Source organism: Paraburkholderia sp. FW306-2-2C-D06C (assembly GCF_058781505.1).
This window is the reverse complement of the sequence record NZ_JBYSWU010000017.1, coordinates 56,858-114,528: the sequence shown is the minus strand read 5'-3', so window position 1 is coordinate 114,528 and position 57,671 is coordinate 56,858. Positions and strand designations below refer to the sequence as shown.

The window sequence follows — 57,671 nt, the reverse complement described above, 5'->3', positions numbered from 1 at the left end:
CGCGTGGTGGAGGAAACCATCGCCTACGTCCTGCGCGACATGACGCACCCCGGTGGCGGCTTTTATGCCGGCGAAGATGCCGACAGCGAAGGACAGGAAGGCAAATTCTATGTCTGGACAGCAGCCGCGATCGAGGCAGTCCTTGGCGATACCGACGGTGCAATGGCGTGCCAGGTCTACGGTGTGACAGAACACGGCAACTTCGAACACGGTGCTACAGTGCTCCACCGTGCGGTCGAGCTCGATGCGCTGCAAGCGGCGCTTCTGGCGGGCTGGCGCGAGCGGTTGCTGGCGGCGCGCGGCCGACGCGTGCGCCCGGCCCGGGACGACAACATTCTCACCGGCTGGAACGGCCTGATGATCGAAGGGTTCTGTGCCGCTTTCCAGGCGACGGGCTGCCTCGAGTATCTCAGCGCAGCACAGCGTGCCGCCCATTTCATCCAGAGCGAGCTGACCCTGCCCGACGGCGGCGTGTACCGTGCCTGGAACGACGGGAGAGCCAAGGTACCAGGGTTTCTCGAGGACTACGCCTTCCTGTCCAATGCGCTGCTCGACCTGTACGAGTCATGCTTCGATAAGCGCTACCTCGAGCGTGCCATCGAACTCGCGGCACTCATCCTCGACAAGTTCTGGGAGGACGGGCTGTATTTCACACCGTGTGACGGCGAGCCATTGGTGCACAGGCCGCGCGCACCGTACGACAATGCGTGGCCGTCGGGCATCTCAACGAGCGTGTTTGCGTTCTTGCGCCTGTATGAGCTCACCGGCCACGATCTCTACCGTGACCGCGCCGAGCACGAATTCCGGAGATACGAGCTCGCAGCCGCCAAGGCGCCAGCCGGCTTCACGCACCTCCTTGCCGCTTGGGACTTCGCGCAACGCAGCCCGCTCGAGATCATCTTTGCGGGCGACAAATCGGACGCCGCCGCGCTGGTAACAAGTGTTCACCGCGCATACCTCCCCGCGCGCGTGCTGGCCTTTGCCGAAGATGTGCCGATTGGCCGGGGGCGCCACCCGGTCAAGGGCCGCCCTACGGCCTACGTGTGCCGAAGCCGCACGTGCGCCGCACCGGTGACCGACGGCAAGGCGCTCCTTGAGCTTTGTACATCCTGATGGCGGGCCAGCGCTATCACCACCCTGTCGCCGTTGACGAATTGCCGGTAGTTCAAACCAACATCGCGGGCCGGGTCACGTGCCGCCGCCGCGGGACTGTGCCGCGCTTACGCCACGGTCGCGCCGCTGTTGCGTTCGGCCCGGACCTGCTCATGCGACTCGACGATTGCAATGCGGGCACGAAGCGGCGCACATTTGAGATATGAATCGCTGCCGGAGTTACGCTCGCCGGTAGCCGTCCCCTGCTTCAATGGCGGGATTCGTTCGTGAACGGATGGAGAGAATCGCATGGTGACTGCGCACGTCCCTGACCTGGCTGCGGCGTTGGAGCGCCACGTGAAGGTTCTCGCCGAAGACATCGGCGAGCGCAACGTGTTCCGGCCGGACGCGCTGCACGCGGCAGCCGACTATATCGTGCAGCAGTGGACGAGGCGTGGCTGTGCAGTGACGCGTCAGGACTATCAGGTGCTAGGGGTCCCCTGTGCCAATCTCGAAGTTGCGCTCACAGGCTGCGTTCAGTCTGACGAAATCATTGTGCTTGGCGCGTATTACGACACCGTGCGAAACAGCCCCGGTGCCGACGACAACGCCAGCGGCGTCGCCGCGCTCCTCGAGATCACGGGGATGCTTCAGGCCCTCTCGCCTCGGTACACTGTGCGCTGCGTTGCGTTCGCGAACGAGGAAGCGCCGTTTTTCTTCCGCGGCGACATGGGCAGTCTGAGGTACGCGAGAGCCGCGCGGCAGCGCGGGGATCACATACGCCTGATGCTTTCGCTCGAGATGCTCGGTTACTACCGGGACGAGCCGGGCACGCAAAGGTATCCGCCTTTGCTACGTTACTTCTATCCAGCGTGTGGCAACTTTATCGGTTTCGTTTCCAATCTTCGCTCGGCGCGCCGATTGCGATGGTTCGTCAACGCGTTTCAGGCGTCGTCCAATTTTCCGCTCGAAGCAGCGGCGCTGCCGTGGTGGGTGCCAGGGGTTGCGTTGAGCGATCATTCTTCCTTCTGGTGCCACGGCTATCCGGCCGCCATGGTGACGGACACCGCCTACCTGCGCAACCCGCACTACCATACTGCTCACGATGTCCCTGCGACGCTCGACTATGGGCGCATGGCCGCCGTGACGCGCGGGTTGGCTGCGAGCGTGGCGTCGCTGGGGCCGGGTGGCGCAAATCCCGACAAGATCCAGGCCCTGGTCGACACGAGGCCTCTGTCAGCTACCGACCCTGAACAGACCTTCAGATTTAACCAAAGCGATCGTTCGACGCTAGAGGTACAAGTCTGACCAGATTATTTTCTACCGGCTTCTTCAGTTTTCATCGAACATTCGTTTTCATCCTGTTGCCCGCCTCGCCCCGACCGGAAAGCGATCCCTCCGGAGTTGGCTGGACCGGGCGTGGAGTCCTCGATGACTTGAGACGGCGCCACATTGCCCCTTGCTCCCGGCGCGAACGCGAGAATGCGAAGGTTCGGCTCGGCAACGAAGAGCCGTCCATCCGGCGAGACGGCGATCCTGTTACCCGGCGGCGGCAAGCGTTGGCCGATGATTCCCGTGGCTGGACCGCTGATTGTCCGTATCGGTCGCACGTTGCCATTCGCCTTGGCGGCGAAAATGCTCACCTGGGTCTGGCTCGCATCCGCAGTCGTGTTGTAGACGAATAATTCGTCCGTACGAGGATCGACAGCGATCGACGTGGCGATCTGTGAGAAAAAAACATCGCGGCCCGGAAACAGGTCGGTTTTAGGACCCGTGAGGCTGCGCAGAAGCGGTGGCGCGGTCACGCTTCGGCTCGTGCCGAACGTGTCAATGATCGCCGTTCCCTGTATGTCATAACCCGCGATCAGCAGATTGTCGTCGCCGTCGATCGCGATGCTCTGGTATTGGGTGATATTCGGATCGGTAATGCGGACCGGATTGGGTATCGGCCCGGAGCTATTGGCGGGAACGACCATCACGCCCGCAGTCGAGAGACGAACGCTCAGGGCGAAGTCGTTGAGGCGAGAGTCCACCGCGATGCCGGGCAGGTCATTTGTCATCCCCGGCATGAACGAGCGACCAGGCGCCTGATTGCCCTCCGCTTTCCGCGGAAAGATGTCGACGGTGTCATTGCCAAACTGCGCAACGTGAAAGGCGTCCTTCCTGTCGATCACCGTCGCCCCGGCCGTCATCAGGGTAGTGAGCGGCCCTTGCAGTACCTGGCAGGGTTCGGTCGCTCCGTTGGCGCGCGCGGAGTAACCGCGAATCTGATCACCGAGCGTGAGAAAGATGGCGTCGTGCGAGCAGGCGGCGTGCGCCAGCTGGACTCCGAAAAGCATGCTGACGACGGCGACACATAGCGCGGATTTCATGACACGCCTCCTGGATCATAGTGTGCGAATGCGCCGATCAAGCATAGACGCCGGCCGGAGGCCGAACAAACTTCCGCCAGTTGGGACCTGTGTTTTGGCGGGCGATGTGAAGCAACACCCATCGATATCGAACGGTAGTCCAGCGTGCTAACGTGTTATGCCCATATGTCGCACACGGATGGCCGGCTTTTTAACGCGTGATTAGCTCGTTCCTAGCCCAGCAACGAACGGTCGGAATGCCTGTGTGAGCGGCTCAACTTGGCAGAACGCAGCCGAGTCGCGAGCAGCTCAGTTCGACCCGTAAGCGTCACTCAATTTCCTCAAAAGCTGCCATCACATACGCTCTAACCAGAAGTGACGAAGACCGAGCGGCTGCTTTGCCGTCACCAGGGCCCGTCGAGATGTCCCGAAAGGAAAAGGGCCAACTAACAGCAGAGATTTCTGCCGAGATACGCAGCGACCGCCCCTGTCAGCGCGATGCCGGGCAATTCCCCCGGCGATGCCAGATGCGCGGCGATAATCTCACGATTATCAAGCCGCAGCTCGGGTATGCAATCGAGGTGCAGCTCAAAGAAATGCACCCGGTCTCTTCGTCCGTCCCAAACGCCGCAGACACTGCCCGCGGGGAGTAATGGGTACGACGAGAGACCAATCTCCTCCTCCATTTCGCGCTGCGCCGCTGCATCAGGCGTCTCACCGGGCCGGATACTACCGCCGGGAAAACTCCACTCGGTCCGGTACGATGACTTCACCAGCAACAGCGCCTGCCCGACGTAGATTGCTACTAGCGCGCCCTCATGGCGAGGCCGTCGAAGGTGCCACCAGGCGCGAGCGAGCGGAAATCCGAGGCGAAGCACCATGCGCCAGACAGAGTCGATAAGCATAGTCGATCGCGCTCGCTCAAGGCTCGGCATGAGGTCTCTCCTTTCCTTTCATGGTCAGAGGATCTTCCGGTTCACCGCGTTCGTGCGGCTTAGATCATTCAACGTCTGTCACACCGCTGCCTGTGAACCGTAGTTTAGCCGGAGGCTGCTCCCGCTCGGGATAGCGATTGCCAACAATTCAAGGGCGTATGTGTGGAACGACCGTTCATGGCCGACCTCTGCCCGGACGCGGCCGACTCGGTTCGATCCTGAGCGGCCATTTATAGTGGTCGGCGCGGGGTCAATCCTGTTGCGTGGAGAGATCATGCGAGGTTTGGCGACCGCTGCCAGCCTCTGGTCGGTCGCAGGAATCGGTCTGGCGGTCGGTGGTGGGATGTACACCGCCGCCCTCGGCGTGACGATCATTTTCCTGATCATCCTTGCAGGCGTGAAACTGCTCGAACGTCGCTTCATTTCGGTCAAACAACAGCGCAACATAACCCTGTTGGTCGAACGCTGCAGCGTATCGCTCGACAGTGGGCACAACGCCCTGGGTACGGGAAGTGTCCGGGTCAAGCAGCTCATGGTCCAGCAATCGGAAGACAACCCTGAACTCGACGACGTGCAGATCGGGCTGTCGCGCGCGACGGCCAATTCGAGATGATCCGCACACGGCTGGCAGCGATGCCGGGCGTCCGTGAGTGCCGGATGGCAGATGAAAGCGGAGTAGGCCATGACGCGTACGTATGAATATCACGGGTACACCCTTGTGGTGGGTGTCGAATCTGACTTTAGCTGGCGGCCGAATGCCGGGGCTGCTGCGCGCGCGGGCTACGTGGCGATAGTCAGAATTCTTCAGGCAGGCAATGCGGTCGCGGTATTTTCGCCGCTGCGCTTCGGTGAGGTCGGCGGTCGCCCGTTTGCGACGGAGGCAGATGCCTTGATGGGCGGTTACAGCGCTGCACGGCGAATTGTCGATGATCTTTTTAGTCACGAAAGCCAATAACGTTCGGCCGCTAACCGGCAAGCGATCTTGAACGTGGCAGATCGAACAACAGATGGGTCCTCTACCTGATGTGCGTCTGGCTCTGACTGATCTGGATGCCCGTCCGACTACCTGTCGGGTGCCGCGTCGGCCCGTGCCCGGAATCGCCTGCCTGGGTGTCTTCTACCTTGCACCAGGATATTGCGGTGGACCATATCGAGAACTCTAGCAGAGGCTCTATGGCATTTACCTGAAGGTTAGTTAGGTTCCTTCGCGATTAGGAAATTACTTGGTCAATTATCGGTAAATTCTGATGAAAAAATAATCCGGTCGCAAACCTTTTCGTGCCGCTCCGTCTCTTAAGTCCGCGTTGAATCAGGCCGTAATACATGATGCATGGCACGCTGCCGGAATCTGCCTGAGCCCGATCGGTTCGATGAGACCAGCAGCGATGCATCTGAAGGGGTTCTCGATTCTCACGACCAGGATAAGGACAAACAATGACAGGTACTTTCCTTCGTTTCAGAAATCTCCGTATCGGGGTGCGTCTCGCAATCGCATTCTCCCTTGCTGCGCTCCTCACAGTGGTACTCGGCGCGACGGCATTCATCAAGCTCACGCGAATCACAAATGAATGGACCGATTTTGAATCGGTCACTCTTGCCAAGCTAAAGGTTCTGCAGCACGCCAAAGGCACTTTCGGCGATGCCGTTCATAATTACAAGGACTATGTACTTCGTGGGGGCGCCTACAACGCGAAATTTCTGGCGAACCTGGACGACATCGATGCTGCTGTCAAGGCGCTGGAAACCGGTGGGCATCTCGGCCCGGACGAACAGACGGCAAGTGAGGCGCTTTTCGATGCAACGAGAGCGTATCGGGCGTCGATGGACCGACTGTCTCCGCTTGTGGAGTCAGGGGCGGCAATTGATGTTCGGGACAGGAGCGTCGCCGGCGCAGACAAGCCGATCGGAAAGGCGCTGGACGCAATGATCCAGATCGTCATGCAGCGCACGACAGAACAGGGCGCGACGATTACCGAGTTGGCGCATGTCGCAGAAGTCGCTGTCTTGGTGGTCACGATTGCCGCGCTGATTGCCGCGACGTTGCTCGCCGTCTTCATGACCCGAAGCATCACGCGCCCCATCGGGGCCGCTGTGACTGTCGCCAGGGCAGTCGCAAGCGGTGACCTCACTAGCGAAATCATCGTCGACAGAACTGACGAAACGGGGCAATTGCTGGACGCCATGCGCAGCATGAATGAGAGGGTCTCCGACGTCGTCCGTCACGTTCACCAGACCGCCGAGTCCGTCGCGACAGCATCAACACAGATCTCAGCCGGCAATGACGACCTGTCACGGCGCACGGAGCAACAGGCCGCGTCCCTGGAAGAAACGGCGGCAAGTATGGAGCAACTGACGGCCACCGTTAAACACACTGCCGAGAATGCCATGCAGGCGAGCACGTTGGCGAGCGCCGCGTCCGAAGCGACTGGCGGCAGTAGCGCGGAGGTGGGTCGTGTTGCCGGGATGATCAGTCAGCTGGCGACGGGCGCCCAGCAAATGAGCAGCATCATTGGTGTCATCGAGGGAATAGCGTTTCAGACCAACATACTGGCGCTAAACGCGGCTGTCGAGGCCGCCCGTGCGGGCGAGCAGGGGCGCGGCTTTGCAGTGGTGGCGTCAGAGGTCCGCATGCTGGCACAACGCAGCGCGGCCGCCGCGAAAGAAATCAGGGATCTGATCCTGACTTCGAATGAACGGGTGACAAGCGGCGCGTTGCTCGCCCAGGGAGCGGGCGATTCCATGCGTCAGGTAAGCACGGTCGTGGCGCAGGTTACGGCGCTTATGAGCGAAATATCGAGCGCATCTCGCGAGCAAAGCACTGGTATCGAACAGGTCAATCAGGCAGTCTCACTTATGGACGAGGCTACGCAGCAAAACGCAGCGCTCGTCGAGCAGGCGTCAGCTGCTGCAGCCTCACTGGTTCGGCAAACTGTCGAGTTGAAACAACGGATTTCCTTTTTCAGGGTGAGGCAGCTGGCAATACCACTGGGAGGTATTGGAGCAGATTTTCCGGGAACGGTCGTCCTCGTACGATATTGTCGAAGCTATCCGTAACGCGGTCGCGTTAATGCCATTTTACCGATCGCGTTCGAGGGGCTGTGCCTGAGGGCCGGACTCGGCTTGCCGAGTGGCGGGTTCAACCCGAAAAGCGGTCGTCCGAGCATCGGGGGCACAGTGCGTGACTGATTATCTGTGCCGCCTGATCTGTTCCTTGGCGAGCGTGAACGCTTCCTGTGAGTTCTCGCGCGACAGGGCGAGTACCCTGTCACGCACGGCGTCGTATTTGGGGTGCCGTCAAGATTCGGACGCCAACGTACGATAGCGGCGCTGCACAATTAATCAAATCAAGCACTTGCTGTGATGAGATTGTCCCCGGCTCAACCGCTCGAAGCACGGTTTGTGCCGATCCCTATGCAGTGGGACTTTCCAGATCGCAAGCGTACAAGCCAGCCCGAATCTTGACGGCACCCCAATAAGAACACCTGGAATCTGACTCACCCTGGTTATGAAGAAGGCGCTCAGCCTCCTGATCCCCGGATCGACATTCTCAGCGAGTGATCCATATGAGGCGTGCCTCCGTCTTCGCGCCTGATGCAATCGCGTTCGACCATATTTCCGCGTCCTGATCGCGTGCAAAGGCCCACCGCAAATCCGGGGCCATAGGCAGAGAACGTTGTCCACACGAAACAAATGTAATCATCTGTTAATGCCGTGCGCCGCAGCCCTTTTTTGACGACGGAAGCGCCGTTCCGTTTTGGTACGATCCCGGCTTTTCCGCCAGCGCCCCGCCACCGTGAATCGCCGATATTTATCGTTGTTTCGTGAACATTGCGCACGGTGGCTGGCCCGCATCCAACCGCTGGCCGCCGCCGGCAGCACGAGGGCCAGACGCGACTTTAACAGCGCGCTGCGTCGCCTTCGCCACCCAACGCGACGGGGCATCGCGCTGACGCTCGCCGCGTTGCCGGCGTTCTTCCTGCTGTACGTGCTTGCGCTCGTGCCGTTTACGCCGGGCATCGGCGACATCCGCAAAGCCCGCATCGAACGGCCAGCGTTGATCGTGTCGGCCGACGGCAAACTGCTCGAGGAATTCAAGCCAGTCAATCGCGAGTGGGTGTCGCTCAAACAGATCTCGCCGTACATGGTGGATGCATTGGTAGCGACCGAGGACCGCCGCTTCTACGAGCATCACGGCATCGACTGGAAGCGCATCGCATCGGCCGCGCTGCATACGTTTTCCGGCGACCGGCAAGGAGGCTCGACGATCACGCAGCAGCTCGCCCGCAACCTGTATCCCGACGAAATCGGGCGCGCGCCGACCCTCACGCGCAAGCTTAAGGAAGCGATCACGGCGTTTAAGATCGAAGCCGTGTACAGCAAGGATCAGATCATCGAGACGTACCTGAACACGGTGCCGTTCCTGTACAACGCCTACGGCGTTGAAATGGCCGCACGCACCTACTTCGGCAAATCGGCCGATCAGCTCGACATCCTCGAAAGCGCGACGCTCGTCGGCATGCTAAAGGCCAACAGCGCCTACAACCCGGTGCTCAATCCCGAGCGCGCGTTGCAGCGGCGAAACACAGTGCTCGGGCAGATGAACAAGTATGGGAAGCTCAAGGTCGACGCTTACAGCTGGTTGAAGCGACAACCGCTTAAGGTCAATTTCGAGTTGCAGACCGCGCCACCAGGCACCGCGCCTCATTTCTCGGCGCAATTGCGCAAGTGGCTGATCGCATGGGCCGATCGCAATGGCTATAACATCTATACCGACGGGCTGGTCGTGCGCGCGACCATCGATTCCCGCCTGCAGGCGATGGCGACGCAGGCGATGGACTGGCAGACGAACCAGTTGCAATCGATCGCGAACGACGCATGGAACGAACGCACGGGCTGCTGGCCGGGCAACGACCTGTTCCAGACATTCATCCGGCAGACGCCCGATTACCGCGCCGCACGCGATGCTGGTCAATCGGATCCGGCCGCGCTCAGGAAGCTCGGAACGAACCCCACGTTCGTCCGCGCGCTCTGCCGGAGCAAGACGCAGATCCAGGCGGGGTTTGTCGCGATCGATCCGCGCAACGGAGATATCAAGGCATGGGTCGGCAGCCGCGACTTCAGTGACGAGCCGTTCGATCACGTGCAGCAGGCGCGGCGCCAGCCGGGTTCGACGTTCAAGCCGTTCGTCTACGGCGCGGCTTTTGCGGACGGCGCGCGGCCGAGCGATACGATCGTCGACCGGAACGTCGCCATTCCGCTGACTGGGCATGCGAGCTGGCGGCCTACCGACGCGGAACCGCCCACCGGCCGACCGATGACGCTGCGCGACGCACTTGTGTATTCGCGCAACCGTGTCACCGCTCAGCTCATGCAAAAGGAAGGTCCCGAGAAGGTCGCACAGCTCGCGCGTGCGATGGGCGTGCGCGAGAGTCCGCTCGAAGCGGTGCCGTCGCTCGCGCTCGGCACGAGCCCCGTCACGCTCAAGGAAATGGTCTCGGCGTACAGCACGATCGCGAACCGCGGCGCCTATCTCGAACCGCGCATGGTCACGCGCATCGAGGATCACGACGGCAAGGTGCTCGCCGAATTCGCGAGCGCATCGCCGGAACAGGCACTGCCCGCCGGCGCAGCGCAAACGCTCGTCGACGTGATGCGCGACGTCGTTAACCGGGGCACCGGCGCAGGTATCCGGACGCGCTTCGGGATTCGCGCCGACGTGGCCGGCAAGACGGGCACGACGCAGGACAACACGGATAGCTGGTTCATCCTGATGCATTCGCAACTGGTCGCAGGCGCATGGGTAGGTTTCGACGATGCACGTGTGACGCTCGGCAACGACTATTGGGGCGAGGGCGCGCACAGCGCCTTACCGATGGTGGGCGCGTTCTACGACATGGCGCTGCGCGCGAGGGTCATTGATCCGGATGCGCAGTTCGGCCCCGAGACGCGGCCACCACGCACGGTCCATGCGCGACGGCATCGACACTTCCTCTTCTGGAGGTTCTGATGTCGTCGATGGAGGACGCGACATTCGCATTCGCCGGTGCCGCCGACGCAGCATCTCAATCCGAGGCGGCCGGCAGTAGCCCGCTGACCGATTTCTCGATCCGGATTGCTCGACCGAAGCCTACCCCGGCCCCCGCAAGCATGGCGCCTTGCGATGTCGAAACGATCCGTTGCGGCACATGGGCCAGGCTCTGTTTGGATTTGCTGAAATGTGTTTGCATCCTGCTTTTTGCGCGTGAGACGGAATGCCCCGAACACTGCTGAGTAACAACGTATGGAAAAGGATCGAAGGGATCGAAGCGATCTTGCAGAACGCCGTTCCGGCATTAGGAGGCTGAGCGCCTTCGTCCTGACCAGGGCGAGTCTCGGGGGCAAGGCCGACATTAGGTCGATGCAGGACGTTGGCTTTGCGCGGAAGCGGTCATTCACTGGCAGTCACGAGTGAGGCAGGGGCAATGGCCGCTTCGGCCGATGAAGCAACGTTCAACATCGCGAATTGAATGGCCGCTTCCTGGGTGGAACCGACGCCTGAATGTCCGAGCGGCGGGGCGGGCGAATGACGCTTCGTGGCCGCGCTGAGACGGATGACGGTCGCCGCAAGGCCGACCGAGTCCGCGCCGATGCCGAACTTCCGTAGACTCTGAACAGAAGTTCCGATTTTCCGATAGCGGCCCACACTTAGCGTCTGAAAGCGCGCGTCCCTGATGCGCGCTTTCAGCACGAAGACTCCGGATTTCCGGGTCTAGCGGCTGGTGATGTCCGCTGCAACCTTTATCGGACTGTGCGAGGCGGATTTCAGGGGGAAGTGAAAATAATTTTTACGGTTACGCCGGACGGGCGCTTAGAGGCGGCCCCGTTCGTTCAGACAGTCGCAGAGAGCCAAAAATGCGGAGGAAATTACCCCTTTCATATTTGTCATCGTTGGGGCCGGTAGAGAGCTAGAGGCGCCATACCTTCCTCACGCCGCGCCAAGCCATGACCCCACTCTTGTTTCGACGGCCAGGGCAAGCACGGGGTTCACGTACCAGCCGAAGGTGGCAAGTGGCGGTTCATTTCCAGCCCACAGATAGGGAGCCATGGTATAGCGCACGGGCATACCACCCACGATCAGGAGACGCATCGCAGCACCCGTCATCGAGGGCAGTTTGTCTCACAGTGAGACAGGCCTCCAGGATCATGCCGTTGATTTAACGGAGGAAGTTGGATTCCGCCACGCAACGAATTCCGCAAGTTGCGCGCTCGCACTCCAAAACACCCGGTTACCGCCCGTCCAGAGGAATCACGCATTGTCACTGGTGACTGGTGACGTGCGTCATCCAGCTCAGCCGGAGGGATTTACTCGATACTCCTGTGCGCTTCGGAGTTGCAATAACAAACTGCTTCACCAAAATGGTCCTCTGCCACCCCGTGGGCGATGCGATAAAAAGGTTTGCACAAGGCCGACACCCCTGCCATCGTTGAAGTGTTAGTGGGACGACCATTGGACCGGCAACTATCGTCTCCATTGATTGGGAAGTCGGCGGTAAGGTTTATCGTGCGCTGCCCGTGCTACCGCGGGGACGCCCGCCCTGCCCTGCCGCATCGTTACCGACCTGCCAGCGGAAGGACAGCAGCGGCCTGCCGTGTTCACTCAGGCCGATAACGCTTCCGTTATCTCGTTCCACGCGGCCGGATGGGGATTCAGCAAAGGCTCCAGAACCTTCAAGGCCCGCGTGGTACGGCGCCGTGCACTCTTCGGCAACGCAGCGCAAGCGTCTTCAATGCTGCCCGGATGATGCTCGCCAAGGCATGCCAGAAGGACTGCCGCCTGCTGTACGTCTTTCAGAACCTTTGTGCTCGCATGATCACGCAGCTGCGAGACCAGCAGTTTGTGTATTGCGAAGCGATTCGCATCGGGAACTCGCACGGGGACGGCCCCGTGCCGCGAAAGAAGGGTGCCTGTCTGCGACGTACCCAACAGGTACGCCAGATACGGTAGTCCAACGGCGTGGGCTTTCAACTCAGGCACTGCCCGGATCGGGAAGCTTTCATCGGGCGACGGGACCAGCAGGTCGACGTGAAAGCGCGAGATGCCGGCTTCCCTGAAGGATGTCGCTGGCGCGGCTCTCTGGAGTTGGGGTACTTCAACAAAACGAATACCGGGTTGTTGCAAGATCGTAGTATCAGTACTATTTAAGAAACTACTGATAACGTCATCGCTATTCCTGTTGCACTGGCGCCGGCGCGCGAAGTCGATGCGATCTTCGAACTCGATGCCGAGTTGCCGGACAGCGGGGCGGCATGCGCGCGCTATACAACATCCGGTGGACGCCGCAACGGGACCCATTCGGCCTGATGCGCCCGATGATCTTAAAGCCCTGCGGAAACTGTCGTCACTCGAGTTCTTGCCCTCGAGTTTCCGGCAGGAAGAAAAAACGATCACCGCCGCGGGCGCAAAGAAGCTCGCTGTCGCTCCGAGCGCAGCGCCGACATTGTGGCCCTTCGACATCGGCCGGACGAGCGCGGGCGCAAGCGCGCCCGTCGCACGGCAAGTATTGTATATAAGACCTTGAGCGGTAGCGCGGACGCTTGCTGGAAACAGTTCGGCAAAGATCGGTGGTACCAGTGATCCAAGCCACCGACCTCCGCAGCGTTTAGAGTCGCAGGAAGCTTCGCCCGAAGGCGAGGGGGTCCACAAGAGCTTTCATCCTCGCCGCAACATGATCGTCTCGCTCGTCACTGCAGCCACATGATTGCGTTTGTCGAGATGCCATCTCCCAGAGCGTTAATGAGGTCGCGTCTTGAATCGAATTCCATGAACCAGCCCAAGACGTTGCCATGAGCGTCGCGCGGGAACAGACACACCGCCCAGTGCGCCGGGTCGCGTACGATCCCGTCCATACCGTCGCCGCCCTGGGGAGCGCTGACGAGGTACAGACCATCTACTTCGATGAACGCACCGGAGGGCAGCTTCCCGTCCTCCGGAACCGATAGATACTCGAGACGGCTGATTCGCATGGTGCCCGATTCATGGAAACCAAATACCATTTCGCACGTGTCCGTGTTCAAGACTGCGCCACCCTGTGTTCAGAGTGCGGGAATTGCAACCGGATCCTGACGCCATCGAACTCGAACAGGTAACGTGCATCCCGATCGAGGTCGATGATTTCCGACTCGAGAAGCACTTCGAGATCGCGGCCTACCATCATCCTGCCACGCTTCAGACGCATGGCAATCGCCTCCGCCGTCATCGGTCCTTCGTCGTGCAGCAGCAGCCGGATCATCTCCATGCGTTTCGCAGTAGTGGTCCTCAGCAACCCCTCTGGCTCCTCGAAGAATATGAATGTTGAATCGGGGTGTTGACCGTCGAGGATTGCGTCCATACGCTCTTGCATGGCGTCAAACGAAGTGGTCTCGAGGATAAGAAGTCGCATGGTCATTCCTTCTCTATAGGGAGATGTGCGACACTGGTGGCGCACATCGTGACGATATCGCGCCAACTCTGGATTGCAAGGCGACACGCTTCCGGTACTGTCTTCAGCCCAGCGCGAACCTGCTGCGCAACGCGGTACGCACATCCTCCGCGGTGATCACCGCAGTGCCTTCGCGTAGATGCCGCACGGCTGCGGCGTCAATGGTTCGCTGCAACACCGCGTCAGCATCCGCAATCGAATGGCCTTTCAGACCGGCGACAGCGCAGTCCATCGTGTGGCGTGAGACGGCGAACACGTCGCCGGCCATGACCCTGAAACGCATGCGGACGTAGGACGTCAGGGCTTCATGCTCCGGTACCGAGAACGCGACCTTCTCTTCAAGTCGCCCGCCACGAAGCACAGCCCGGTCGAGCGCGTCCTGATGGTTCGTTGCGCAGATGTACAGAACGTCCGGCAGCCGCCCGTCCGCACCGTCCAGTGTCGTCAGCACTTTGTTCGTGACCGGGGCGACGCCTGACATACGGCGCTCGCCCAGCACATCGTCCGCCTCGTCGATGAAGACGATCGCTGGCCGGAGGTCCTTCGCGTCCCTGACGAGCCTGTCCCACGCGGAGGGGTTCGCGAGCAGTTCGGCCCCCGTCGTCTTCAGGAACGCGTACCCACTGGCTTTAGCGAGCGCCATGGCCGCCTGTGTCTTGCCAGTACCCGGTGGCCCGTAGAACAGCACGCCGCGCGGCAGGCTGCCGCCGAGCCGCTCGAGGCCGTCGGCGTGTCGCAGCCTGAAGGCGAGATCATGCAGATCGTTGCGCGAGACATCCGGCATGATCATTTCGTCGATCGACTTCACGTTTTCAGGAAGCCTGCCTTTCGAGCCCTGTAGGCGTCGCATCGCACGCATCGCAACATCGAAGCTCAGGCTGCCTTCGCCGATGGCGCCCTCACGACGCATGTCAGCCAGCTCGCGCCCGACCGATGCGAGGCGTGCGGCGCTGAATCCCTCCCATCGCGCTGCGAGATTTGCGAGCATCGGTGCGGTGAGCGCATGGAAACCCATTGCTTCGCCTACCGAGCGACGGAGTATGGCCTTGCGGGCTTCGAGATCTGGCGGAGGTGCTTCAACCTTGAAGTCGAACCGGCCTTCGCGAATCGCCGCGCTATCCAGTGCGGCGACGTTGTTTGTCGCGGCGACCAGGACGATTCGCGTGCCGCGCAGGCGTACGATCTCAGTGAGCATCACATTCGTGAGGTCCCGGTCCATGTGGTGTGTTCCGTCCCCGCGGGGTTTGACGTAGCTATCGAATTCATCGATGAAGAAGACCCCGTGGCCGAGCTTCAGTGCCTGGGCGAATGCAGCCTTGACCTTCGCCGGCGTCTCATTGATCCACTTGCTTGCGACCGAACCGTAGTCGAGCGCGAAGAATGGCACGCCCAGTTCGCCAGCGAGCGCCTCGGCAAACATGGTCTTGCCGTTGCCGGGCTCTCCGAACAGGAGGACGCCGTTGCGCGCGCGCTCTGGATTTCCGATAACTTCGCGTGCGGCACCCAGCAATCTCGCTTTCGTCGCAGCCATCCCGACGATCTGGGAGAAATCGAAACGCGGTTGCGCGACGAGTTCGTCAAAACTGTAGACAGGTTCAGCGGCACGAACCGGATCAGGGGCGAACGCAGGCGCTGCTGGCTGCGACGGCCGCGTCGGTGACGCTGCTCCGGGAAAGACAGCCTGGAAATAACTTTCGCGCCGGGCGTCGGAGACGTTTGCCCTGCGGGTTGACGGCGAGAGCGGGTGGGCCCGTCGGTACCAGACGCCTGCCACCAGCGCGAGCACCAGACACCCGGCAAACGCCGTCAGCCAGGGGCGATTCAGATGGACAAGAGATTGAAGAACCGCCAGCCCGAGCATGAAGAGGGCGATGCGCCGAACGAAGTGATATCTGTGATACAGGAACCAGAACAGCACCGCCAGCGCGACGGTGACGCCCAGTATCAGGGGTCGGTTTCTGGCATGCATCAGCTTCCCTGATGCGAGTTCATGCAGGATCGCGTGTGCCCAGCCATACAGCGCTGTCGCAAGCACGAAATGCAGGACAAATCCGGATACAGAACGGACGAGGTGTCTCATGGTTGTTCCTGGTAAAGATGGAAAGGACGTCGGATGGTCAGCGCAACCACGGCTGCAGGAATTCCTCGCACGCCTCGTGGATGATCCTGCGCACGACCTCCTCCCACTCGTGACGGGTGCAATACATCGTGAACAGCATCTCGATGCCAAATATCGTCGCACCGGTCCTGATCATCGACATCAGGGCCGACACGGTTCCGTATGCGGCGGAGCCGAAGAGCAACTGCAACTGGCCGGCTCCCCACACCGCTGCGAAGCACGGGATCAGCACCGTCAGATACGGAGCAGCCAGGCCGATCGCGCCCAGGGTGTTCAACAGCCAGTGGAAATACCACGGGATTTCTGCGTAAGCCGGGTCAATGAAGTTCAGACGGGACTGAGGACGATCGCTCTGCATGAAGTTTCTCCTTGATGAATGGGACAGGTGGTTCGTTCAGATGCGAACAACACAGACCCATCGTCGCGCACGAAAAGCCGGATGCAAGTCGACGAATCAGGATGCGCAGGAACGGCGTTGCGGATGGACGACCTCGAAAGGCGCACGGTGAGCGGATATTGAAGATGGAGCTGTGGCGTGCTCACGCGAAGGATCGCGGCGCGGATGACGTAGAAGGGAAACTCAGGAGGAGACGGGCGGAAGGAATCGTGAGGCGAGCCGCCCACACTGTTTCGGGCGTGGGCGTAATGCGGATGGCAAACTACATTCTATTTTTTACTACGCAGCCATCGCGCGACGACGACCAACGGCTGGACATAATCAAGGAATATGGCAAGACATTCTGTCCAGAAGACTTGCCAGTAGGATCGAAAGTTTCCCATGTGTGTTTCCTCTCTAGAGTTGGTGAGAAATTTCGCGTAGCGCGACAGCTAACGGGTTTGTCCGTCGCACATCTTCTCGCAGCGTTCGAGACAATCGAGCTGCACCGCGTCCGACGCTGACAGTGCGGGAGGGGAATGCACGATCCATAAGCATATGGCGACGACGCCACTGCTCAATGCAGCCGTCGCGATAGCGAGCAATAGAAGGCCGATATTGCCGTTGTCGTATGGAAAGAGATATTCAGCCAGTTTTTTCAAAACGTTCATTCGGACTCCATTTTATTGAGTGTGAAAGTGAGACTGTTACGCGACGGAAGAAACGGATAACCGACGCAATGCCAGTCTCTCTTCTGAATAACTGAACGCAAACGTCACGAGTGCGTGTCCCTGAAAGCCTGATTTCAGATCAGCAAAGCACTCGGCCGGGAAAAATTAACTTACTTTTTGCGGCTGCGGGTCAGGCGGCACGCTACGGCGACTGGTAGTGGATGCACTCCATGAAGAGGGCGAAATACTCGCCCCAGAACACGCGCCAGTATCTGTGGATATTGGTCATCGGGTTACATCAATAGTGACGGACTGCAAGGTGCAGTCCAGTGATGGAAATGAAGATCGCGTTCCTTAATCGTGAGCACCGTACGGGCTAAGAGAAAGTCGTCTCTTCACCCGCCTGCCGCTCACTTTGCTCTAGACAAGTGCCGCGTGTCATGTGCCGCTTCATCAGTGACGGTGGCGCATACGTCACCCGGCAGCCGATAACAGCGACACGACGGACAAGCCGCCGTAGCGCACGATGCTCTTGTCGGGCGGAAACAGATGTTCAGCAAGTCGTTTTTTCATTTTCGTGAGGATTCCAGTCTGGTTGATGTTGGTTGACGACTGTGAATCTGCTGATACAGCCAGCGCACAATCGCGAGCCAAGTGTCAGGGAAGATTCAGCGAATGCAAGCAGACGCCGCCTTTACACGATGACCCATCGGGCACAATGCGGAAGCCGAGGCTTCGCGGCGTTGAAGGCAGTCGGCGGATCGCCGCGAAGCCTATCGAGCACTACCGCAACAACCTCGTCAGTCTGCTGACCTTGCTCGACGTGATGCGCGCTCGATGTGAATCAGTTTGTGTTCAGTTCGTCGGCGACTGTTTATGACGTGCCGAAGACTCGTCGGCCGATGAGTCGTTTCCGCTGTCCGCGACCAATCCATATGGGCAATCGAAGCTGATCGCCGTGCAGGTGCTGCGCGATCTGGAAATCTCGGACCCGAGCTGGCGGATTGCGACGCTGCGTTACCTCAATCCGGTGGGCGCGCATGATAGTGCTTTGATCTGCGAAGTTCCGGCTTGGATTCCGAACAATCTGATGCCGTATGTAGCGCAGATGGCGGTTGGCAAGCTCAAGAAACTACGGGTGTTCGGCGGCTAGAATGAAACGCCGGATGGCACGGGCGGGTATAACTATATTCACTTGGCGAATGTGGCGCGCGGACATCTGGCCGCGCCGGATGCGCTGGATGCGCTGGATGCTCTGGATGCTCTGGTCAAAGCGTGACGCTAATTTAGCAACCTCGGGCACTAGTCGGCACCCTGGCGGCACCTGGCACGGCGAGTGCACGAAAGTAAGGTCGACGCGTTGAATCGGTTCGGCGTTTCACCTCAACAATTCAGGTTCGAAGACAGGCTCGGACAGCGATCAACGCCCGCGATGCCGTGCGCCCGTTCAAACAATGTCATTCTTTGGTACAGCTGTTCAGGTGCACGCTATTGCCTGCACAATTGGCGCGGGGCGCCGCTCCAATGGCGCATGCGGCCGCGATAGCGTTTCTCTGGACGGAGGCGGCGCGTGCGAACGCGCACTGGCTTCAATCTGCGACGTTTCCCGAGTCGCTGGCGATACGGAAGCCGGCTGATCCGCTTCAGCCGAGCGCGAATTCGCCGGTGCCAGATTGCAAGCGCTTCCAGTGGAATGGATGCGGCGATATAACCCGTTACGCCAGCGCCTGTTACCTTGATGACCTCCGCGCCGTTGGATTGAAAGATAAAACGTTTGATTTCCATTTCGTGGTCCTGTGAGAATGGCGATCCGTCGCCACGGTGCGCAGCTTGCGAAATTGCCCATTAAGTCAGGAGATCGGGTGCCTACGATCTAACTGCTCCCGGTCTGTCTAACTACGTCTTCGACGCAAGGACAGGTCTAGGACCACATGGGGTCCACGAAACGCAAGTCGGGGCTAGGCAGTATGACTTCCCGTGAGGCAGAGGCTGGCCTGCCGCGAGAAATCCAACGCGGGTTAGCATTGCTGCCAGAGCCGCACGGTGTGGACAGGGCCACACCCGGCGATTTCCGGCACGGAGGCCAGCATGGAACAAGATAGCACGGCGTACGTTGGACTCGATGTTCACAAGGAGTCGATTACGGTGGCGTACGCGATCGGCATGGGCGAAGTCGAACTGCTGGGTAAATTCGGTACCACAAAGACGGATATCGATCGGCTGTGCAAACGCCTGCAGTCCAAAGCGCGCCGCATACGCATCGTCTACGAAGCCGGCCCGTGCGGTTATGGTCTCTATCGCCAACTGGTCGAAAGAGGATTCGAGTGCATGGTGTGTACCCCCTCGCTGATTCCGAAGAAGCCCGGCGAGCGCGTCAAGACCGATCGACGTGATGCCGTCAAGCTTGTACGCTCGCTGCGTGCGGGCGACCTGTCCGCGGTGTACGTACCGAGCGTTGAAGATGAAGCGTTCCGGGATCTGGCGCGCGCCTGGGTCACCGCTAAAGATGATCTGAAACAGGCGCGCCAACGGGTGAAGGCCTTTCTGCTTTCGCACGGGGTGCGCTATACGGGCACCGCGAACTGGGGCCCGGCCCACCGGCGTTGGCTGAGCGAGTATTCGTTCGACAGCGCGTGGCAACAACTGGCCTTTGAGGAGCATCGGCGCACGATCGAGGACCGCCTCGCGCAATGCAGCCGTCTTGAGGCTGCCTTGCGCGAGGCGGTGATTAACTGGCGCTTCTATCCGGCCGTGCTGGGCCTGCAGGCGATGCGCGGCGTCCAGTTCACCACGGCGGTGGGCATGCTCGCCGAACTCGGCGATCTCTCACGCTTCGTGCATCCCCGCCAGCTGATGGCCTGGCTCGGCGTGACGCCCGCCGAACACTCTTCGGGTGATAAACGCCATCAGGGCAGCAGCGTTTGATCGGAATTTCCTGAGGGCGACGTAGCAGTGCTATGCAAGAAAGCTGCTCGTCGAGGCATGCGCGATCCCGTGAAGTGGATACCGGATTGACAGTCAGGGAGCGTCTCATAGCGGCCTGCGATGACAAGGCGTTCTTACTTGCCGTGCACTTCGTCGCGGCCTGTGGCGACTTTTGCGCGATGAACACATCACCAGCGGCATCGATTAGCGCTCGCGCAAATACTCCGGCCAGCGAGCATAGGTTGAGTCGCCCGATGCCCTACTCGTCACGGGTCTAATGTTCTCGCTCGGCATCCAGTGCACGCCGCACTCGAGCTGGGAAACGATATCCCAATATTCGTTCTCGATCGCGAGGCACTGGGCGGCGCGCGCGCCATCCGTAATGGCGTACAGTCGCCATTGGGCCGGCCACTGGCTCTCGCCTTCCAAGCGGAAGCGCAGTTGCCCATCGATAAGGATGTTGAAGGTATCTGGACCGTCAGCGACTGCTTGAATGCGGTCCGTGTACCGCTGGCGAGTTGTGCGCCCAAGTGAGGAGACAGGGCGAGGGGGCAGTGACATGGAAATCTCTGTAGATTGAGGAAGTATCCTCAGTCTCCTATGCGCGCGTCGTCATGCAAGTTGGAAAATCGGTTGAATAAATATCCGTTTGCCTGGCGCTCCGTCATGTTCTAGAGATAATTTGTGCGTCTCCGTCAAGTAGGCAATAAGACGGGAACCACCTAAAGCTATTTGGGGTTTCCCGCTCCTCCTCGCCATGCTCGTTCAGTCAGCATGGGGCTATCTTGACGTACCGCCCGATGAACTCCGCACACATAAATCTGACAGCGCCCAGCGACCTTATCGCGATAGCGCGCGTAGTACGAAGGCACACGGGATTTCGCCGAGTGTTGTACTCGGACGGTGCGCGATTCCGTCAAGCGATGTCTTTGCAGCCATGGCTGACGCATCATCGTCAAGTAGAAAGACCTCTACTGAATCGCGAGCCACCGTCGCCTGACATTCCAGCGATTTCGTCGCCCGGGCCGCTTCCTCGACGGGCGCCGCATTGCGCTGCGCGACTTCGTCGATCTGTGAAGCGGCCTTGTTCCCCGTTCGTTCCCGTCGCCCTGCCCCAACGCGGACGCCTCAATCTCGTTCATCACGCGGGTAACGTGATCGACCGCGCTCATGGCTTCGTGAATCGTCCTCAGCGCTTCGGACAGGAGCGATGCGGCCTTTCACCTCCGCCGCCGCGCCCGAGCGGGGCGCGAGACTGCGCAGTTCCGGGCCACCACCGCGAGACCGCGCCGCGTTCACCGGCAGGCACCGCTTCCGGGCCGCGTTCGACGCGAGAATACCGGCCGGGCAGAGTAGCGTCAGGACTTAAATGACCTGAACAGATGAGATGTTTTTCGGTAGCGATGCACGACTGCGGCCGCCGGAATCCAATAACGCTCGATCACGGGTGGCCAACACTGACGGGTTCCCATCAAGCCGAAACACCGCGACGGCGTCGCGCAAAACGGCCGCCTGTTCTTCCAGCGATTTCGCCGCGGCTGCCGCTTCTTCGACGAGCGCCGCGTTGTGCTGCGTGACTTCGTCGATCTGTGAAACCGCCTTGTTGACCTGCTCGATGCCATCGCTCTGTTCAAGCGCGGACGCCTCGATCTCGTTCATGACGCCTGTGACGCGCTGGACCGCGCTCATGGCTTCCTGAATCGTCTTCTGCGCGTCGGACACAAGTGATGCCCCCTCCTGCACCTTGGCCGCCGATTCGCCGATCAACTCCTTGATTTCCTTCGCCGCCGCGCCTGAGCGCTGTGCAAGGCTGCGCACTTCTGATGCGACAACCGCGAACCCGCGGCCCTGTTCACCCGCCCGGGCCGCCTCCACAGCCGCGTTCAACGCGAGAATATTGGTCTGAAAGGCGATCCCTTCGATCATGCCGATGATCTCGGCCACCTTGCGCGACGACTCGGTGATCCCATCCATCGTCTGCGTCACGCGCGACACCACCGAGCCGCCCCGCGTCACCGTATCCAACGCGCCCTGCGCGAGGCGGTTCGCCTGCTTCGCGTTGTCCGCGTTCTGCTTCACCGTCGCCGACAGTTGCTCCATACTCGCCGCCGTCTGCTGAAGCGCCGCGGCCTGTTGCTCGGTGCGCGACGACAGATCCGCATTGCCCGACGCAATCTCGTTCGCGCCGTGCGTGATCGCCGTCGTGCTGCCGCGCACCTTCGCCACCGTCTCCACGAGGCCGTCGCGCATCTTCGTCAGCGCGCTGAGCAACTGGCCCATCTCGTTGCGCGATTTGCTGGCGATCGCGATCGTCAGATCGCCGGCGGCGATCCGCTCGAAATGTTTGATGGTCACATTGACCGGCTTGATCAGCGCCGCCGACAAACCGATCCGCGCCGCCACTCCGATCACGATGGCGATTGCGCCGATCGCGGCGAACAGCAGCGTTGCCAGGCGGAAACGCTGTGCGCCGGTCTCGGCCTGCTGGTGCTGATTGTCGACCTGCACGTGCTCGAGCGCATCGATGGCTTTCGAATACGCTGCGTAAAAATTGTTCGCGGTTTCGCCCTGGATGTTGCGGAAGGTGTTGAAGTCGAAGTCGGTGAGCGCCTTGAACTCCGGCTCGATGGCCTTGTCGACCAGCGCGGCGCGCGCCTGTTCGACAGCCTGCGCAAGCTTCTTTTCCTCTTCGTTGACGAACGGGCAGACCATGTAGTTGCGGAAGTCCTTGTTCGACTCGACCAGCACCTTGTGCGCGGCCGGCAGCAGATCGTCGGTCTGCTTGCCGACGCTGAAGAGCGTCTGATACGTGCCGAGCGCGAGCTGCACTTGCAGCAGCTTCTCGGAGCTCGCCTTCAGATGCGATAGCGCGGCCGCGCTGCGCTGGGTTTCGTCGAGGCTGCTATTCGCGAGCTTGAGCGCGCCGTAGCCGACACCGATCACGGTCAGCAGGAAAGCGACGAACACGCTGATCACTAGCGTCAGCCCGCCACGAATGGTGATGTTGTTGAGCATTGGGTCTCCGGAACGGCTGGTCGGTCGGCGGTGAAATCGGGAAAACGCCGGCGCGCGGTGTTGTTTGATGCGCCATTTACACTTCGCCTCATCCAGGTTAACGGCCTTCGCGAAACCCCGTTAAATAGGTGGAATCCATGACAGGCGGGCTTTGCGGAGCGCTTCGGACTCACTATCTGGGACATTTCGCGTGATCCATGCGACTGCTGCTTTTTCGGGCGCAGCGCATTTCATTTGTATAATTCGGCGTCATCGCTCAGGCCCACTTTCATGCTTAGTTTTGCGCTCGGCTTTCTCGTTTCACTGCTGATCACGCTGTTGATCGTGCGCTATGCGCATCTGCATGAAAAATTCTCCACCGACACCGATCTGGCCGGCGTGCAGAAATTCCATGTGCGCCCGGTGCCGCGCATCGGCGGGACCGGGATTCTGATCGGGCTGATCGTTTCGGCGGTGCAGCTGCATCACACGTATCCGGCCGTGTCGGGCGGCATTCTGGGGTTGATCGCGTGCGGCATGCCGGCATTCGGTTCGGGCCTCGCCGAGGATCTGACCAAGCGCGTGTCGCCGCTCGCGCGGCTCGTCTGCACGATGGCCGCCGCCGCCCTCGCCTACTTTCTGCTGAATATCGCCGTCACGCGCATCAGCGTGCCGCCGCTCGACTTTCTGCTCTCGTATGCGGTGATCTCCTGCGCGGTCACGGTGCTGGCCGTCGCGGCGCTCGCCAACGCGATCAATATTATCGACGGCTTCAACGGCCTCGCCTCGATGGTCGCGTTCATGATGTTCGCGTCGCTCGCTTACGTGGCGTTCGAGGTGTCCGATCCGATCGTGCTGTCGGCATCGTTCATGATGATGGGCGCGGTGCTCGGCTTCTTCATCTGGAATTTTCCGGCCGGGCTGATCTTTCTCGGCGACGGCGGCGCGTATTTCATCGGCTTCATGCTCGCCGAACTGTCGATCATGCTGGTGATGCGCAATCGCGACGTGTCGGCGTGGTATCCGGTGCTGCTCTTCATGTATCCGATCTTCGAGACCTGCTTCTCGATCTACCGGAAGAAGTTCATTCGCGGCATGTCGCCGGGGATTCCCGATGGCGTGCATCTGCATATGCTGGTCTATAAGCGGCTGATGCGCTGGGCAGTCGGCACGCGCACCGCACGCGAACTGACGCGGCGCAATTCGCTGACTTCGCCGTATCTCTGGCTGCTGTGCCTGATCGCCGTGGTGCCGGCGACTTTATTCTGGCGGCATACGCTGCATCTGTTCTGCTTTGTGGTGGTGTTCGCGGCGACTTATGTCTGGCTGTATATGAGTATCGTGCGGTTCAAGTCGCCACGGTGGATGGTGGTGAGGAAGGGGCGGCGGTAATAGAAAAAGGCGCTCAAAAGCAAGCCGGTCGCTTAACCTGTTGAAAAGGTGGCCGAGACCGAGGGGATGCAGGTACTTTGACGCGTCACCCGCGATAGGACTTACCGACAGTGAACTAGACTCTGGTGGCGAGCGATCGTGCGCCGGCGATTACCAGGACTTCGCGTGGCTACCGCTCAGTGGAGGCGGAATTCTCGGGAAATATCAGCCGGTAGTTCTTCAGGTCCTCTTTGAACGCATTGCAGCGCCCGAGCTGCTCCTGCACATCGTGCAGTGGCTGGTTGTACTCAAAGCGTGAAGTCCAGTCGTAAATACGCGTCATTCCCCTTACGTACGGACCGGCTTCGCGGTCGTTGGTCAACCGCTTCAGCGGTAGCAGATAGTCCTCACGATATACGGTCGGAATGACGATTCGGCAAAGGCCGGCGTCGGTGAGCACGCAGTTCATTGCAAGCCGCGCCGTGCGACCGTTGCCGTCCTGAAAGGGATGGACTTCTGACACAACGAACATCGTCATGAGCGCGCGAGCTACTGGGTCAGTGAGCGCGTTGATGCGTGAAAAGCCTTCTGCCAGGGTTGCCGGGACCTGCTCCGGCAGGACAAAGAGCGTGTTGCCCGCCATATTCCGTTTTTCTTTCCACTGTCCCGGGCCCTTGTCCGGACGCGCCTGCATCACGAGCGCATTCACGTTCTTGAGCCAGGCAAGAAAGTCATCGGCCGTCGTCGCCGGCCGGCCCCGCCAGGGCGCCGTGGCGGCAGCCTGGAACGTGCCAAGAATGTCGTGTGAGTCCTCAGAACGGTTCGGAATGATGGCGCCCTGAAAGACAATTTGCTCGGCTTCCTCAACCTCGAACGTCGTACCTTCGATGAAATTTGAAAAATACGCTTCGAAGAAAGCAAAGTTCTCAAGCGCTCTTCCCGATGCAGCCGGGTTTGCTGGATGTGCAAACACCTCGTCCGCCAGTGCGGCATGCAAAACATCGAACAGCTCCAGCCGGTCCGAGTCATACGGTTTGCCCGACGCGCGCGCGAGCGCCAGCTTGCTGCTCAGCTTCTTTTCTTCGTGCGTGCCGAGCAGTGCGCCGATAATGCCGTCCAGGCGCTTGCCGGCCGTCTGCATGTCGAGCTTGTCGGCAACCGTTTTTGCCTGGTCGCGCAGGTCGTTGAGCTTGAAGTCGCCCCGAATGGTGAGAATTTTGTCGAGACGGGATTCGATATCTTCCTGCGGCAGCACCCGCCCAGATGAACCGCGCGCTGTTGCCATGTTCTCGAGGAAGCCACGCGCTTCGCTCGGCAGGTAGATGCTTCGGTGCGGCACGTCGGGCGCGGGCGGCTCAAGCAAAGGCCCATCACCGATGTGCACTTCGACAATCAGCCCAGGCATCTCAAGGGTGCGGCGCCGCTGTCCGCGACGCACGTGAATCGCACCGTCGACCGGCCCTGTTTATGTCCGAAAAGCGCCCAATTGGATAGATGATTCTGGGCTGTTTGTCCGAAACATGCTGAATAGCCAAGACAAATTGTCCGAAACGTGTCGAATTCTCTCTCGCTGGGTGCTGTATCTCAAGGACCTTCGCGCCCGATGACGAAGCCCGGTACGCCACCAAGGTTTGACACACGTAGGATTCTTACAAAAGTGCCCTGAGTTGACCGCTTACGCCCGTCTGGCAAGAACGCGTCGGCAGCCGAGTGCGCCTTTGCAATCGCATCCCTGCTCGAACACCTTTGCGTCGGCGAAAAGACCGGACATGAAGAAGCCCCTGTAAGTCATTGACCGACAGGGGCTGTTTTGACGAATCAGAACGCCTGTTTCAACAGATTAAGCGACCGCCTTGGCTCAAAAGCGCCTTTTTCTTTAATGTCTGACAGCAGCGATCGCAAACTTTAGGAAGCCCGCGTGGCCGGCGTGACGCTTCGCAACGCCGGAGCGGTCGCCGGCTGATATTCCGGTACCCAGCGGCGCAGATCGCGCCGCACTTCGTCGTCGGTCGGGACTCGATGCTGCATCAGCCACGGCAGCAGGTTGTCGATGAGGCTGTCCGGCACTTCACGCGCCCGCGCGATGCGCAGCTTGGGATGCGGCGTGCGCGTGGTGGTTTCGTCGTCGGCGAGAAGCTCTTCGTATAGCTTCTCGCCCGGGCGCAGACCGGTGAACACCACGCGGATCTGTTCTTCGGTGAAGCCGTACAGGCGGATCAGGTCGTGTGCGAGGTCGGCGATCCGTACCGGCTTGCCCATGTCGAGGATGAAAATTTCGCCGCCATGTCCCATGCTCGACGCCTGCAACACCAGTTGCGACGCTTCCGGAATCGTCATGAAAAAGCGGGTGATTTCCGGATGCGTGACCGTCACCGGGCCGCCGCGCGCAATCTGCTCCTGGAACTTCGGAATCACGCTGCCGGCGCTGCCGAGCACATTGCCGAACCGCACCGTTTCGAACTGCGTGCGCTTCGTGCCCTGCTGCTGCAACGCCGAACAGGCCATCTCCGCCAGGCGCTTGCTCGCGCCCATCACATTGGTCGGGTTGACAGCCTTATCGGTGGAAATCAGCACGAACTGAGCGACGTCGTGACGAATCGCGGCACGCGCGACGCGATACGTGCCGAGCACGTTGTTGCGCACCGCCTGCCACGTGTTGACCTCTTCCATCAGCGGCACGTGCTTGTACGCCGCCGCATGAAAGACGATGTGCGGGCAGTACCGCGCCATCACCTGGTCGAGCAGCAAGGAATCCTTCACATCGCCGATGATCGGCACCACCGATACCTCGGGATACTTGTCGCGCAGCTCTTCGTTGAGCCGGTAGATCGAGAATTCGGAAATATCGAACGCCACCAGCTGCGCCGGCCCGTAGCGCAGGATCTGCCGGCACAGTTCGGAGCCGATCGAACCGCCCGCGCCGGTCACCATCACGACGCGGTTCTTGAGCAACGCTTCGACGTGCTGCGTATCGATCATCACCGGATCGCGGCCCAGCAGGTCTTCCAGATCGATCTGGCGGACCCGCGACAGGAACGCCTGGCCTTGCGTGAGCTGAGTCAACGCCGGCAGTGTCATGGCGCGCACGCCAGCGCGCACGCACAGCGTTGCAATCCGCCGATGCGCTTCCACCGAAGCAGACGGCACGGCAATGATCACGTTCTCGACCTTCATTTCCGCGGTGATCTTCTGCAGATCGCTGATGGCGCCGAGTACGCGATGGCCGTAGATTTCGCGGCCCTGTTTGACCGGATCGTCGTCGAGCAGACCCGCGAGCCGCCATTCGCCGGAGCGTTTCAGCTCACGCACCAGGTTCGCGCCCGCATTGCCCGCGCCGAGCACCAGCACGGGCTTGCCCTGCCCGACCAGGCCGCCGTAGCGATAAAACTCCTTGGCGGCACGGTACAGCGCGCGCGAACCGCCCATGGCAAGGAACAGCAGCATCGGCGAAACGATCAGGACGGAGCGCGGCACCACCGGGCTCGGCTGCACGAGCGCCGAACCGATGACGACTACCAGCGCGCCGACGCCGATCGCCTTGGCGATCCGCACGAGGTCGGGCAGGCTGGCGAAGACCCACATGCCGCGATACAGCCCGTAGCTGCGGAACATGACAGCGTAGATCAGCAGCACCCAGACCAGCGCATGCAGCCCGCCCAACCAGAACGGGTCAGGCACCGGACCGTTGAAGCGGATCACGTATGCCAGCATCCAGGCCAGAGCCACCGCGCACAAATCGAACACAAACGCACTGAACGACAGCCATCGGGCCTTGAATCTTTTCATTGTGCAGAACCTCAGGATTGCCCGGAACGGGACAAGTGACGCCGCCAGTACCGATCAATGCAGACACCGGCAAGCACAAGCACAGCAGCCCAGACAACGACAACCAGCCATTGATACACCACAGCAAGGCCCATCGCCCACAAAGCAAGCATTATGCCCGCCGCCATGAAGAAATACCAAACTCGCGCCGTCGACGCATGGCCGAAACCGGCTTGCACCAGTCTTTGATAGTAGTGTTCGCGGTGGGCCTGCCAAAATTTTTCGCCACGGACCAAGCGTTTGAGCAAAGTTACCGATGCGTCGCCAATAAAAGGAGCAAAACTTACCGCCGGAAACCAGATCGGCCACACGCCTTCGCGCCAGCCCCAATAACCGAGGGCGCCCGCGAGGAATCCCAGCGGGATCGAGCCGGCGTCGCCGAGAAAAATTCGCGCGGGATGGAAGTTGAACAGAAGAAAACCCGCCGCTGCCGCCGCCACCGTTGCGCAGGCGAGCGCGAGCGCGGGGTCCGGATGCGCGGCGATCGACGCAGCGACCGCATAGCCGCCGAAGCCGAACAGCGCCATGCCGCCGGCGAGGCCGTCGGAGCCGTCCATAAAGTTGTACAAATTGACCAGCCAGACGAGTAAGAACGCCAGCGCGGCAAGCGCCCACCAGGGCACGTCGGCCGGGTAGACGGCGACCAGCGCAGCCACGGCCAGCGCGTGGCCGCCGAACCGCACGCGCGCGGGCAAGCCGCGGCGGTCGTCGATCTGCGACAAGGCAGCAAGCAGCGCCGCCGCGAGGGCCGGCAGCCACAGCGCGGGCGCCGCGAGCCAGATCAGGATCACGACCACCGGCACGATGCCCCAGCCGCCGACGCGCGGCGTCGGGCGCGTATGCAGCGAGCGATCGTTGGGGATGTCGGTAGCGAGGCGCCACGCGAGGCCGCTCCTGAGCAAAGCCCACAGAATCGCGGCGCATGCGCACAGCGCGACCAGCGCCCAAAGGAGCAGATGCACGGCTGGATCAGCAAGGAGTGAAGCGATCGGCATGTCGGATATGTCAGTGGGTAGAGCGATACCAGGCCGCTGTCTCCAGCAGGCCATGTTCAACGGTATAGGGCGGATACCAGCCGAGACATTCGCAGATATGGGAACTGTCCAGCCGCAATTCGCCGATCAGCCGGTCGATCTGGGCCGAGCGCCCCGTCAGGCGGCCGGCGAGGCGCAGCAGGCCGACGGGAACCGGGACAAGGCGTGCTGGCGCGTGCAGTTGCGTGGCGAGCGCCCGCGCCAGTTCGGCGACGCTCAGATCGCGGCCGTCGGTGACGTGGAAGGTCTGGCCGACGGCGCGGGGGTCGGTTGTGCAGTGCACTAGCGCGTCCGCGAGGTTGTCGACGAATATAAGGCTGCGCTGCGCGCCGATCGCGCCTAGCGGCAGAGGGACGCCATTCGCGATCGCGCGCATCAGTTGCAGAAAGTTGGCTCGCACGCCCGGACCGTAGACGAGCGGCGGCCGCACGATCACGATTTCGAGGCCCGATTCATGGCCGTACTCGATCAGGGCGCGTTCGGCTTCGAGTTTGGAGATGCCATAGGGGTCGGTGGGGGCGGGGTTAGCGTCTTCCCCGATCGGATGCCCCGCGCTGCTCTCGGCAACGGCTTTGATGCTGCTGACAAAAACGAAGCGACGCGCGCCTGCGCGGCGGGCGGCAGCCGCGACGCGCAGGGCGCCTGTGACGTTGGTGGAGCGGTACGCCGCGAGCGGATCGGCAGTCGTTTCCCGCATCATGTGAACACGGGCAGCGAGATGGATGACCGTATCGCAATGCATTGCCAGCGGCCACCGTTGGTCGACGCCCTCAAAGTCGTCGGTGTCGAGGAGCCATTCGCTGACTCCGTCGGCGGTCGTTTCCGGCCGACGCACCAGACCCGTGACGCGGTCCCCGCGCTGCAGCAATGCGCGCGATACCGCCTTGCCGACGAAACCGTTGGCGCCGGTGATCAACACGTGCTGAGTCATCGGCTGGCCTCGCATGAGCGGATGCTGGCCGGACGGCACATCATCCCAGTTGCAAGGCGGGACGCACGCTTGCCGTCTGGCGCCGGCTTGCCCGGCCCACTACGAGCCGCAACCACCGTCGTCGCGCCGACGCGCGGCGGTTGATGACGCGACCCCGGACGCGACTGCGCTGCAGTGAGGCTTGCGCCGCCTACGCCTCGATACGGCGGGACAGGCTGATGAGACACGATACAATCTGGCATCGGCGATGCTTATAAGGGAATTCGTTTGGAAGGCGTATTGTATGCGGGCAGCTTCCGCCTCAGTCCGCTCCTCGTAAGCGTTAGGCGCTAAAATATGCGCGCAGCTAACAGACTGAAAGCAAAGCGCATATCCAAGCCCGTGATGATAAAACGGACAAGCTACCCAGACGCCCAGTCCGAACACTTCTTAACATCTCAAACATATTCGCGCATGTGGAATTCGCGGTTTCGATCCGACGTGCTCGACAGCACAATCAGTTTCGCCCCCGAGCGACGTGGGTGCGCAACGGCCCGCGCTCCGGTGAGCCAACACTTAGTTACTACTGTTACCACTGAACTTTGCATTGCGCCGCAACGCGCACGTTCCGCAACGTGCCGGCCGGATCGCAGCCACGCATTTCACGGATCGCTGTTTCGCACCGCTTGAAAAGTGGGCGCGTCATGCCACCCGTGCGCTGGCAGGAAGTGTTGATCTGAATAAACGTTTGAGCAGATAGAGTCTCCATCCATGAAAGTGCTGTTCGCCACTTACCCAATGGCTTTCCATACCCCCGGAGGCGGAGAAATACAGCTGCTTGCGTATCACAAGTATCTGCCCGCTCATGGAGTGGACGTCACGCTGTTCGATCCATGGAACCCAAGGTTCCTCGAACATGACGTGGTCCACTTCTTCTCGTGCGTCGGCGGTTCGGTCCATTTCTGTAACTTTGTCAAACAGTTGGGCTTGCCGTTGGTGGTTTCGTCTAGCCTTTGGGTGACGGAGGAGACCAAGCATCTTTATCCGATCGGCGAGATTCATCATCAGTTTTCGTTGGCGGATCGCGTGGTGGCGAACTCGGATATCGAATGCGAGACGCTTGCGCGGATCTTTGACCTTCCCCGCGAAAAATTCGGCACGGTGCTGAATGGCGTCGAGGAAAGCTTTTATGAGCCAGTTGCGCCTGAGTTGTTTCGCAGCGAGTTCAAGATTCATGATCGCTTCGTGCTGAACGTGGGCAACATCGAACCGCGCAAAAACCAGTTGGCGCTGGCCAAGGCGATGAAGTCGTTCCCCGAGCTCAAGCTCGTTCTGATAGGCCATCAGCGCGATCCCGAGTATGCGAAAGCATGCTTCGCAGAAGGCGGCGACCAGCTCATTTACGCCGGTACGCTGGCTCATGATTCGCCGGTGCTCCGCTCCGCCTACGCGGCATGCGAAGCGTTCGTTTTGCCAAGCACACTGGAAACACCGGGGCTCGCGGCGCTCGAAGCGCACGCTGCGGGAGCCCGTATCGCGGTGACGAAAGTTGGCTCTACCGAAGAATACTTCGCCGAGCACGTCGCCTATCTGGACCCGTCCGATGTCGAAAGTATCGCGAAGTCGATTCGCGATGCCCTTACACAAAAGCGCGCCGGCACGTCAGGCAGCGTGCGCAACCTGACGTGGCAAGCAGTCCTCTCCCCCTTGAAAGACATCTACGATTCCCTGCTGACAAAATGAACTTCGATCTTCGTCCTCTGAATAACGTCGAGAAATCCTCGAACCCCGACTTCGCTTGGCAGGCGACCAACGGCGACCCGCAGTTCGAACTGGTGGGCTGGGAGGAATTGTCTGGGCGTGCGGTGCGCATTTCGTTCGAACTCGCGAAGGAGAACATGCCGGCCTCCGCCTGCATGATTTACTTCGATGCGGGTTCCGGGATGTCCGAGCACACCGCGATCGGTCTCGCGGTAAATGGTGAGGGGAAAGTCGACCAGGTGGTGGCCTTCCCGCCGCTGGTGGGTCCGTTGCGTTTCGACCCGATCGCGCGGCCGGGACTGTTTTCGGTGAACAACCTGAAGGTCAAACTGCTCACAGACGCGGAATGCCCGCCAGAACTGCTCGAACGAGCACGCCGGATGGCTTCCTGGCGTGGAGGCGCACAATCGGCCGGTGCGCCGACCGTCGGGCAGACCTATCAGGAATGGATCGACTCGCACGAACCGCCCCCATCGATCTATCCAGAATTGCGCGCACACTCAAAAACGTGGGAACTGCAGCCGCTAATCAGCATCGTCATGCCGACGTACAACACGCCTGAGAAATGGCTGCGCAAGGCGATCAATTCTGTTATCGACCAAGTCTACGAAAACTGGGAATTCTGCATTGCCGACGATTGCTCCAGCAAGAGCGAGGTGAAGGCGGTACTGGACAGCTATGTCGCCAAAGACCCGCGCATCAAGGTTGCCTATCGAACCACGAACGGGCACATTAGCGCGTCGAGCAATACGGCATTGGAACTTGCAGTAGGTGATTTCGTAGGCCTTCTCGATCACGACGACGAGCTACACCCTCTCGCGCTCTACTGCGTCGTCGAAATGATCAACGCTCATCCCGACGCCGCACTGATCTATAGCGACGAAGATAAGATTTCGGAGGAAGGCGTTCGATCGGACCCGTACTTCAAATGCGACTTCAACTACGATCTGTTCCTCAGCCAGAACATGATCTCGCATTTCGGCGTGTACCGGACCTCGGTCATGAAGGAAGTCGGAGGCTTCAGAACCGGCTTTGAGGGCTCGCAGGATTACGACCTAGCTTTGCGCGTGCTGGATCGCGCCGGACATCACGCGGTCTATCACGTGCCGCGTGCGCTGTACCACTGGCGCATGATCCCCGAAAGCACGGCGGCCGGCCACGAAGCCAAGCCGTACGCGCATATCGCTGCGATGCGTGCTCTCGACGAGCACCTGACGCGCAACAATATCAACGCACATACGATCCATGCCCCGGGCACCGACGCATTCAACAAGGTCGTGTACGCCCTTCCCGAAGTGTTGCCGTCGGTCGAGATCATCATTCCGACTCGTGACTCCGCCGGACTCGTCGAGCAATGCGTTGAATCAGTCCGCCAGAAATCGAGCTATCCGAATTTCCGGATCACGATTATCGACAATGGCTCGGTCAAGCAGGAAACGCATGATCTGTTCGCGCGCCTGCAAGCGGACGAGCGTATCAAGGTCGTGCGCGACGACTCGCCGTTCAACTACTCGGCGCTGAACAATCGCGTCGCACTCGCGAGCACGGCAGATTTCGTCTGCCTGATGAACAACGATATCGAAGTCATCAATACCGACTGGCTCGAAGAGATGATCTCGGTCGCCTTGCAGCCGAATGTCGGCGCAGTGGGAGCGAAGCTGCTGTATCCGGACGATACGATTCAACACGGCGGCGTCGTGCTGGGCGTAGGCGGCATTGCGAGCCACGCTCACAAGCACTTCCCCAATACGATGGCGGGCTATTTTGCCCGTGCACGCTTGCGCAATGCGATGAGCGCTGTCACCGCGGCTTGCCTGTTGATCCGTCAATTGATCTACAAGGAAGTCAACGGCCTCGACGAACAGTTGCACGTTGCATATAACGACATCGATTTCTGCCTACGTGTTCGGCAAGCGGGCTATCGCAACGTGTGGACGCCGTATGCGGAGCTCTATCACCACGAGTCGGCAACGCGCGGCGCGGAAGACACGCCCGAAAAAATCAGCCGTTTCAACAAGGAATCCGAGCTGGTGAGGCAGCGCTGGGGTGAACTGCTGCTGAACGATCCGTACTACTCGCCGAATCTGACGCTAAACGCCGACGACTTTTCTTTCGCATGGCCCTCGAGGATTGCAGACCTTGGTTAATCTGTTACCGGAGACAAACAAAACGGAGTGGCTGGCTGAGTACCGCCACCCATCGCCGAGCGAGCTGTTTTGCCTGCCGAGCGCGATCTATTTCCTGATGAAATTCAGAGCGGATCTGGCGCGCTTCAATTCCAAAGCGCTGGATGACCGGCTGACGCTGTATTTCTGGTGGGAAATGACGGCGCGGCAAACCTATCCCGACTTCAACTGGGTCCTTCGTCCGGAGGACCTGGAGTATTTGCGTCAACTCGATAACGAGTCGCTAATGGAGCGGCATCCGGAGGCGGTGACGTATTGGCTGGGCGCGACTTCGCCGAGCGTACTCGATGCCAAGCATCTCACCGAAACCCTGCTCGAGCCACAAACGGTGTTTGAAGAAGCGGGGTTGCAGGTGCCGCGGCTGATCAAGCTTATCGTCGGCAGCCGGGGAGACCTCGCGGCGGCGTTCGACCTGGGTACCCTGACGGGCTACCTGAATTGCCTCGACTGGTGGCAAGCGCACGGCCAGCAGGCCTGCCCGAGAGTAACGTGGAGACCGCCCGTCTCGTGGCCCAAACTGCTGGAGTCGATTGACGATTCGAGCTCCGGTGCCATGCCGTTTCCGCGGTTCCTCGCGCTCATCACGGCCGAGCGGCCTGACCTGCGCGACGCATTCACCCTGAACACTTTCACGGGCCGGTTGGCCTGCCTCAGTTGGTGGGAAGAGCACGGCCATCGGGAATATTCGCGGATCAAGTGGACCCAGCCGCCGATCGGCGGGGCTATGCTCGAACCCGAGGAGCCTGTTAGCGAGGACGGACCTCACGTTCCACGCTTCATCGCGTTGATCATCAAGGAGCGGCCCGATCTGCAATCCTCATTCAGCCTGCAGAGCTTTACTGGAAGGCTGAGTTGCCTGTCATGGTGGCTCGAACACGGACAACTCCAATATCGGGCGATCAAATGGGTCCCACCCGGCGTGCCCGCGCCTCTGTTCGAAATGGAATGGGGCACTCATCCCGACTGGCTGCCGCTGCCGCGATTTCTTGGCCTGACTCTCAGCGAACGGCCTGACCTGCAAGCGTCCTGCGCGCTGGAAAGCTTTATCGGGCGGCTGAACTGCCTTTCGTGGTGGGTCGAACACGGGCAGTTTCAATATCCGGCCATTCGTTGGGCAGTGCCAACGTTACCCGCTGAATTGTTCACCATGGAATCTGGCGAACATTGCAGCTTACCGCTCGTACCGCGATTTCTTCGCTTGATCTGGAATGAACGGCCAGACCTGCAGGCTGCCTTCAACCTGGATAGCTTCAGCGAACGGTTGAGTTACCTGTCGTGGTGGGACGCACACGGCCAGGACGAGTACCACGCGATCAAATGGTCTGCCTCGGGGGTTACCGAAACGTTGGCTCGCATGGGCGATGAGCAGGCACCCGGCACGTCGTTGCTGCCGCGCTTCCTCGAACTGATTGCAAGCGAGCGCGCAGATCTGCGAGCCGCTTTCGACGTGCACACCGAGGCGGGTCGAGAACAGCTTGCGCGTTGGTGGAACGAATGCCGCGCGCATGAATATCCGCTATTGGGCTCGCTCAAGGTGCAGTGGGCAGAAAGCCCTGCTGCGAATAAGTCGACCGGGCCTCGACGCTACCACGCCCACGTCGAAGGCAGCGGATACGGTTTTGGCGTGAATGTCGTCGGCTTTCCGCAAGGCGTGCTGGGCTTAGGTGAAGATGCCAGGATGGCCGCGCACGTTTTCCAGTTGACTTCGACGCCGGTCGTTCTGGTCAACGCGCCGATGTCTGGACCGCAAAAGCTCGACACGTCGGTCGATCACCTGCTGAGCGACGATCTCAAGTACGGCATCAGCCTCTTTTGCCTGCCGCCTCCTGAAATGGTGCGCCTCGCTCTTGAAGGTGGTCGCAAATTGATCGACGCGCCAACCCACAAGATTGGCGCGTGGCCCTGGGAACTCCCCCATTGGCCTAGCGCGTTCGGCAAGGTGGATCAGATGGTCGACGAGATCTGGGCGCAGAGCAAGTTCGTCCAGAGCGTCTATAGCCGCCTGGGCGACACTCCCGTCTACCACATGCCGATGGCTGTCGAAGTGCCTGTGCCTGCGAACCCCAATCGCGAACGGTTTGGCCTGCCGTCGAATGAGTTTCTGTTCTATCTGATGTTCGATGGCAACTCGTGGCTGAGCCGCAAAAACCCGCTGGCTGGCGTGCAAGCGTTCAAACAGGCTTTTGGTGCGAACTCGCCGGGCGTTGGTCTCGTCATCAAGACCATGAACGTACGCGACGACGATCCGACGTGGCGGGCAGTCTGCGACGTTACCGCTGGGGATAGCCGGATTCATATCGTGTCGGAGCGGCTGAGCCGCCAGGATACGATCGACTTCATGGCCTGCTGCGACGCGTACATTTCGCTGCACCGCAGTGAAGGGTTTGGCCGCGTGATCGCCGAGGCGATGGCGTTGGGTCAACCTGTCGTTGCGACGAATTTCTCCGGTAACGTCGATTTCTGCGAGACTGATACAGCGTTCCTGGTCGATGGGGAACTCGTCCCGCTGCGCCCTGGGGACTATCTATTCTCCGAAGGCCAATACTGGTGCGATCCGGATGTGTCGATTGCAGTTGAACAGCTTAAACGCATGATCGAAGATGCACCGCTGCGCGAGCGTATAGCGCAAGCAGGCAAGGCTCGTATTGTGCGCGACTATTCGTTCGAGGCAGTCGCACGAGCCTATGCGTGGCGGTTGGCAGAGATTGCAGGAGTGCAAGGAAAATGAAGCTGCATGTGTGCGCGCCGGATATTTTCTCAGGCGACGCGGTGGGTAACCACTGCCTCGGTGTGGCGAGAATGGCAGAGGGCCTCGGCTGGGATGTCGAGGTCTACGCGCAGCGATTCGATGTCTCGGCACGTGCCGTTCACAAGATCGACGACCTGTTCGTTGAAGTGACCGAAGACGATACGCTGCTTCTGAGCTATTCCATTTTTGATCCCTACCTCGACGCACTGCTGGAATTGCCATGCCGCAAGGTATGCTACTTCCATGGCATTACCGAACCAGGTCTATTGCGTGCGTTCGAACCCAAAACGGCGGAGCTATGCGAACTGGCAATTGGGCAACTGCCCAAGCTCGCCAAGTTTGACATCGTAATCGCCAATTCGAAGCACACCGCGCAAAGCCTTGCGCCTTATGTCGACGCGGCATCGATCCTGGTGATCCCGCCAGTGTTTCCCGACATGCCCGCTTTCACGGATGTTCCGAGGCAACGCTCGCGATCCGGCCACGCAATCAATCTGCTGGTGATCGGGCGAGTAGTGCCACATAAATGCATCGAAGACGCGATAGACGTTTTGGCACATCTTGTTGAGCGTGACATCGACGCCTCCGTTTCCGTGGTCGGCACCATGCCGAACTACGACTATACAAAGTTCCTGCTCAATCACGCACGCGGGCTCGGCGTACTTGGACGCATCGACTTCTCCGGCGTGCTTGACGATGCGGATCTCTCCGACTCTTTCGAGAAGGCAAGCGCACTTCTGTCGCCGAGTCGCCATGAAGGGTTTTGCGTTCCGGCTCTGGAGGCGATGTATCGAGGCATTCCAGCGTTTGTGCGCGACGGGCACGCGGCAGCCGAAGTTGTCGGCTTCCCTGAACTGGTGTTTGCCGAGGCGGCGGACACCATTTCGGTCGCTAAAGCAGTTGAGGAAATCCTGACGAATGATCGGAAACTTGCAGAACTCAAACCGCTAGTCGAACGACGAGCACGAGAATTGCTCCATCAGAGCGATCCAGAATTCTGGCTGCGCGCCCTCAACAAGCAAGCGACTCGTTAGCATCGGCTATGAAAGCTCAACCCAAAATCCTCATCACGACGTACCACTCCGCCTTTCTTGTCAAAGGCGGTGGTGAGTTTGAGATCGTCAGCCTGGTCGACAGCCTGAAAAAGCAGGGCTATATCGCGGACATTTATGGCCCCTTCTCGCAGTCGATCGATAACTACGACGTGGTTCTCCATTTTTCAGTGCATGGCGGTGGATTGGAACTGCTACGCTCGATCGCTGCGGCCGGCAAGCCAATCGTGCTGTGGCCCAATCTCTGGATCAACGCGCTGCAACCGCCGCCGGCGGACATGATCGCCGAACACGTCAAGCTTGCGAAATACATCGTCTTCAAGTCGATCGCTGAGAAGGAACACTTCTGTTCCCATTTCCCCGCTCCAGAGGAAAAGATAAGGCTCGTGCCTGCAGGAGTGGACGTTGTGTTCACCAAAGCCGCACCGCCCGACTTGTTTCGGACGATGTATAGCCTCGAGGAATACGCAATCTGGTTCGGGGTCATCGAGCCCAACAAGAATCAACTGGTTGCTATACGCGCACTCCGTGACAGCGACACGCCGCTCGTGTTCGTCGGCCGATATCGGGACCGGGCGTACTACGATGCGTGCCGTCGAGAAGCACCTGCCAATTCCGTATTCATCGACGGTCTACCATACCGCTCTGAGATTATGAGGGCGGCATTGCAGGAAGCCAGCTACTACATCGAAATTTCGAAAGAACCGGCGGGCCTGTCTGCGATTGCCGCCGGGTTGGCAGGCTGTCGACTGGTGCTGAGCGACTCAGCGTGGGCGCGCGAACACTTTGATGGATTCGCACAATTCGTCGATCCCGACTCTGAGACCAGTGTACGCAGCGGTGTTGCTGCTAGCCTTGAAACGCCATTACGGGTTCAGGAGCTACGCCGGCATCTTCAGAAACACTGCTTGCCGGACGCAATTACCCCGCTGCTAAACGTCTTTACCGAAGCGGTGACGTCGTCATGATGCTCTACCTCTTTCGTCACGGGAAATCCCATGCAAACGCCGCTCGGCTCGTAACGGGCACGCGCACGGACACGCTCGTCGACGAGGGACAACGTCAAGCGAAAGCGATGAGGCAGTGGCTCGATCAGGTCGAACTTGTTGGTGACCGCTTCCTCACAAGCGATTGGCTTCGCGCCCAGGAGACAGCGCGTCTCATGTTTCCAGATGCCAAGTGGGAAATCGATGCGCGCCTCGGCGAGACCGATGCAGGTTCGGTTGCTGACAGGCCGCTAACCGAGTTCGTCGAGAAGCACCCCGGCTTCTATGGCGACAACTCTACGAAGTATCCCGACGGCGAGTCTCACCTCGACCTCAACCGCCGTGTAATGGCATGGCTCGATGAGATGCTGGATGCCAATTCATCCGACAAAAAAATCGTGGTTGTTGCGCATTCTGGTCCTATCGCGTGCCTGATTCAGCACGCGCTGATGATCGGCATGGATCGCTTCCCCGCCCTGCTGCCCTCGCATGCAAGCCTTACAATCATTGAGTATTCCGGCACCGGCGCGCGCAAAGCAACGCTTAAGACCTTCTCGCTGACCCCAGCCGAGACGGCAACCCCCATGCTGGCCCAAACGAGGCAATAAAATAGATGATGAAGGTGTTGGCACTTCAGCGAGTTTCCCATGTCGCGGCAGACGCGTTGTCGCTGTCGGTGGAGGCACGTGTCACCGAGGCATTGGACTACCTGACTGACCAAGGTCAACTAGTTTACGCCGCGATCGCTGAGAACCATGATCGCGTTCATGCAGCACTGAGCTGGGCCGATGTGCTCGTTCTAAGCAAACACAGCTCACAAGCAGCAGTTGAGATAGCGACACAGGCGAAGCGCCGCGGCCTGCGGGTCATCTACGATGTAGATGACTGGATCTTCTCCTTTCCGTCTTACAGCAACGCGAAGAAGATGTCGCGGCAACTTGATGCCATCCAGGCATTGATTGGCATCGCGGACGTCGTAACCGTCGCGAACACAAAACTGTTCTCCGAGATCAAGCAATATTGTGAGAGCCCCGTACTACTGCCGAACGGCATGTATGTGGAGAAGTACATTCCTGCAAACCGTGACTGGCAGGATGCCGAATCCGATCCGCCCAGGATCGTCTTTACGAATGCGGATCTGATCAAGGTGCACAACAGTAAGGAGGTGTTGCTCCGGGTGCTGCAGGACTTCTTTCACCTGCACCCTGAATACACGCTTGATTTCTACGGCGACCCATTCCCCGAAATCTTCTCCCTGCCGTTTTTGCACTATACGAGCAGGAAACAATACGCAGACTATGTGCAGTCGCTTATTGCCGGCAACTATGCGTTCTCAATTACGCCGCTTGGTGGGGCTGAGGACCCGGACAGCCTGTTCTTCAACAGCTGCAAGAATCCCTTCAAGTACCTCAATTACGGTACCGCGAGGGTGCCGGGGATCTATTCACGCAGCCCTATCTATGAGGACTGCATTCATCACGAGCAAACCGGCTTATTGGTCGCCAATACCTATGAGGGCTGGCTTTCGGCAATGGAGTCAATGGCCACTGATGCGGAGCTACGCCGGACGATTCGTGAACAGGCCTTTGACGATGTGGTCGAAAAGCATCACATCCGATTTAGTGCGGACGTCCTGACCTCGGTCCTTTCGAACTAGAGCCCTGGAGTCGTCATGCGCAAATACGGGATTTACGAGCCGCTCTATCTGCCGAACCAACAGCTGTCGAGCGATGAGTTTTTGCCTCTCGTGATCAGAGACAATAGTGCTGCGGCTTGGCGCGAGTTCAGGATTCTGGTCGACATGTACCGGAGTGGGGCATACCTGAAGCATGCGGCAACCGGGCTCTTCTCACCGAAGTTCTCGTTGAAGTCCAGGATTGCCGCGGAAGATTTCATCAAGTTCGTGGATGCGCGACCAGATTGCGACGTGTGGTTTATCAACCCGTTTCCACAGCTCGCCTATTGGTCGTTCAACGTCTGGATGCAGGGCGAACATGCGCATCCAGGGTTGCAGCAAGCGGCCCAATCGCTGCTCGATGCGTCAGGGAGCGACTGGCAATTGAACGACGTCCCTCGGCACGGCAACGGCATCCTGTCGTATTGCAACTTTTGGGTAGGCTCGCAAAAGTTTTGGGAATCTTATGTCGGGCAAGTTCTGCTTCCTATAGCAGAATTTCTTGAGCACAACCCGGATCACCCCGTGTCACGCTCTGTGATGGTGGACACGAGTCACACAGATCCAGCACCATTCCTGCCATTCATCGTTGAGCGGTTATTCAGTACCTATATCTCTCTGAATCCACGATGCACGGCGGCATCGTATGCGATCCCGTACAAGGAGATATCAGAGTATTGCATCGACGATTTCGAACGTCTGCTTGTTCGCAACATGCAACCGCTGGTTGACGAAGCTGATGCGGCAAGAGTCTTCGACCAGCGGCTCAAGGATCAAATGGACTTCATGTGTGCGCTCTGGCAACAGCATTTCTTCGATCTCTATTCGTATAAGCCGCATCCGCATACGGGGCATCTCTTGCGCTAACTGGACCATTGCCTATGCAGAGCGCGCCGCACGCCGTCCCCTGCACGAAACGCTAACGCGCGCGGCACATGGCGGTAGCACTATAAAGTGCGGATAGCGCGGCCCTCGCGCCAACCATAGTGCTTATAGTGAAGAGTCGGGTCCGCCCCTGCCTCAAGAACGTCGGGATTGGCACGGAGATATTGAAGAGGGTCGAAATCGGGCGGAAATGCGATTGGTTCCACAGGATCCAGGTCACTGCGCTGCCCTGATTGGCGTGGCGTTAGTCCATTTCCCGCGCGCCTAGAATGCAACCCTTCAAGTACGCGGCGCAAGCGCCAAAGCGGAACTCCTGGGGTCGCATTGCTTGCGGCGCGCTCCATGCACAGCCAACTGTCGGCTATATGTTTCTTGTCGTGTGAACGTCTCAGCGTGACAAAAAATTCGAACTCGTTTCGCGCCGTGTCACAGAAATCCTCGCACGCAAAATCAAGCAGACCGATTTGGGACAAATCGCCTACGAGGCGAGCGAAAGATTTCGGGGTGAAGGCCCAGCAATGAACGTCATGGTATGTGCCGTTCTCGAACGCGTCACGCGCGAGATATATGCCACCACCCCAAGTATGTTGTCGCCTGACAGACCGGGCATCAATGCGCCCACGCCACGCATCCAAGGTGTTGATATCAGCAGCGCTCAAACAGTAGTCGAGCAATGAGTATGGCTGTGGAACGCGTGCGCGGGCAATATAGCTCACTAGGACCTCCTGTAAGCGTGTCTCCCGGCGAAAATAATCGAATGTGAAACGTCTGTCAGGGACGGCAAGGCGAACCTCCCCAGTGGGTTTGAGTACTGCCGCCAGCTCCCTTAACCAGGTGACCAGGTCTGGAACATGCTCTACGACGTGAGAAGCTACGACGTAGTCGACGTACTGACCACCGACAGCTTCATGGAGGGTGCTTTTACCCCAAATAGCATCGACATCGACAATCTCCTTGACGTCGACGTGACCATCGTCTTTGTACTTTTGTCGTAGCCCCGGTGTATCAGTATGGTCAACGTAGATGACCTTCGCACCATCGCACCGCCGAACTAGCGGCCAGCAGAGTGGACCTATTTCAATGCCGGTACTGTCCTTAATGTTGAGTCCGCGCAGAAACCGCTTTCGACGCTCGTCTCGATGATCAAAGATGTCGCCACCATCGCCGCTCTTCTGCATGTTGTCTCTCGTAAATTGGCTGCACTTTTCTGAGTTCGTTCAATCCTACCTGAAAAATTTGTGAGCCTCATGGGCCTGCATTATTTTCGGACGTGCTGGGCATTATGGCGAAGCAAGTGACATGCCCGGTCCGATTGACTCTGCGGCTGAGAGGTTCTTAACCTTTGGCGTCCGCGCTCGCATTCGCGCTTAAAGTTCTGAGCGAGTACGCTACAGATTTCGGGTCAACAATGATCGCACGGGTTCTCGGCCCCATTTAATCGGAGGAACGCACGACAATCACTTCGGGCCCTAGGCACCGGACTTTTGAACTGGCACCTAGGACGCTTGGCGATTTGATCCGAACAGACTCGCCACTTCGTTGAGATCGATGCCGCGTTAGACGGTACGGCCTTCTGCCTTTCCGAAGGTCTCATAGTGCTGGATTCCGGAGACGAATGCGCCTTCGCGAACGGCCTGCGCGACATCCTGATACTTCTCCAAATAGGCTTGTTCAAACCTCGCGCGCGCGAAGACATCTTCTGGAACAGCCTGAATCGGTCGGTTGATCCAGCAGGAGCACGACATCGGTTCCAACTTCATGTCCAAGTTCTGTGCATCGGGGCGCGAGAAGTAATGGAATACTAGCGATTTGCGCGTTCGCTGCGCATCGGCAATCGGGCCGCCACCGTGTAACAGATTGGCATGCCACACAAACACATCACCTTTCTTCGCTGCGAAGGTTATTTTGCTGAAACCTGCCTTCTCGACTTCCGCCTCCATGTATTCGTGCCACTTAGGCATTTCACCCGGAACGAAGTGACGCGTCCCATTGCTGAAGATCATCTGCTCGACCTTGTGACTACCCGGGAAGTACTCGAGTTGACCAGCATCGGCGTGAGCGTCCTCAAGGGCAATCCATGTTGCGATCAGATGATTCGGGGTAAGCGGCGTCATGTAGATCGAATCGACGTGCGGCGGCTGCTGACTACCTTTCTCGAAGTACAGGCTATTACAGAGCGCCGGATCGTGACCAAGCAGGTCGCGCAGTATCGGGGCGAGCCGGTCGGACAACGCCAGATTTCGCACGCCTGGCATGTCAAGATACAGGTCGTTGATCTTCATGCGCCGAGTCGCGATTTCTTGCGCGGAAAGAAGGCCGAGCAGGGTGCGCTCGCCGGTGTCCAGTAGATCGATCGTTACGTCCAGCGGGCGCTGCAGCTTGCGCTGTGCGATCGACTCGACAACGCTGTCAATCACTTCGGCAGAATAGAAGCCCGGCAAGAGGGCAAAGCCGTCTCGCTCGAAATTTTTCTTGGTTTTGTCCACGTGTTAGGTCTCCGCTTTCTCTCAGGTTGGTGGGGCCAATGGTAGGAAGTTTACCGCATTGTAATCGGGACGCGCCACGCAGCGTCGGCGCCCCTGTTTTAGCCTCCCGAGCTTGTAACGACAGGGGTGTCGCTGTAATAAGTCGGCATTGAACAATCCGAAGTGCCATACGCGGCGCGGCATTTCGGCCAGAACGGTGTTGTGGGAACTGCAGAAACGAAATGAACGCGTCCTACCAGTGATCGGTGAGAGCCAGGAAGAAGTTGAAGGCGGGCCCTCACGGGCCCACGGCGTTAAAGTGCCCAATCTGGAAGAGCGTGACGGTATTCACAGATTGGTTTCAACATTGCGCCGAATAAGGCAACGGGCCTAGTCGATGCAGACCTAGTGTGAACGAAACGACAGTTTTTTGTGGCCAACGTAGCTGGTAAATACCGGTACGATCACACCCACGAGGTGGGCGATTTCTTTCTTGTGCCACACGACTCCGAGCCAGGGTAAGAGATGAAATGCCAGCACCACGCTCACTACCCACGTCTGCAGCACGGCGACGAGATTCACCAACACGAAAAACATCGCGGATCGCGATGTCGAGTGAACGCTCTCCGTAAAGACGAACAACTTCGTCAAAATGAACGCGGTGATCATGCCTGCGATATACGCAAGCACGATCGCCGCCGAAAACGGCATCCAACTATTGAAGACGATCCTGCTGCCGAAATTCACGCCGGCCGCAACCCCGCCAGCCAGAAGAAATTTGACGAAACGTGGCGACACCAGCCGGCCCTTCGCGGTCCCCATGGGCATCGTCACAGCATCCTCGCCATCTTGCGCGCCAGACCGATACTTTCGGAAATGCCCCTATCTTCTGGATAGTAGTAGGACGTGTCGGCCACAAGCAGCCCCTTCACCGGAAGTTGGATCGGCGGGAGCCGGTCAAGAAACCCCGGCTCGCAAATCGGCTGTGCATAGCGATAACGACTCGCGCGCACATCGATGAAATCGTCGCTGGTCAAAGCCGGATTGATTTTCATCAGATACCGTTTCACCTTGTCGATGAAAACACTGTCCGCTTCCTGGTATTTCGCGTGCTCGCCTGGCATATAAAAGGGGACGTACACAATGTGTTCTCCGAGTGGGCGAAGGTTTGTGTACTCGACGATGCCAGGTATGTCCATGTCCGGATCGTTGACGTTCAGCCAGAAGTTCTGCGTCACAGCCTTCTTTAACTTGGCGATCACACAGACGACCGCTACATTCTTCACGCTCCGGAACGCTGCGGATACATCTGCGGGCAAATCCGGCATCACACGCGGAACGTACGGCAGAGGAATTGTGCTGATGACTTTGTCGAACTGCAGCAACTCTCCGTTGACCTCTACACCTTTGATCGCGCCGTCCTCAATCACAACCTTTTGTGCCGGCGACCGCAAGCGGAACTCCCCGCCGTTAGCCTCGATATATCGGCGCATGCCTTCGAGCAGCGTATCCGAACCGCCCTCAAGATAACCAAGCTTCTCGCGAAACAAATCGTAGCGCGACCGGCCGATGCGGCGAATGCGACTCCAGATCCATGCTGCGGACAAGTTGTACGCGTAGTCGTAGAACTTATAGTCGAACAGTTTGCGCCACAACACTTCCCACGCCTCTTCACCAATCCAGCGACGAATCCAACCGGACGCTTCAACGTGGTCGAGCGGACGCCAATCATTGCGCTTGGTGGACAGGAACGCGTGAAGGCCGTAGCGAATCTTCGCAGTCAGACTCAGCCCTTTGAACTTGAGCAGCGCGATCGGGTTACCCCAAGCCTGCACATGTCCCTGATAGTAATAGCCCATCTTGGTCTCGACCCACTTCAGTTGGTCCTCGATACCAAGTTCGCGCAGCACCTCAAAGAACGCGTGATCGGAAATCGCGTGGAAGTGGTAATAGCGCTCGATGGACAATCCACCGAAATCAAAACATGCGGCCATGCCGCCCACGCGGTCGTCTGCCTCGAATATCACGGGCTTACGTCCGTCTTTAACCAACTGGTACGCGACCCCGAGGCCCATGGGACCTGCACCCAAAACCGCGATCTTTTCGTCTTTCATCAATATTCCCTACATCAAAATTCAAGCGCGATCTGGCTGTACACAGGGTCGTTGAAGGTTTCATGCATCGCCTTGGCAAATGGCGTGGCCTTGATCTGGAATATGCCCTCCCAGTCAATCACCTCGAACTCGTCGCCGGCAGTCAACGCTTTCAACTGATCCGCCGTAAAAGGCGGATTCTTGTCGAACAGTGCGTAAACCTTCAACAGAGCATAGAACAGTCCGTACGGAATACGCACGATCGCACAACGGGCGTTCGTGGCCGCCTTGATTTGACGAATAATGTCAATGTAGTCAACGCGCTCCAGCCCTGTGATGTTGAACACCTTGCCGCTGATACGCGACTCGATGCAACTGATAATCACGTTGCAAAAATCCCCTGCATAGAGTGGTTGACGCATGTAGCGCCCACTTCCGGGGATCGGAAAGAGCGGCACGCGTTGCATGAAGCGCGAAAGCCAGCCAAGATGTTTGCGGTCAAACCAGCCGAACATGAGTGTCGGGCGCAGCACCACGCATTCAATGCCTGATGCAAGCACCATCTCCTCCTGCTGCTTCTTGGTATCGGTATAGAAATCGTCGCCCACGGATTCCACTACAGATGAACTTATGTGCACCGTGTAGGGGACCTTGAATTGCTTGATCGCCGACAACACGTGCGTCGTAGACGTTAAGTTGTTGCGAATGAACGGCTCGATAGTCGGGCCACCAATCTGTGCCTGCAACATCACGACAACGTCCGCGCCTTCAAAGTGACGAGTCCAATCGCCCGGCTCAGCCAGATCCACGTGCTCGATGGTGATGTCAGGATGCACGCTGCGCAAGACTTCGATATTGGCCCGATGTTTGTCGAGCACAACCAGGTTCGTATACCCGTGCTGCTTGAGACGAGCGACAAGGTTCTGGCCGACAAGGCCAGCGCCACCCGGGAGAATGATGCGCGTATCGTTCATTGATCTATCGTTCAGATTACTCGAGTTTAGGTGATGCGCCGCGCACGGACTAACGCATGCTCGCGCCAGATAACGCAATATTTTAAGCTTTGCGAAACGCCCCTTCTCAGCTGGGGCTGCAGTTCAAGTTCATCATCGCCGTCTGGTTCGAACCGTAGCACGCGCGCTATTGGGCAGCTTGTTCAGGCACTTTACCTGTGTTGGGCAATGCACAGTAGGTATCCCCGCGTTTCGCCAGGACACGGATAGTCTTCCCATCGGCACGGAAAAACCCTGTCCAGCCAACACGGCCGCCGTCGAGTTTTAGCAGCGTCTGGACATCTGGCCGCTGCTTGCCGACGATCCCGTAGCCCCGCGAATCGTTTAGCGCATTGACGATGACGACATCCGTCGGCTGCACTTTCGCATCCTGATCAAAGATCCAGCCGCTGGCCATATATCGACCCGGCGTACCGGTCGGCTTGATCAGATCGATCGCGCCTTCGCACGCACGACTCGCCGTAGCTTGTTCCGGCGCACACGGATAGTCCCGCGAGCATCGCTTGAAGATCGACAGACCCCGAGCCTGCGCGGCTTGCGCAGTAACCCGAAGCTGTTCGACTGCGGGATACACAGCATGTGTCCATTCGCTATCGTATACGCCCTCGCGCACCGCGAGTCCGGCCAACTTTCGGGCGAACAACTGGTCCCGGTCCGGTCTGAAAGCGGCACCCTGATACGACAAAATCGCGGCAAGCGCCAAGGCAAACAGCCCGGCGTTCACGGCGCGAGCCCCCGGACGGCGTGCGTTGACCCAGAAGTAAAGCAGAAGCGACAACCATGCAAACAGTGACGACGTGGCGTAACGATGCGCAAGTGCGGACTCGATACCAAACGGTAAGCGCCCCCCGGCGGTAATGAACGCGCAGCCGCATACAAAAACGGCGAAAGCGAGAAATGCAGGCGCGCGAGTCTCACGGCCGCGTCCGAGCCACAAACCAACCAGTGTTGCGACCACGACAATGGCGCCAGCCAGATAGGTAAGCGGAAGCTGTGCCGTTGCGGCCCAAACTGGAGCACCAAGATAAAGCAGCACGTACTCAACCACCTCTATCGGATGATGGAGTACGGAATTCAGCACGCTTCCGTGCAACGGTGGCGACACGTAGTGCCTGAAGTATGCAACCCATACCAGAGCGGTTGCGAGTCCTAACAGCGCGACGCGCTGCTTTGACAGACCGAGGTAGAGTGAAAAGACGAGCAGCACCGGCAGCACCAACAGGCCGCTAGCCATCCAGCACGCGGCAAGCGCGCCATATAGCAACGCCAGCAAAAACTGGCCGCTTCTTTGAGTGGTATCACGGCTACGCGCCAATGCATCGAACGCCAACATCGCAAATAGATAGGCGCCAAACCACTGGTTTTGAAATCCCCAAGTCAGGTTCTCATCCTGTATCCAAGAGAAGGCCACCGTTACTATGACGCCGGCAAGCGCAATCCCTTCGGTCCACGTCAGGCGCATACCGCGCGACGCGATGCGGCCGACGGTTACTGCCAAGGCCCCGAGCAGAACAAGATTAGCCACGAGGTCGACGACATTGCGCCCGCCGAACCATCGAATGTCCGTCCAGAAAATCAACCTTGGCAACAGCAGTCTATGCTCGTTGTGTTGCTCCCACAGTACCGACCAATGGTCTGCGAAGCGCACATAGCCGCCCAGGGAGCCGTCCCATTGGTCCCAGAACGGTACGGGAGAATAGCTCCTCACCACACCTATGACACAACTGACAATGACGAACAATCCACAGAGCCCGAGTACCCACGCAGCGACAGCTGCCAGACGCACCCTCACAACGACGCCCTCTTGAACAAAAACCCCGGCACCGATCGAATGATCAACATGATCCCCGACCAGAACCACGGCGTATAAATCGAATCCTTCTTCCGCTCGACCGCGCGCACGATATCGTTCGCGACACGCTCAGGTGTAGCGACAAGCGGCCCCGGCAACGGCATGCCGGCGGTCATCGGTGTATCCACGAACCCCGGCTTGATCGTCAGCACATGCACGCCTGACTTGAAAAGCCTCGCGCGCAATCCTTCACAAAACGTTGTGACGGCGGCCTTCGCGGTCCCGTAGACATAGTTCGAGGGCCGCCCACGATCACCGGCCACCGACGAAATCACCGCGATCACACCGCTCTTCGCGCTTTCCATGAGATTGGCCAGCGGGGTCAGCAACGCGATAACCGACAAACCATTGGTCGACAGCTCGCGCAACGCGACTTTCACATCCTGTTCGCAGGCTTTCTGATCAGACAATGTGCCATGCGCGATCAATGCAACATCGATGCCGCCTAGCGCCTCTACGCACGCATCGAGCATCGGTTGATGTGCATCGAAGTCGTTCATGTCCAGCACATGGCTCGTCGCCGCCTTGGCGCCGCGCGCCACGAGATCCGCCGCAATCTGTTCCAGGCGCTCCGCCTGCCGCCCGACGAGAAACAGCGTCGCGCCTTCGGACGCCCAACGGCGTGCACAGGCGATCGCAATTGCAGACGTCGCACCGACTATCAGGACTTTTTTCATGTTTGTGTTGTTCGTTGCCAAAAACGTGACATCAGCGCGGGATCGCGCAATGCCTCCAACTGACGCCACGCCGGATAGGCGAGCTGGAAATCGCTCGCCGACATATGCGCGTCCTTCGCCGGATACAACCGCCCGCCGGCTTCCCGGACGATTGCGTCGAGCCGCTCGAACAGATGGCGATTGCGTTCATCATGCTGCGGAAAATCCAGCGCGAGCGACGCACCCGCCATCGGAAAAGACAACAGGCCTGGTGAGACCAGTGCGCCGCAGCGTTTGAGCACTGCGAGAAAGGAGCCCGTACCGCTTTCCCCAATCGCCTCCAGGATCGCGTGCATGCCGTCGCGGGAGTTAGCCTGAGGCAGCACGCACTGATACTGTTGAAACCCGCGCTTGCCGTAAATGCGGTGCCACTCGAGCAGACCGTCGAGCGGGTAGAAGTAGCTGTCGTAGTCGACTTCGCTTTGAACTGTTTTGTTTTGCTGACGGTTGTAGTACAGCGCGTTGAATGCGCGCAAGGTCAGCGGATTGATCAGCGAGATTGGCGGCGTCACCGGCACGGTGCGCTTCTTCTTGATCGGCAGTTGCAGATCGCCATCCGCCGAATGATCCCCGACCATGAAGATGCCGCGTCCGAGCGCTGCGCCACGGCTCAGGCAATCGATCCATGCAACGCTGTACTCGTGCTTGCTGTCGAGTTCTTCCGACAACGCAAAGAATTCGTCGAGATTGCCGAACCGTATGCTCGTCACCGACACGCGGCTCGAGCGGATCGGCATCAGCTGAATTTCCACCCAGGCGATCACACCGGTGAGCCCGAGGCCACCAATCGACGCGGCAAACCATTCGGCATTCTCTTCCGGCGAGCATTCGAGCGGCTCGCGCTCCGAGCGCAACAACGCAAAGCGGCGTACGTGACGGCCGAACGTGCCTCGCACGTGGTGGTTCTTGCCGTGAACATCGTTGGCCACCGCGCCGCCGAGTGTCACGTACTTCGTGCCCGGCGTGACAGGCAGCATCCAGCCTCGCGGCACGGACAGTTGCAAAACGTCGCCCAGCGTGGCGCCGGCTTCAGCACGCACAACGCCGGTTTGCCAGTCGGCGGAGATAAAGCGATCGAGCGGTTGCATATGCACTACGTGATCGCTGGCGGCGAGACAACTGTCTCCGTAGCTGCGGCCATTTCCATAGGCCAGCGTCGTGCCGTTGGCGCTCGCAACCTGCTCCCAGGTCGCGCGCAGCCGGTCGCGCCACGGCACCGGATGCGCAGCCTGCGGGTGATAGGGGTATCGCCCCCACGACTTGAGCGGGCCCGTCATATCGCGAGCCAGAAAACCAGGCCCATCAACGCCACGATCAGCAGGCTGGTACGGTCTTTCGCGGCGAACACGACCGGATCGTCATGCATCAGCCCTCGGTGCGTGATTAGCCATGTGCGGCTGATCCAGTAGAGCAGCAACGGACATGCCAGCCAGATCACCTGCGGATGGCCGTATAGATGCGTCGTCTTCGAGTCCTGAATGTAAAGCGCCAACACCAGCACTGAAAGATAGCCGGACGCAGCGCCGAGCGACGAGATCATCGGCAGATCGTCGGCCACGTAACCGCGCCCGCGTGCCTTCGCGCCGCCCGCGGCGCGGGTCGCGTGCAGTTCAGCGTAGCGCTTGACGAGCGCCAGGCTCAAAAACAGAAACATCGAGAAACCCAGCAGCCAGAACGTCAGTGTCATTCTGAACGCTGCAGTGCCAGCGATGATGCGTGCGGTATAGAGCATCGCCAGCACCACGACGTCCAGAATCACGCGGCGCTTGAGCAGGAACGAATACGCCATCGTCAGCACGTAGTAGCCGGCCAGCACCGCAGCAAACCGCCACGGCAGCCAGATTAGCGCGCCCGCAAAGGCGCCGATCGCGAGGACCGGAAACGCCACCATGCCCCATACAATTGACAACGAACCCGATGCGAACGGACGTCGCCGCTTGGTCGGATGGTGCCGGTCGTCGTCGAGATCGAGCAGATCGTTGAGCAGATAGACGCTCGACGCACACAGACCGAATAGCACAAACGCGAGCACGCCGCGCACGTCGAGCACCCACGACGACACCTGATGCGACGCCAGCAACGGAATGAAGATCAGCAGGTTCTTCAACCACTGATGCATGCGCAGCGCCTTGATCCACACGTGCAGTGGATTCTTGCGTGTTTGCAGCACGCTCTCGACATTGCCGAGTTTGTGCGCACGCCGCTCAACGCCGGGCGAGGGATTCACGACATAGGCGCGCTCGGCGGCCTCCCATACAGCGAGATCGTCGTGCGAATTGCCAGCATAATCGAAACCCTTGTTACCAAACTCGCGCACCAGCGCATCACGCTTGCGACCGGACGATAGATTCACCTTACCGTCGCTGCCGAGCGTCTTGTCGAACAAACCGAGATGTCCCGAGATCGCCTCGGCGTAGCGCGCATCGCTTGCGGTCGCCAGCACCAGTGTGCGGCCGGCGGCTCGCTCACGCTTGAGCCACTCGATCACTTTCGAGTCATATGGCAAAGTCGCAACGTCGACGTGAGTCGCCTCGGCCAACTTCGCCTTGAGATGCGCCTTACCTCCGCGTGCGAACCAGATTAACGGACGATAGAACCGCAACGGGTGCGCCTTCAGATAGGCAAAACCCGTCTCGATCAACATATCCGATCGCATCAGCGTGCCGTCCAGGTCGACGGCCAACGTTTTCCACTGCATTTCGCTAACCCTTCCCCTTGCCGCATCACGCGACTTCCTGGTATAGCGCACTATATGCTTTGCCAAGCGCCTCGCCTGAAAACAGCGTCTCGTATCGCTCGCGCGCGGCTCGTCCCATGGCCGCCGCTAACGCGTCATCGCTCAGCAGCGCATTCATCGCGCCAGCCAGTTCTTTTGATTGTTCCGGCGCGACGACAAACCCAGTCACGCCGTTCTGATTGACGTAGGACGTCCCCGAACCCACCTCGCAGCACACCATCGGCTTTCCGAACATGGCCGCCTCCACCAACACCATGCCGAACGCTTCAGAGCGCAAGTGCGACGGTAGCACCATCGCGCGGCATCCCTTGAGCAGCGCGACCTTTTCTTCGTGCGTCACCTGCCCCGCAAAAACGACATTGGTCGCGCCAGTTTGCCGGGCCAACGCCGCCAGGCGCTCCCGCTCCGGGCCCGAACCGGCGATCACAATTTTCGCATCGACGTGGCTCGCAGCCTCAATCAGCGTATGCAAGCCTTTGTAATAGCGCAGTACGCCGAGCGCAAGAAAATATGGCTCATCGCCGACTAGACCCAGCCGGTTCGCGACGTCGCTTTGCGCATCCCCCGGATGTGGTTCATCACGGTAGTCGATGATGCCGAGCGGAATGGTCTTCAGCCGGTCTCTCGACACGCATTCCGTCAGCGTCTCGCTGGTTTGCGCATAGGCAGGCGAGGTCGCAACCACTGCGGACATGCTGCGCAGCGTACGCCGCATCAACGGCCCGTAGACAGCGCCAAGCGCCTTCTGCCGCACGATGTCCGAGTGATACGTCATCACCGTCGGCTTGTTCTTGCAGCCGAGCAGATGCAGCACGTCCGCGAACGGCCACGGGAAGTGGAAATGCACGACGTCGGCCCAGTCGGCCATCTCGCGATACTTCATTAATGCGCTCGGGCCGCCCAGATCGCACGATGCCGGCGCCGCCCACGATTTGGCGCGTATGACGCGCCCTTCGGGATAGTCGATCTCCGTCGGCGTAGGTGTCGGCGATAGCGTAAGGATGCGTGTCTCGACGCCGCACGCGAGCGTCGACAGTGCCACCTGCCGGATCGCTTCCTGCAAGCCGCCTGGTGGATCGGGGAAGTAGGTGCGGTAGACATGAACAACTTTCACGTGCGCACCTCCGCGCCGCCGCGTTGTTGTGCGCTGGCGCGGCTCGATTTGTCGCTGGCAAAAGTAATCTGCAGCATCTTGTCGAGGCGTCGTTCCCAGGTGTTGTCGCCCACTGCCGCGCGCGCCTCGTCGGCGCTCAGCTTGCCGCGTACGAGCTGTTTCTCGATAGCAGCAACAAAGGCTTGAACATCACCGCCGACCTCGAGACCCGCACGCGGTTCTTTCGCGAAGTCGAGCGGCGTCGACACCACCGGCAAGCCCGCCGCCAGGTACTCGAAAAACTTCATCGGGAACATCGAGCGGGTGTACTCGTTCAGCAAAGTCGGCAGCACGCCGACCTGCATGCCGCGTAAATACTGCGGCAAGCTCGGGTAGCTGCGATAGCCGAACAGATGCACGTTGGGCAGACGCTCCAGTTGCGCCAACAGCTCGCTGCGCTGCCCTTCCCGCTGCTCGCCGATGATGATCCACTGCCATTCCGGCCGCGCCTGCGCGGTCTCCAGAAGCAACGGAAAGTCGATCTTGAAGTCGGACAGCACGCCGTGATACACGAGTCGCGGTTCGGGAATGACCGCCAGCTCTGCAGGCAGCGGCCCTGCTTCGAGCGCCTGACCGAAGTGCGCATCGTCCACTACGTTGCCGAAGTAATGTGTGTTCCGGTTATACGGAAGACACGTCTCCTGCAGCGATTTCGCGGTCGTGAAGACGGCTTCGCATTGCGCGAGCAGCGCTATCTGCGCATTGTTGAACGCAGCGACATCGACGCCCGGAATCGCGGCGATATCGTCGACGCAGTGATAAACGAGCGGCCCGCGCTCGAGTGTGGCGATCGCGTCCAGCATGAACGGGTGGTAGGTCCACACAACCGGCTCGACGAACCGATGTCCTTTCGCGAACCGGCTCACCGACCAGCGCAGCAATGCCTGATTCAGCGCGCGCACAAACGGCCAGTGATGCTTGGCGGGCACCATCAGTGGCGACAACACCCAGATGTTCGCGGCACGCCGCGGCGGCCCGACGACGAGCGACTGCATGCCACGCCACAAGCGGCGCCACAAGCGGGCCCAGTCGCGCCCGCTGCCGACCTTCGGCGAACGGAACCCGACGCTCTCCACATACAGCACCCGCCAGCCGCGCGCGGCCAGAATGCTCGCCGTATGCTGCTTGTTCGTCCAATAAGGTTCGTCCCAGTCGGCAGTCGAAAACAACACGGTGTCTCGCGCGGCGCGCACGCTGTTCTCGCGCTCAACCACTGAACACCTCGACGGGGCGGCCCAGCAGGCTCTCGAGAATACGCTGCGACGCGAGGCCGTCGCCATACGGGTTCGCGCGATTGCGCAGCGCCTCACGGCGCGCCGGATCGTCGAGCCAGCCGATCGCCGCGCGTTCGATACTCTCCGCCGCCTGGCCAGCCAGCGTCGCAAAGCCTGCATCGACGCCTTCGCGCCGCTCGGTATGATTGCGCATCACGACGACCGGCACGCCGAAGGTCGGCGCTTCTTCCTGAATACCGCCCGAGTCGCTCACCACCAACGCGCTGCGGCTGATCAGATAAAGGCTGGTCGGATAATCGACCGGCTCGATCAAGGCGAGGTTCGAGATGCCATCCAGTTCACGCAGCACAGGCCCGCGCACGGCGGGATTCAAATGCACCGGGAAGACCCACCGGTAATCGCTATAGCGTTGGCACAGATCGCGCAGCACGCGGCAGATGCCTTGCAGCACCTCGCCGAAATTTTCACGCCGATGGCAGGTGACGAGAATGTGCTGCTTCTCGGCGCCTTGCCATTCCGGCAACGGACTTTCCGGGGGCGTATCGTCCCAACTCCGGCGCACTGCCGCAATCGCGTCGACCACCGTGTTGCCCGTGACGACGATTCTTTCCGCTGCAATTCCCTCGTTCAGCAGATTCTGGCGGGCAAGCTCGGTAGGGGCGAAATGCAGCGTCGTGATGCGGCTCAGCAGGCTGCGATTCGCTTCCTCGGGAAACGGGCTCGCCAGATCGCCGGTGCGCAAGCCGGCTTCCACGTGTCCAACCGGAATCCCGCGATGAAATGCCGCGAGGCCGGCGCAAAACGCGGTCGTCGTATCGCCTTGCACGATCACCCAATCGGGACGCACCTGCTCCAGCGCCCGGTCGAGCGCGGCCAACAGGCGCGACGACAACGCATTCAGCGATTGCCCCGGGCTCATCGTGTCGAGCGTGATATCCGGTTCGATGCCGAAGAACTCGAGCGCCTGCGCAGCCATTTCCTTGTGCTGACCGCTCGCGCAAACGATGGTGTCGACCTCGGCGCGCAACGCACGCACGACCGGCGCCAGCTTGATGACCTCGGGCCGCGTGCCCATCACAACCATGACTTTCATTGCAATGGCTTCCCGACCTCGACCTGCACGTGAGCACCGCGAAACTCGACGCCCAGCGCCAAAGGCGCTGCGCCGCCAGACGGAGTCTGGATACGGAATACGCCGCCTTCTTCGATCACCTGCGTCAGTGATCTGAACTTGAGAAAATCGAGCGCTGCTTCTTCGTTCATGAAGAGCGGCTTTTGCGCCCGGCTCCTGATGTAAGCGATGAACTGCTCGTGCGCATCGATGCGCAACGGCTCGTCCGGCCAGCCATACTGATAACGTTCGGAGAACGGATGGTCGAGATAGCCGAACAGCGTATTGGTTTCATAGGCAAGATCGAAGGCCCGCTTGAAAATGGCCAGCGGATCGCCCGCCTTGAGCATGCAATCGCCGTGCAGCATGCACTGCTGGCTATGCCCGATGAAGCCTGCCGGCAGGCCCGCCAACACGCCGCCACGGGCCGTCAGGAACTCCGGATCGTTGCGGATGATCCCGCCGATGCATCCTTCGTAGCCGGCATCAGCCAGGCCTCGCATCGCATACGGCGGCGACTGGTGAAACGGCGAAACGGCGTAGCGCACCGGCTTGCCGGTCACCTCTTTGAGCAAGGCCGCGGATTGACGCCCTTCTTCGAGCGCGGCGCCATAGCTGCCGCCCCAGTTCGGCGCGTGCGTCGCCGTGTGCGAGAGCACCGCGCCGTCCTTGTCAGCCAGCAGTTCGCGAAGAATGCCGTGATGCTCCGCGCGGCTCAGGTTTTGCGTGTGAACAGCCAGGGTGAAAGGCACACCCAGGCGTTGATAGGTCTGCCACAACGGACGCGCCGACTCGACGTCTTCGTCGCAATCGAGCCGCGACGTAATCGCGGCGTCGTAGCCCCATGGCAGCTCGCTCAGCACCGGATGACACGGCAGCGTTTGCGACCGGTAGCCCGACAGGAAATTTTCGACGGTGCGCCACTCAAATGAATCGCACGGGCCGACCGCGCGGTTGAACCACAGCACGCTCGCCGGGCCGACGTCCCACAGCGCTGCGTACGAGAATCGCCGCTCACCCGCTATATCGACCGATGCGAGCTCCGCGTCCGCGGGAGCCTGGCCCGCTTGCGAGACCGCCCAGATCGAGCCGTCGCCGCGAACAGCGCCGAAGCCGAGATTGTTCCATTCGTCGGTGAAGTCGAAACGCTCGAATGGCCGGCGCCATTGCCGGCCACCTAGTGCTTGTGCCAACGCTGTGTAACGCACAACCGCGCCGCTCTCACGCGCTTCGCCTGATGGCGCGGACTCGCTGCGGCTCGCTCCTGCCAACTCGGCCGGCAACGCCTCAGCCTGATAGTTCAGATGCTGCGCCAGCGCGGCGGGCACGCGGCCGAACACCACGAGCTTGCGTGGTTGATCGCGCAACCATTCGAGCAGGTCGACGCCCCAATCGTCGGGCACGTCGACTGCGAATACCACGCCCGGCGCGATCGAGCGCAACGCACTGCGCGAGATCGATTGCGCCTGGGTGGCGCTGACAGAGCGCTGCACGGCCGCCAATACATATTGGCCGGCCTCTGCCGACGCGTCTGAGAACAGAATTCCGATCATGCAGTCACCACGTGGCGAAATTTGGCCCGGCTGCCGACGCGCACCAGATCGTCGTGCCCAACATAGGCAATCGTGAAAGCGTCCTGCCAGAAGTGACGCAGCTTGTTGGTCGTTTCTTCTGCGTTTGCGAACGGCTCGAGCACGATCCGCAGGGTCGGCGGCGTGGTTCGCAGATCGATCTGAAACTCCTGAATCCCGCCGACGCGATGGTCGAGCATGTCCTGAATATGGTGCGTCGGATGCGCCACGCCGTTGATCGGCACGACGTCATGAATCCGTCCGACGACGTTTGTCAGGAAGAAGCCCTTGTCGGTCTCTTCCACGCGCGCGAGGTCGCCCGTCGCGTAGCGGATCAACGGCATCAACCGGTTGCGGAAACCCGTGAACA

General features: G+C 59.8%; 44 protein-coding genes and 3 pseudogenes (2 of these 47 running past the window's edge). 17 read left to right on the top strand and 30 right to left on the bottom strand.

The annotated features are described in order from the left end of the window. Both AC3WLT_RS15535 and AC3WLT_RS15530 read left to right on the top strand, forming a co-directional pair. A protein-coding gene (locus AC3WLT_RS15535; RefSeq protein WP_492592599.1) for a thioredoxin domain-containing protein crosses the window boundary here: on the top strand, positions 1-1,113 show its 3' portion. It extends 876 nt beyond the left edge of the window; only the last 1,113 of its 1,989 coding nucleotides appear in the window; the start codon falls outside the window, past its left edge; it ends in the stop codon at positions 1,111-1,113. 336 nt (positions 1,114-1,449) lie between these two features. Next, entirely contained in the window at positions 1,450-2,400 is a 951-nt protein-coding gene (locus AC3WLT_RS15530) for a M28 family peptidase (RefSeq protein ID WP_492592598.1), read from the top strand. A 5-nt stretch (positions 2,401-2,405) separates the two neighbouring features. Here the strand turns inward: AC3WLT_RS15530 and AC3WLT_RS15525 are convergent, their stop codons facing one another. Together AC3WLT_RS15525 and AC3WLT_RS15520 are read right to left on the bottom strand one after the other, a co-directional pair. Then, the gene (locus tag AC3WLT_RS15525; protein WP_492592597.1) at positions 2,406-3,464 is read right to left on the bottom strand and encodes an NHL repeat-containing protein; all 1,059 of its coding nucleotides are present in this window, start codon (positions 3,462-3,464) and stop codon (positions 2,406-2,408) included. A gap of 425 nt (positions 3,465-3,889) precedes the next feature. Next, on the bottom strand, positions 3,890-4,378 hold the full coding sequence (locus AC3WLT_RS15520) for an NUDIX domain-containing protein (RefSeq protein ID WP_492592596.1): 489 nt from the start codon (positions 4,376-4,378) through the stop codon (positions 3,890-3,892). A 238-nt stretch (positions 4,379-4,616) separates the two neighbouring features. Between AC3WLT_RS15520 and AC3WLT_RS15515 the strand changes: the two are divergent. The 4 genes and pseudogenes from AC3WLT_RS15515 to AC3WLT_RS15500 all read left to right on the top strand — a co-directional run. Beyond that, positions 4,617-5,077, top strand: a pseudogene (locus AC3WLT_RS15515) (MgtC/SapB family protein); the annotation flags it as partial. Next, complete coding sequence (locus AC3WLT_RS15510) at positions 5,061-5,333, top strand: hypothetical protein (protein ID WP_492592595.1); 273 nt, start codon at positions 5,061-5,063, stop codon at positions 5,331-5,333. The pseudogene AC3WLT_RS15515 and the gene AC3WLT_RS15510, both read left to right, overlap by 17 nt. A gap of 479 nt (positions 5,334-5,812) precedes the next feature. Beyond that, the gene (locus AC3WLT_RS15505) at positions 5,813-7,432 is read left to right on the top strand and encodes a methyl-accepting chemotaxis protein (protein WP_492592594.1); all 1,620 of its coding nucleotides are present in this window, start codon (positions 5,813-5,815) and stop codon (positions 7,430-7,432) included. Between the two features lie 760 nt (positions 7,433-8,192). After that, entirely contained in the window at positions 8,193-10,385 is a 2,193-nt protein-coding gene (locus tag AC3WLT_RS15500; RefSeq protein ID WP_492592593.1) for a penicillin-binding protein 1A, read from the top strand. Positions 10,386-10,805: 420 nt separating this feature from the next. Here AC3WLT_RS15500 and AC3WLT_RS15495 read toward each other — a convergent pair whose 3' ends face one another. The 7 genes from AC3WLT_RS15495 to AC3WLT_RS15465 all read right to left on the bottom strand — a co-directional run bounded on the left by AC3WLT_RS15495 (position 10,806) and on the right by AC3WLT_RS15465 (position 17,002). Next, positions 10,806-11,105 carry a hypothetical protein gene (locus tag AC3WLT_RS15495; protein WP_492592592.1) on the bottom strand — a complete coding sequence of 100 codons (300 nt, stop codon included), beginning with the start codon at positions 11,103-11,105 and terminating at the stop codon, positions 10,806-10,808. A gap of 909 nt (positions 11,106-12,014) precedes the next feature. Next, positions 12,015-12,872 carry a GSU2403 family nucleotidyltransferase fold protein gene (locus tag AC3WLT_RS15490; protein ID WP_492592591.1) on the bottom strand — a complete coding sequence of 286 codons (858 nt, stop codon included), beginning with the start codon at positions 12,870-12,872 and terminating at the stop codon, positions 12,015-12,017. Positions 12,873-13,099: 227 nt separating this feature from the next. Next, a complete protein-coding gene (locus AC3WLT_RS15485; RefSeq protein WP_492592590.1) occupies positions 13,100-13,411 on the bottom strand; it encodes a hypothetical protein in 312 nt (103 codons plus the stop codon). Positions 13,412-13,428: 17 nt separating this feature from the next. Then, a complete protein-coding gene (locus tag AC3WLT_RS15480; protein WP_492592589.1) occupies positions 13,429-13,797 on the bottom strand; it encodes an HVO_A0114 family putative DNA-binding protein in 369 nt (122 codons plus the stop codon). 103 nt (positions 13,798-13,900) lie between these two features. Then, complete coding sequence (locus AC3WLT_RS15475; RefSeq protein WP_492592588.1) at positions 13,901-15,916, bottom strand: AAA family ATPase; 2,016 nt, start codon at positions 15,914-15,916, stop codon at positions 13,901-13,903. A 37-nt stretch (positions 15,917-15,953) separates the two neighbouring features. Continuing rightward, positions 15,954-16,313 (bottom strand): hypothetical protein, encoded by a 360-nt coding sequence (locus AC3WLT_RS15470; protein WP_492592587.1) that lies wholly within the window; start codon positions 16,311-16,313, stop codon positions 15,954-15,956. 470 nt (positions 16,314-16,783) lie between these two features. Beyond that, positions 16,784-17,002, bottom strand: a complete 219-nt coding sequence (locus tag AC3WLT_RS15465; RefSeq protein ID WP_492592586.1) for a hypothetical protein — start codon at positions 17,000-17,002, stop codon at positions 16,784-16,786. Between the two features lie 722 nt (positions 17,003-17,724). Here AC3WLT_RS15465 and AC3WLT_RS15460 point away from each other — a divergent pair. Next, positions 17,725-18,257, top strand: a pseudogene (locus AC3WLT_RS15460) (NAD-dependent epimerase/dehydratase family protein); the annotation flags it as partial. 233 nt (positions 18,258-18,490) lie between these two features. Here AC3WLT_RS15460 and AC3WLT_RS15455 read toward each other — a convergent pair. Continuing rightward, complete coding sequence (locus AC3WLT_RS15455; RefSeq protein ID WP_492592585.1) at positions 18,491-18,787, bottom strand: hypothetical protein; 297 nt, start codon at positions 18,785-18,787, stop codon at positions 18,491-18,493. Between the two features lie 303 nt (positions 18,788-19,090). Between AC3WLT_RS15455 and AC3WLT_RS15450 the strand changes: the two are divergent. Continuing rightward, positions 19,091-19,918 (top strand): annotated as a pseudogene (locus tag AC3WLT_RS15450) (IS110 family RNA-guided transposase); the annotation flags it as partial. 213 nt (positions 19,919-20,131) lie between these two features. On the opposite strand, the gene AC3WLT_RS15445 reads toward AC3WLT_RS15450, so the two are convergent. Together AC3WLT_RS15445 and AC3WLT_RS15440 are read right to left on the bottom strand one after the other, a co-directional pair. Further along, positions 20,132-20,488 carry a hypothetical protein gene (locus AC3WLT_RS15445; protein ID WP_492592584.1) on the bottom strand — a complete coding sequence of 119 codons (357 nt, stop codon included), beginning with the start codon at positions 20,486-20,488 and terminating at the stop codon, positions 20,132-20,134. A gap of 804 nt (positions 20,489-21,292) precedes the next feature. Continuing rightward, complete coding sequence (locus tag AC3WLT_RS15440; protein ID WP_492592583.1) at positions 21,293-22,942, bottom strand: methyl-accepting chemotaxis protein; 1,650 nt, start codon at positions 22,940-22,942, stop codon at positions 21,293-21,295. Between the two features lie 270 nt (positions 22,943-23,212). Between AC3WLT_RS15440 and AC3WLT_RS15435 the strand changes: the two genes are divergently transcribed. Next, positions 23,213-24,313, top strand: a complete 1,101-nt coding sequence (locus tag AC3WLT_RS15435) for an MraY family glycosyltransferase (RefSeq protein ID WP_492592582.1) — start codon at positions 23,213-23,215, stop codon at positions 24,311-24,313. 169 nt (positions 24,314-24,482) lie between these two features. Here the strand turns inward: AC3WLT_RS15435 and AC3WLT_RS15430 are convergent, their stop codons facing one another. From AC3WLT_RS15430 to AC3WLT_RS15415, 4 genes are all read right to left on the bottom strand, one after another. Beyond that, positions 24,483-25,697 (bottom strand): Fic family protein, encoded by a 1,215-nt coding sequence (locus AC3WLT_RS15430; protein WP_492592581.1) that lies wholly within the window; start codon positions 25,695-25,697, stop codon positions 24,483-24,485. Positions 25,698-26,197: 500 nt separating this feature from the next. Next, a complete protein-coding gene (locus AC3WLT_RS15425; RefSeq protein WP_492592580.1) occupies positions 26,198-28,078 on the bottom strand; it encodes a polysaccharide biosynthesis protein in 1,881 nt (626 codons plus the stop codon). Between the two features lie 11 nt (positions 28,079-28,089). After that, the gene (locus AC3WLT_RS15420; RefSeq protein ID WP_492592579.1) at positions 28,090-29,112 is read right to left on the bottom strand and encodes an MraY family glycosyltransferase; all 1,023 of its coding nucleotides are present in this window, start codon (positions 29,110-29,112) and stop codon (positions 28,090-28,092) included. A 10-nt stretch (positions 29,113-29,122) separates the two neighbouring features. Beyond that, on the bottom strand, positions 29,123-30,082 hold the full coding sequence (locus tag AC3WLT_RS15415) for a UDP-glucose 4-epimerase family protein (protein WP_492592578.1): 960 nt from the start codon (positions 30,080-30,082) through the stop codon (positions 29,123-29,125). Between the two features lie 750 nt (positions 30,083-30,832). Between AC3WLT_RS15415 and AC3WLT_RS15410 the strand changes: the two genes are divergently transcribed. From AC3WLT_RS15410 to AC3WLT_RS15375, 8 genes are read left to right on the top strand one after another with little or no spacing between them, the layout of a single operon-like run. Further along, positions 30,833-31,804 carry a glycosyltransferase gene (locus tag AC3WLT_RS15410; RefSeq protein WP_492592577.1) on the top strand — a complete coding sequence of 324 codons (972 nt, stop codon included), beginning with the start codon at positions 30,833-30,835 and terminating at the stop codon, positions 31,802-31,804. After that, on the top strand, positions 31,801-33,969 hold the full coding sequence (locus AC3WLT_RS15405; RefSeq protein WP_492592576.1) for a glycosyltransferase family 2 protein: 2,169 nt from the start codon (positions 31,801-31,803) through the stop codon (positions 33,967-33,969). The genes AC3WLT_RS15410 and AC3WLT_RS15405 overlap by 4 nt, the downstream gene beginning before the upstream one ends. Then, positions 33,962-36,736, top strand: a complete 2,775-nt coding sequence (locus tag AC3WLT_RS15400) for a glycosyltransferase family 4 protein (protein WP_492592575.1) — start codon at positions 33,962-33,964, stop codon at positions 36,734-36,736. The genes AC3WLT_RS15405 and AC3WLT_RS15400 overlap by 8 nt, the downstream gene beginning before the upstream one ends. Next, on the top strand, positions 36,733-37,791 hold the full coding sequence (locus tag AC3WLT_RS15395) for a glycosyltransferase (protein WP_492592574.1): 1,059 nt from the start codon (positions 36,733-36,735) through the stop codon (positions 37,789-37,791). The genes AC3WLT_RS15400 and AC3WLT_RS15395 overlap by 4 nt, the downstream gene beginning before the upstream one ends. 8 nt (positions 37,792-37,799) lie before the next feature. Continuing rightward, the gene (locus AC3WLT_RS15390; protein ID WP_492592573.1) at positions 37,800-38,777 is read left to right on the top strand and encodes a glycosyltransferase family protein; all 978 of its coding nucleotides are present in this window, start codon (positions 37,800-37,802) and stop codon (positions 38,775-38,777) included. Further along, positions 38,774-39,403, top strand: coding sequence for a histidine phosphatase family protein (locus tag AC3WLT_RS15385; RefSeq protein WP_492592572.1), 630 nt, complete (start codon positions 38,774-38,776; stop codon positions 39,401-39,403). Before AC3WLT_RS15390 ends, AC3WLT_RS15385 begins: the two co-directional genes overlap by 4 nt. A 5-nt stretch (positions 39,404-39,408) precedes the next feature. Next, a complete protein-coding gene (locus AC3WLT_RS15380; protein ID WP_492592571.1) occupies positions 39,409-40,452 on the top strand; it encodes a glycosyltransferase family protein in 1,044 nt (347 codons plus the stop codon). Positions 40,453-40,467: 15 nt separating this feature from the next. Continuing rightward, positions 40,468-41,337, top strand: a complete 870-nt coding sequence (locus tag AC3WLT_RS15375; RefSeq protein WP_492592570.1) for a hypothetical protein — start codon at positions 40,468-40,470, stop codon at positions 41,335-41,337. An 80-nt stretch (positions 41,338-41,417) separates the two neighbouring features. Here the strand turns inward: AC3WLT_RS15375 and AC3WLT_RS15370 are convergent, their stop codons facing one another. The 14 genes from AC3WLT_RS15370 to AC3WLT_RS15305 form a co-directional block, all read right to left on the bottom strand. Continuing rightward, entirely contained in the window at positions 41,418-42,533 is a 1,116-nt protein-coding gene (locus tag AC3WLT_RS15370; protein ID WP_492592569.1) for a methyltransferase domain-containing protein, read from the bottom strand. A gap of 378 nt (positions 42,534-42,911) precedes the next feature. Beyond that, the gene (locus tag AC3WLT_RS15365) at positions 42,912-43,841 is read right to left on the bottom strand and encodes a phytanoyl-CoA dioxygenase family protein (RefSeq protein WP_492592568.1); all 930 of its coding nucleotides are present in this window, start codon (positions 43,839-43,841) and stop codon (positions 42,912-42,914) included. A gap of 384 nt (positions 43,842-44,225) precedes the next feature. Then, complete coding sequence (locus tag AC3WLT_RS15360) at positions 44,226-44,648, bottom strand: GtrA family protein (protein ID WP_492592567.1); 423 nt, start codon at positions 44,646-44,648, stop codon at positions 44,226-44,228. 2 nt (positions 44,649-44,650) lie between these two features. Next, the gene (locus tag AC3WLT_RS15355; protein ID WP_492592566.1) at positions 44,651-45,934 is read right to left on the bottom strand and encodes an NAD(P)/FAD-dependent oxidoreductase; all 1,284 of its coding nucleotides are present in this window, start codon (positions 45,932-45,934) and stop codon (positions 44,651-44,653) included. Between the two features lie 14 nt (positions 45,935-45,948). Further along, complete coding sequence (locus AC3WLT_RS15350) at positions 45,949-46,887, bottom strand: NAD-dependent epimerase/dehydratase family protein (protein WP_492592565.1); 939 nt, start codon at positions 46,885-46,887, stop codon at positions 45,949-45,951. 166 nt (positions 46,888-47,053) lie between these two features. Next, positions 47,054-48,667 (bottom strand): hypothetical protein, encoded by a 1,614-nt coding sequence (locus AC3WLT_RS15345; RefSeq protein ID WP_492592564.1) that lies wholly within the window; start codon positions 48,665-48,667, stop codon positions 47,054-47,056. A 47-nt stretch (positions 48,668-48,714) separates the two neighbouring features. Beyond that, positions 48,715-49,455 carry an SDR family oxidoreductase gene (locus AC3WLT_RS15340; RefSeq protein ID WP_492592563.1) on the bottom strand — a complete coding sequence of 247 codons (741 nt, stop codon included), beginning with the start codon at positions 49,453-49,455 and terminating at the stop codon, positions 48,715-48,717. After that, the gene (locus tag AC3WLT_RS15335; RefSeq protein WP_492592562.1) at positions 49,452-50,771 is read right to left on the bottom strand and encodes an FAD-binding oxidoreductase; all 1,320 of its coding nucleotides are present in this window, start codon (positions 50,769-50,771) and stop codon (positions 49,452-49,454) included. The genes AC3WLT_RS15340 and AC3WLT_RS15335 overlap by 4 nt, the downstream gene beginning before the upstream one ends. Further along, positions 50,768-52,192 (bottom strand): UbiA family prenyltransferase, encoded by a 1,425-nt coding sequence (locus tag AC3WLT_RS15330; RefSeq protein WP_492592616.1) that lies wholly within the window; start codon positions 52,190-52,192, stop codon positions 50,768-50,770. Before AC3WLT_RS15330 ends, AC3WLT_RS15335 begins: the two co-directional genes overlap by 4 nt. A gap of 25 nt (positions 52,193-52,217) precedes the next feature. Next, positions 52,218-53,345, bottom strand: coding sequence for a glycosyltransferase (locus tag AC3WLT_RS15325; RefSeq protein ID WP_492592561.1), 1,128 nt, complete (start codon positions 53,343-53,345; stop codon positions 52,218-52,220). After that, positions 53,342-54,598, bottom strand: coding sequence for a glycosyltransferase (locus tag AC3WLT_RS15320; RefSeq protein WP_492592560.1), 1,257 nt, complete (start codon positions 54,596-54,598; stop codon positions 53,342-53,344). Before AC3WLT_RS15320 ends, AC3WLT_RS15325 begins: the two co-directional genes overlap by 4 nt. Continuing rightward, a complete protein-coding gene (wecB, locus tag AC3WLT_RS15315; RefSeq protein ID WP_492592559.1) occupies positions 54,591-55,712 on the bottom strand; it encodes a non-hydrolyzing UDP-N-acetylglucosamine 2-epimerase in 1,122 nt (373 codons plus the stop codon). Before wecB ends, AC3WLT_RS15320 begins: the two co-directional genes overlap by 8 nt. Next, on the bottom strand, positions 55,709-57,283 hold the full coding sequence (locus AC3WLT_RS15310) for a polysaccharide deacetylase (protein ID WP_492592558.1): 1,575 nt from the start codon (positions 57,281-57,283) through the stop codon (positions 55,709-55,711). Before AC3WLT_RS15310 ends, wecB begins: the two co-directional genes overlap by 4 nt. After that, positions 57,280-57,671, bottom strand: the 3' portion of a protein-coding gene (locus AC3WLT_RS15305; protein ID WP_492592557.1) for a phenylacetate--CoA ligase family protein. 991 nt of this gene lie beyond the right edge of the window; 392 of the gene's 1,383 nt are visible here — the last part of the coding sequence; its start codon lies beyond the right edge, outside the window; its stop codon occupies positions 57,280-57,282. The genes AC3WLT_RS15310 and AC3WLT_RS15305 overlap by 4 nt, the downstream gene beginning before the upstream one ends.

What these genes read in the sequence shown, in the direction of transcription:
- AC3WLT_RS15465 (WP_492592586.1), bottom strand. Translation starts at nt 17,002, where the DNA reads ATGAACGTTTTGAAAAAACTGGCTGAATATCTCTTTCCATACGACAAC.
- AC3WLT_RS15395 (WP_492592574.1), top strand. Translation starts at nt 36,733, where the DNA reads ATGAAGCTGCATGTGTGCGCGCCGGATATTTTCTCAGGCGACGCGGTG.
- AC3WLT_RS15350 (WP_492592565.1), bottom strand. Translation starts at nt 46,887, where the DNA reads ATGAACGATACGCGCATCATTCTCCCGGGTGGCGCTGGCCTTGTCGGC.
- AC3WLT_RS15410 (WP_492592577.1), top strand. Translation starts at nt 30,833, where the DNA reads ATGAAAGTGCTGTTCGCCACTTACCCAATGGCTTTCCATACCCCCGGA.
- AC3WLT_RS15360 (WP_492592567.1), bottom strand. Translation starts at nt 44,648, where the DNA reads ATGCCCATGGGGACCGCGAAGGGCCGGCTGGTGTCGCCACGTTTCGTC.
- wecB (WP_492592559.1), bottom strand. Translation starts at nt 55,712, where the DNA reads ATGAAAGTCATGGTTGTGATGGGCACGCGGCCCGAGGTCATCAAGCTG.
- AC3WLT_RS15435 (WP_492592582.1), top strand. Translation starts at nt 23,213, where the DNA reads ATGCTTAGTTTTGCGCTCGGCTTTCTCGTTTCACTGCTGATCACGCTG.
- AC3WLT_RS15485 (WP_492592590.1), bottom strand. Translation starts at nt 13,411, where the DNA reads ATGGTATTTGGTTTCCATGAATCGGGCACCATGCGAATCAGCCGTCTC.
- AC3WLT_RS15375 (WP_492592570.1), top strand. Translation starts at nt 40,468, where the DNA reads ATGCGCAAATACGGGATTTACGAGCCGCTCTATCTGCCGAACCAACAG.
- AC3WLT_RS15355 (WP_492592566.1), bottom strand. Translation starts at nt 45,934, where the DNA reads ATGAAAGACGAAAAGATCGCGGTTTTGGGTGCAGGTCCCATGGGCCTC.
- AC3WLT_RS15420 (WP_492592579.1), bottom strand. Translation starts at nt 29,112, where the DNA reads ATGCCGATCGCTTCACTCCTTGCTGATCCAGCCGTGCATCTGCTCCTT.
- AC3WLT_RS15330 (WP_492592616.1), bottom strand. Translation starts at nt 52,192, where the DNA reads ATGCAGTGGAAAACGTTGGCCGTCGACCTGGACGGCACGCTGATGCGA.
- AC3WLT_RS15505 (WP_492592594.1), top strand. Translation starts at nt 5,813, where the DNA reads ATGACAGGTACTTTCCTTCGTTTCAGAAATCTCCGTATCGGGGTGCGT.
- AC3WLT_RS15440 (WP_492592583.1), bottom strand. Translation starts at nt 22,942, where the DNA reads ATGCTCAACAACATCACCATTCGTGGCGGGCTGACGCTAGTGATCAGC.
- AC3WLT_RS15340 (WP_492592563.1), bottom strand. Translation starts at nt 49,455, where the DNA reads ATGAAAAAAGTCCTGATAGTCGGTGCGACGTCTGCAATTGCGATCGCC.
- AC3WLT_RS15455 (WP_492592585.1), bottom strand. Translation starts at nt 18,787, where the DNA reads ATGGAAATCAAACGTTTTATCTTTCAATCCAACGGCGCGGAGGTCATC.
- AC3WLT_RS15385 (WP_492592572.1), top strand. Translation starts at nt 38,774, where the DNA reads ATGATGCTCTACCTCTTTCGTCACGGGAAATCCCATGCAAACGCCGCT.
- AC3WLT_RS15310 (WP_492592558.1), bottom strand. Translation starts at nt 57,283, where the DNA reads ATGATCGGAATTCTGTTCTCAGACGCGTCGGCAGAGGCCGGCCAATAT.
- AC3WLT_RS15520 (WP_492592596.1), bottom strand. Translation starts at nt 4,378, where the DNA reads ATGCCGAGCCTTGAGCGAGCGCGATCGACTATGCTTATCGACTCTGTC.
- AC3WLT_RS15480 (WP_492592589.1), bottom strand. Translation starts at nt 13,797, where the DNA reads ATGCGACTTCTTATCCTCGAGACCACTTCGTTTGACGCCATGCAAGAG.
- AC3WLT_RS15445 (WP_492592584.1), bottom strand. Translation starts at nt 20,488, where the DNA reads ATGTCACTGCCCCCTCGCCCTGTCTCCTCACTTGGGCGCACAACTCGC.
- AC3WLT_RS15425 (WP_492592580.1), bottom strand. Translation starts at nt 28,078, where the DNA reads ATGAAAAGATTCAAGGCCCGATGGCTGTCGTTCAGTGCGTTTGTGTTC.
- AC3WLT_RS15475 (WP_492592588.1), bottom strand. Translation starts at nt 15,916, where the DNA reads ATGAGACACCTCGTCCGTTCTGTATCCGGATTTGTCCTGCATTTCGTG.
- AC3WLT_RS15470 (WP_492592587.1), bottom strand. Translation starts at nt 16,313, where the DNA reads ATGCAGAGCGATCGTCCTCAGTCCCGTCTGAACTTCATTGACCCGGCT.
- AC3WLT_RS15430 (WP_492592581.1), bottom strand. Translation starts at nt 25,697, where the DNA reads ATGCCTGGGCTGATTGTCGAAGTGCACATCGGTGATGGGCCTTTGCTT.
- AC3WLT_RS15405 (WP_492592576.1), top strand. Translation starts at nt 31,801, where the DNA reads ATGAACTTCGATCTTCGTCCTCTGAATAACGTCGAGAAATCCTCGAAC.
- AC3WLT_RS15510 (WP_492592595.1), top strand. Translation starts at nt 5,061, where the DNA reads ATGACGCGTACGTATGAATATCACGGGTACACCCTTGTGGTGGGTGTC.
- AC3WLT_RS15415 (WP_492592578.1), bottom strand. Translation starts at nt 30,082, where the DNA reads ATGACTCAGCACGTGTTGATCACCGGCGCCAACGGTTTCGTCGGCAAG.
- AC3WLT_RS15335 (WP_492592562.1), bottom strand. Translation starts at nt 50,771, where the DNA reads ATGACGGGCCCGCTCAAGTCGTGGGGGCGATACCCCTATCACCCGCAG.
- AC3WLT_RS15390 (WP_492592573.1), top strand. Translation starts at nt 37,800, where the DNA reads ATGAAAGCTCAACCCAAAATCCTCATCACGACGTACCACTCCGCCTTT.
- AC3WLT_RS15370 (WP_492592569.1), bottom strand. Translation starts at nt 42,533, where the DNA reads ATGCAGAAGAGCGGCGATGGTGGCGACATCTTTGATCATCGAGACGAG.
- AC3WLT_RS15490 (WP_492592591.1), bottom strand. Translation starts at nt 12,872, where the DNA reads ATGTCGAAGGGCCACAATGTCGGCGCTGCGCTCGGAGCGACAGCGAGC.
- AC3WLT_RS15380 (WP_492592571.1), top strand. Translation starts at nt 39,409, where the DNA reads ATGATGAAGGTGTTGGCACTTCAGCGAGTTTCCCATGTCGCGGCAGAC.
- AC3WLT_RS15525 (WP_492592597.1), bottom strand. Translation starts at nt 3,464, where the DNA reads ATGAAATCCGCGCTATGTGTCGCCGTCGTCAGCATGCTTTTCGGAGTC.